General features: G+C 75.3%; 58 protein-coding genes and 1 pseudogene (2 of these 59 cut by a window edge). 31 read left to right on the top strand and 28 right to left on the bottom strand.

The features are described 5' to 3' along the window. From icmF to ASF47_RS07050, 4 genes are all read left to right on the top strand, one after another. Nucleotides 1-2,883, top strand: partial view of a fused isobutyryl-CoA mutase/GTPase IcmF gene (gene icmF / locus ASF47_RS07065; RefSeq protein WP_056863295.1) — the 3' portion only. Its footprint begins 360 nt before the window's first position; only the last 2,883 of its 3,243 coding nucleotides appear in the window; the start codon falls outside the window, past its left edge; its stop codon occupies nt 2,881-2,883. Then, nucleotides 2,880-3,377 carry a thioesterase family protein gene (locus tag ASF47_RS21445; RefSeq protein WP_056863294.1) on the top strand — a complete coding sequence of 166 codons (498 nt, stop codon included), beginning with the start codon at nt 2,880-2,882 and terminating at the stop codon, nt 3,375-3,377. The genes icmF and ASF47_RS21445 overlap by 4 nt, the downstream gene beginning before the upstream one ends. A gap of 60 nt (nt 3,378-3,437) precedes the next feature. After that, on the top strand, nt 3,438-3,668 hold the full coding sequence (locus tag ASF47_RS07055) for a hypothetical protein (RefSeq protein ID WP_056863293.1): 231 nt from the start codon (nt 3,438-3,440) through the stop codon (nt 3,666-3,668). 71 nt (nt 3,669-3,739) lie between these two features. Then, on the top strand, nt 3,740-4,690 hold the full coding sequence (locus tag ASF47_RS07050) for an NAD-dependent epimerase/dehydratase family protein (RefSeq protein WP_056863292.1): 951 nt from the start codon (nt 3,740-3,742) through the stop codon (nt 4,688-4,690). A gap of 45 nt (nt 4,691-4,735) precedes the next feature. Here the strand turns inward: ASF47_RS07050 and ASF47_RS07045 are convergent, their stop codons facing one another. Next, the gene (locus ASF47_RS07045; RefSeq protein WP_056863291.1) at nt 4,736-5,428 is read right to left on the bottom strand and encodes an N-acyl homoserine lactonase family protein; all 693 of its coding nucleotides are present in this window, start codon (nt 5,426-5,428) and stop codon (nt 4,736-4,738) included. 185 nt (nt 5,429-5,613) lie between these two features. Between ASF47_RS07045 and ASF47_RS07040 the strand changes: the two genes are divergently transcribed. The 3 genes from ASF47_RS07040 to ASF47_RS07030 all read left to right on the top strand — a co-directional run bounded on the left by ASF47_RS07040 (nt 5,614) and on the right by ASF47_RS07030 (nt 7,738). After that, a complete protein-coding gene (locus tag ASF47_RS07040; protein WP_200918979.1) occupies nt 5,614-6,084 on the top strand; it encodes a tRNA (cytidine(34)-2'-O)-methyltransferase in 471 nt (156 codons plus the stop codon). A 107-nt stretch (nt 6,085-6,191) separates the two neighbouring features. Further along, nucleotides 6,192-6,797 carry a SigE family RNA polymerase sigma factor gene (locus ASF47_RS07035; protein ID WP_056863290.1) on the top strand — a complete coding sequence of 202 codons (606 nt, stop codon included), beginning with the start codon at nt 6,192-6,194 and terminating at the stop codon, nt 6,795-6,797. Beyond that, a complete protein-coding gene (locus ASF47_RS07030) occupies nt 6,794-7,738 on the top strand; it encodes a hypothetical protein (RefSeq protein WP_056863289.1) in 945 nt (314 codons plus the stop codon). The genes ASF47_RS07035 and ASF47_RS07030 overlap by 4 nt, the downstream gene beginning before the upstream one ends. Here the strand turns inward: ASF47_RS07030 and ASF47_RS07025 are convergent. Further along, entirely contained in the window at nt 7,713-8,882 is a 1,170-nt protein-coding gene (locus ASF47_RS07025) for a fatty acid desaturase family protein (RefSeq protein WP_327138654.1), read from the bottom strand. The genes ASF47_RS07030 and ASF47_RS07025 overlap by 26 nt on opposite strands. A gap of 136 nt (nt 8,883-9,018) precedes the next feature. Here ASF47_RS07025 and ASF47_RS07020 point away from each other — a divergent pair, with 136 nt between their 5' ends. After that, the gene (locus ASF47_RS07020; RefSeq protein ID WP_056863288.1) at nt 9,019-10,833 is read left to right on the top strand and encodes a CapA family protein; all 1,815 of its coding nucleotides are present in this window, start codon (nt 9,019-9,021) and stop codon (nt 10,831-10,833) included. 16 nt (nt 10,834-10,849) lie between these two features. On the opposite strand, the gene ASF47_RS07015 is transcribed toward ASF47_RS07020, so the two are convergent. The 4 genes from ASF47_RS07015 to ASF47_RS22085 form a co-directional block, all read right to left on the bottom strand. Next, nucleotides 10,850-11,059 (bottom strand): helix-turn-helix domain-containing protein, encoded by a 210-nt coding sequence (locus ASF47_RS07015; protein ID WP_056863287.1) that lies wholly within the window; start codon nt 11,057-11,059, stop codon nt 10,850-10,852. A 12-nt stretch (nt 11,060-11,071) separates the two neighbouring features. Next, nucleotides 11,072-11,569 carry a DUF2975 domain-containing protein gene (locus tag ASF47_RS07010; RefSeq protein ID WP_056863286.1) on the bottom strand — a complete coding sequence of 166 codons (498 nt, stop codon included), beginning with the start codon at nt 11,567-11,569 and terminating at the stop codon, nt 11,072-11,074. A 49-nt stretch (nt 11,570-11,618) separates the two neighbouring features. Beyond that, complete coding sequence (locus ASF47_RS07005; RefSeq protein WP_056863285.1) at nt 11,619-12,830, bottom strand: YibE/F family protein; 1,212 nt, start codon at nt 12,828-12,830, stop codon at nt 11,619-11,621. A gap of 191 nt (nt 12,831-13,021) precedes the next feature. Continuing rightward, complete coding sequence (locus tag ASF47_RS22085; protein ID WP_156697783.1) at nt 13,022-14,992, bottom strand: clostripain-related cysteine peptidase; 1,971 nt, start codon at nt 14,990-14,992, stop codon at nt 13,022-13,024. Between the two features lie 94 nt (nt 14,993-15,086). Between ASF47_RS22085 and ASF47_RS06995 the strand changes: the two genes are divergently transcribed. After that, nucleotides 15,087-15,851 (top strand): helical backbone metal receptor, encoded by a 765-nt coding sequence (locus tag ASF47_RS06995; protein ID WP_056863283.1) that lies wholly within the window; start codon nt 15,087-15,089, stop codon nt 15,849-15,851. Here the strand turns inward: ASF47_RS06995 and ASF47_RS06990 are convergent. The 5 genes from ASF47_RS06990 to ASF47_RS06970 form a co-directional block, all read right to left on the bottom strand. Beyond that, entirely contained in the window at nt 15,784-17,004 is a 1,221-nt protein-coding gene (locus ASF47_RS06990; RefSeq protein WP_056863282.1) for an acyltransferase family protein, read from the bottom strand. The two genes, ASF47_RS06995 and ASF47_RS06990, sit on opposite strands and share 68 nt — an antisense overlap. Further along, the gene (locus tag ASF47_RS06985; protein ID WP_056863281.1) at nt 17,001-18,566 is read right to left on the bottom strand and encodes an adenylate/guanylate cyclase domain-containing protein; all 1,566 of its coding nucleotides are present in this window, start codon (nt 18,564-18,566) and stop codon (nt 17,001-17,003) included. The genes ASF47_RS06990 and ASF47_RS06985 overlap by 4 nt, the downstream gene beginning before the upstream one ends. A 101-nt stretch (nt 18,567-18,667) precedes the next feature. After that, a complete protein-coding gene (locus ASF47_RS06980) occupies nt 18,668-19,558 on the bottom strand; it encodes an oxidoreductase (protein ID WP_056863280.1) in 891 nt (296 codons plus the stop codon). A gap of 61 nt (nt 19,559-19,619) precedes the next feature. Then, nucleotides 19,620-20,921: an NAD(P)/FAD-dependent oxidoreductase gene (locus tag ASF47_RS06975; protein ID WP_235558668.1), complete on the bottom strand. Its 1,302-nt coding sequence runs from the start codon at nt 20,919-20,921 to the stop codon at nt 19,620-19,622. After that, complete coding sequence (locus tag ASF47_RS06970) at nt 20,918-21,106, bottom strand: ferredoxin (RefSeq protein WP_056863279.1); 189 nt, start codon at nt 21,104-21,106, stop codon at nt 20,918-20,920. The genes ASF47_RS06975 and ASF47_RS06970 overlap by 4 nt, the downstream gene beginning before the upstream one ends. 222 nt (nt 21,107-21,328) lie before the next feature. On the opposite strand from ASF47_RS06970, the gene ASF47_RS06965 reads away from it, so the two are divergent. From ASF47_RS06965 to ASF47_RS06950, 4 genes are all read left to right on the top strand, one after another. Further along, nucleotides 21,329-21,538, top strand: coding sequence for a hypothetical protein (locus ASF47_RS06965; RefSeq protein ID WP_056863278.1), 210 nt, complete (start codon nt 21,329-21,331; stop codon nt 21,536-21,538). Nucleotides 21,539-21,840: 302 nt separating this feature from the next. Further along, nucleotides 21,841-22,443, top strand: coding sequence for a 2Fe-2S iron-sulfur cluster-binding protein (locus ASF47_RS06960; RefSeq protein WP_056863277.1), 603 nt, complete (start codon nt 21,841-21,843; stop codon nt 22,441-22,443). After that, nucleotides 22,440-23,447: an FAD binding domain-containing protein gene (locus ASF47_RS06955; protein ID WP_056863276.1), complete on the top strand. Its 1,008-nt coding sequence runs from the start codon at nt 22,440-22,442 to the stop codon at nt 23,445-23,447. Before ASF47_RS06960 ends, ASF47_RS06955 begins: the two co-directional genes overlap by 4 nt. Next, nucleotides 23,444-25,546, top strand: coding sequence for a xanthine dehydrogenase family protein molybdopterin-binding subunit (locus ASF47_RS06950; protein WP_056863275.1), 2,103 nt, complete (start codon nt 23,444-23,446; stop codon nt 25,544-25,546). The genes ASF47_RS06955 and ASF47_RS06950 overlap by 4 nt, the downstream gene beginning before the upstream one ends. A 15-nt stretch (nt 25,547-25,561) precedes the next feature. Here the strand turns inward: ASF47_RS06950 and rpsN are convergent, their stop codons facing one another. Genes rpsN through rpmB form a run of 3 tightly spaced genes read right to left on the bottom strand, consistent with a single transcriptional unit; the run spans nt 25,562 to nt 26,272 of the window. Further along, the gene (rpsN, locus tag ASF47_RS06945) at nt 25,562-25,867 is read right to left on the bottom strand and encodes a 30S ribosomal protein S14 (RefSeq protein ID WP_056863274.1); all 306 of its coding nucleotides are present in this window, start codon (nt 25,865-25,867) and stop codon (nt 25,562-25,564) included. A 1-nt stretch (nt 25,868) separates the two neighbouring features. After that, nucleotides 25,869-26,036: a 50S ribosomal protein L33 gene (gene rpmG, locus ASF47_RS06940; protein ID WP_056863273.1), complete on the bottom strand. Its 168-nt coding sequence runs from the start codon at nt 26,034-26,036 to the stop codon at nt 25,869-25,871. Then, nucleotides 26,036-26,272 carry a 50S ribosomal protein L28 gene (gene rpmB, locus ASF47_RS06935; protein WP_056863272.1) on the bottom strand — a complete coding sequence of 79 codons (237 nt, stop codon included), beginning with the start codon at nt 26,270-26,272 and terminating at the stop codon, nt 26,036-26,038. Before rpmB ends, rpmG begins: the two co-directional genes overlap by 1 nt. Before the next feature lie 64 nt (nt 26,273-26,336). Here rpmB and ASF47_RS06930 point away from each other — a divergent pair, with 64 nt between their 5' ends. Genes ASF47_RS06930 through ykgO form a run of 4 tightly spaced genes read left to right on the top strand, consistent with a single transcriptional unit; the run spans nt 26,337 to nt 28,022 of the window. Further along, nucleotides 26,337-26,615, top strand: coding sequence for a type B 50S ribosomal protein L31 (locus tag ASF47_RS06930; protein WP_056863271.1), 279 nt, complete (start codon nt 26,337-26,339; stop codon nt 26,613-26,615). Next, the gene (locus ASF47_RS06925; protein ID WP_056863270.1) at nt 26,612-27,685 is read left to right on the top strand and encodes a CobW family GTP-binding protein; all 1,074 of its coding nucleotides are present in this window, start codon (nt 26,612-26,614) and stop codon (nt 27,683-27,685) included. Before ASF47_RS06930 ends, ASF47_RS06925 begins: the two co-directional genes overlap by 4 nt. Next, entirely contained in the window at nt 27,685-27,903 is a 219-nt protein-coding gene (gene rpmF, locus ASF47_RS06920) for a 50S ribosomal protein L32 (RefSeq protein ID WP_056863269.1), read from the top strand. Before ASF47_RS06925 ends, rpmF begins: the two co-directional genes overlap by 1 nt. After that, entirely contained in the window at nt 27,900-28,022 is a 123-nt protein-coding gene (gene ykgO, locus ASF47_RS06915) for a type B 50S ribosomal protein L36 (protein WP_056863268.1), read from the top strand. The genes rpmF and ykgO overlap by 4 nt, the downstream gene beginning before the upstream one ends. 13 nt (nt 28,023-28,035) lie before the next feature. On the opposite strand, the gene ASF47_RS06910 is transcribed toward ykgO, so the two are convergent. After that, nucleotides 28,036-28,818, bottom strand: coding sequence for an enoyl-CoA hydratase/isomerase family protein (locus ASF47_RS06910; protein ID WP_056863267.1), 783 nt, complete (start codon nt 28,816-28,818; stop codon nt 28,036-28,038). A gap of 226 nt (nt 28,819-29,044) precedes the next feature. Here ASF47_RS06910 and ASF47_RS06905 point away from each other — a divergent pair, with 226 nt between their 5' ends. Next, nucleotides 29,045-30,046: an ATP-binding cassette domain-containing protein gene (locus ASF47_RS06905; protein WP_056863266.1), complete on the top strand. Its 1,002-nt coding sequence runs from the start codon at nt 29,045-29,047 to the stop codon at nt 30,044-30,046. Then, nucleotides 30,043-30,846: an ABC transporter permease gene (locus ASF47_RS06900; RefSeq protein ID WP_056863265.1), complete on the top strand. Its 804-nt coding sequence runs from the start codon at nt 30,043-30,045 to the stop codon at nt 30,844-30,846. The genes ASF47_RS06905 and ASF47_RS06900 overlap by 4 nt, the downstream gene beginning before the upstream one ends. A 166-nt stretch (nt 30,847-31,012) precedes the next feature. Here ASF47_RS06900 and ASF47_RS06895 read toward each other — a convergent pair whose 3' ends face one another. Both ASF47_RS06895 and ASF47_RS06890 read right to left on the bottom strand, forming a co-directional pair. Continuing rightward, a complete protein-coding gene (locus tag ASF47_RS06895; protein ID WP_235558667.1) occupies nt 31,013-31,513 on the bottom strand; it encodes a ribonuclease H family protein in 501 nt (166 codons plus the stop codon). Between the two features lie 303 nt (nt 31,514-31,816). Beyond that, a complete protein-coding gene (locus tag ASF47_RS06890; RefSeq protein ID WP_056863264.1) occupies nt 31,817-32,488 on the bottom strand; it encodes a helix-turn-helix transcriptional regulator in 672 nt (223 codons plus the stop codon). A 174-nt stretch (nt 32,489-32,662) separates the two neighbouring features. Between ASF47_RS06890 and ASF47_RS06880 the strand changes: the two genes are divergently transcribed. Next, the gene (locus tag ASF47_RS06880; protein ID WP_082500091.1) at nt 32,663-33,334 is read left to right on the top strand and encodes a TetR/AcrR family transcriptional regulator; all 672 of its coding nucleotides are present in this window, start codon (nt 32,663-32,665) and stop codon (nt 33,332-33,334) included. Here the strand turns inward: ASF47_RS06880 and ASF47_RS06875 are convergent. Continuing rightward, nucleotides 33,319-34,368, bottom strand: coding sequence for an NAD(P)/FAD-dependent oxidoreductase (locus ASF47_RS06875; protein ID WP_056863261.1), 1,050 nt, complete (start codon nt 34,366-34,368; stop codon nt 33,319-33,321). The two genes, ASF47_RS06880 and ASF47_RS06875, sit on opposite strands and share 16 nt — an antisense overlap. Before the next feature lie 74 nt (nt 34,369-34,442). On the opposite strand from ASF47_RS06875, the gene ASF47_RS22080 reads away from it, so the two are divergent. Both ASF47_RS22080 and ASF47_RS06870 read left to right on the top strand, forming a co-directional pair. Then, nucleotides 34,443-34,571 (top strand): hypothetical protein, encoded by a 129-nt coding sequence (locus tag ASF47_RS22080; RefSeq protein WP_268778309.1) that lies wholly within the window; start codon nt 34,443-34,445, stop codon nt 34,569-34,571. An 85-nt stretch (nt 34,572-34,656) separates the two neighbouring features. Further along, a complete protein-coding gene (locus tag ASF47_RS06870) occupies nt 34,657-36,006 on the top strand; it encodes an FAD/NAD(P)-binding protein (protein ID WP_235558666.1) in 1,350 nt (449 codons plus the stop codon). Between the two features lie 7 nt (nt 36,007-36,013). On the opposite strand, the gene ASF47_RS06865 is transcribed toward ASF47_RS06870, so the two are convergent. After that, nucleotides 36,014-36,301, bottom strand: coding sequence for a DUF1330 domain-containing protein (locus ASF47_RS06865; RefSeq protein ID WP_056863260.1), 288 nt, complete (start codon nt 36,299-36,301; stop codon nt 36,014-36,016). Between the two features lie 58 nt (nt 36,302-36,359). Here ASF47_RS06865 and ASF47_RS06860 point away from each other — a divergent pair, with 58 nt between their 5' ends. After that, a complete protein-coding gene (locus ASF47_RS06860) occupies nt 36,360-36,962 on the top strand; it encodes a flavin reductase family protein (RefSeq protein WP_056863259.1) in 603 nt (200 codons plus the stop codon). 24 nt (nt 36,963-36,986) lie between these two features. Here the strand turns inward: ASF47_RS06860 and ASF47_RS06855 are convergent, their stop codons facing one another. From ASF47_RS06855 to ASF47_RS06845, 3 genes are all read right to left on the bottom strand, one after another. Next, entirely contained in the window at nt 36,987-37,583 is a 597-nt protein-coding gene (locus ASF47_RS06855; RefSeq protein WP_056863258.1) for a helix-turn-helix transcriptional regulator, read from the bottom strand. Between the two features lie 90 nt (nt 37,584-37,673). Next, nucleotides 37,674-38,264, bottom strand: coding sequence for a cysteine hydrolase family protein (locus ASF47_RS06850; RefSeq protein ID WP_056863257.1), 591 nt, complete (start codon nt 38,262-38,264; stop codon nt 37,674-37,676). Further along, nucleotides 38,261-39,454: a cytochrome P450 gene (locus ASF47_RS06845; protein WP_056863256.1), complete on the bottom strand. Its 1,194-nt coding sequence runs from the start codon at nt 39,452-39,454 to the stop codon at nt 38,261-38,263. The genes ASF47_RS06850 and ASF47_RS06845 overlap by 4 nt, the downstream gene beginning before the upstream one ends. Before the next feature lie 140 nt (nt 39,455-39,594). Between ASF47_RS06845 and ASF47_RS22210 the strand changes: the two are divergent. From ASF47_RS22210 to ASF47_RS06830, 4 genes and pseudogenes are all read left to right on the top strand, one after another. Next, a pseudogene (locus ASF47_RS22210) lies at nt 39,595-41,265 on the top strand (catalase); the annotation flags it as partial. 108 nt (nt 41,266-41,373) lie between these two features. Further along, entirely contained in the window at nt 41,374-41,889 is a 516-nt protein-coding gene (locus ASF47_RS22205; protein ID WP_442937560.1) for a hypothetical protein, read from the top strand. 106 nt (nt 41,890-41,995) lie between these two features. Then, nucleotides 41,996-43,513, top strand: coding sequence for an FAD-dependent oxidoreductase (locus ASF47_RS06835; RefSeq protein WP_082500090.1), 1,518 nt, complete (start codon nt 41,996-41,998; stop codon nt 43,511-43,513). Between the two features lie 83 nt (nt 43,514-43,596). Beyond that, nucleotides 43,597-44,304, top strand: coding sequence for a GAF domain-containing protein (locus ASF47_RS06830; RefSeq protein ID WP_156697780.1), 708 nt, complete (start codon nt 43,597-43,599; stop codon nt 44,302-44,304). Here the strand turns inward: ASF47_RS06830 and ASF47_RS06825 are convergent. Further along, nucleotides 44,276-45,298 (bottom strand): alpha/beta hydrolase fold domain-containing protein, encoded by a 1,023-nt coding sequence (locus ASF47_RS06825; RefSeq protein ID WP_056863254.1) that lies wholly within the window; start codon nt 45,296-45,298, stop codon nt 44,276-44,278. The two genes, ASF47_RS06830 and ASF47_RS06825, sit on opposite strands and share 29 nt — an antisense overlap. A gap of 88 nt (nt 45,299-45,386) precedes the next feature. Between ASF47_RS06825 and ASF47_RS06820 the strand changes: the two genes are divergently transcribed. From ASF47_RS06820 to ASF47_RS06810, 3 genes are all read left to right on the top strand, one after another. Continuing rightward, a complete protein-coding gene (locus tag ASF47_RS06820) occupies nt 45,387-45,590 on the top strand; it encodes a hypothetical protein (protein WP_156697779.1) in 204 nt (67 codons plus the stop codon). A gap of 19 nt (nt 45,591-45,609) precedes the next feature. After that, on the top strand, nt 45,610-46,506 hold the full coding sequence (locus ASF47_RS06815; protein ID WP_056863252.1) for an SDR family oxidoreductase: 897 nt from the start codon (nt 45,610-45,612) through the stop codon (nt 46,504-46,506). 79 nt (nt 46,507-46,585) lie between these two features. Further along, a complete protein-coding gene (locus tag ASF47_RS06810; protein ID WP_056863251.1) occupies nt 46,586-47,431 on the top strand; it encodes a Cof-type HAD-IIB family hydrolase in 846 nt (281 codons plus the stop codon). A 27-nt stretch (nt 47,432-47,458) separates the two neighbouring features. Here the strand turns inward: ASF47_RS06810 and ASF47_RS06805 are convergent, their stop codons facing one another. After that, entirely contained in the window at nt 47,459-48,289 is an 831-nt protein-coding gene (locus tag ASF47_RS06805; protein ID WP_056863250.1) for an ABC transporter permease, read from the bottom strand. Beyond that, nucleotides 48,286-51,093, bottom strand: coding sequence for an alpha/beta fold hydrolase (locus ASF47_RS06800; RefSeq protein ID WP_056863249.1), 2,808 nt, complete (start codon nt 51,091-51,093; stop codon nt 48,286-48,288). Before ASF47_RS06800 ends, ASF47_RS06805 begins: the two co-directional genes overlap by 4 nt. 47 nt (nt 51,094-51,140) lie before the next feature. Here ASF47_RS06800 and ASF47_RS06795 point away from each other — a divergent pair, with 47 nt between their 5' ends. After that, entirely contained in the window at nt 51,141-52,340 is a 1,200-nt protein-coding gene (locus tag ASF47_RS06795; protein ID WP_056863248.1) for a zinc-binding dehydrogenase, read from the top strand. Here ASF47_RS06795 and ASF47_RS06790 read toward each other — a convergent pair. The 3 genes from ASF47_RS06790 to ASF47_RS06780 all read right to left on the bottom strand — a co-directional run. Continuing rightward, on the bottom strand, nt 52,337-53,056 hold the full coding sequence (locus ASF47_RS06790) for a GAF and ANTAR domain-containing protein (protein ID WP_162242265.1): 720 nt from the start codon (nt 53,054-53,056) through the stop codon (nt 52,337-52,339). The two genes, ASF47_RS06795 and ASF47_RS06790, sit on opposite strands and share 4 nt — an antisense overlap. A 147-nt stretch (nt 53,057-53,203) precedes the next feature. Continuing rightward, the gene (locus ASF47_RS06785; RefSeq protein ID WP_056863246.1) at nt 53,204-54,382 is read right to left on the bottom strand and encodes an alcohol dehydrogenase catalytic domain-containing protein; all 1,179 of its coding nucleotides are present in this window, start codon (nt 54,380-54,382) and stop codon (nt 53,204-53,206) included. Next, nucleotides 54,379-54,593, bottom strand: partial view of a glycosyltransferase gene (locus tag ASF47_RS06780; protein WP_082500141.1) — the final stretch only. It continues 607 nt past the right edge of the window; 215 of the gene's 822 nt are visible here — the last part of the coding sequence; the start codon falls outside the window, past its right edge; the stop codon is at nt 54,379-54,381. Before ASF47_RS06780 ends, ASF47_RS06785 begins: the two co-directional genes overlap by 4 nt.

Raw genomic sequence — 54,593 nt, 5'->3', positions numbered from 1 at the left:
CCCGAGGACGGCCAGCGCATGGGCCTGGTCGGCATGATCAACTCCGTCGTCGCCGACTGCGACACCGACCTGTGGGCCGCAGGGCAGGTCACCGCCGACCAGGTCGTCGGCGGCGAGCGCGCTGCGATCGCCCGCGCGATCACCGCCGCCGAGAGCGGCCGGCTGCCCGCCGAGACCCTGGCGGCGCTCCAGCAGGCCGCGAGCGCCCACCGCTCCCCCGTGCTCGGCATCACCGGCACCGGCGGCTCGGGCAAGTCCTCGCTCACCGACGAGCTCGTGCGCCGCTTCCGCGTGGACCAGCAGGACAAGCTGCGCGTGGCCGTCATCGCCGTCGACCCGACCCGCCGCAAGGGCGGCGGCGCCCTGCTGGGCGACCGGATCCGGATGAACTCCCTCGACGGTGACCGCGTCTTCTTCCGCTCCGTCGCGACGCGCGGCGCCCACGAGCTGCCCGACCACCTCGGCGACGTCATCGACGTGGTCAAGGCCGCCGGCTTCGACCTGGTGATCGTGGAGACCCCGGGCATCGGCCAGGGCGACGCCGCGATCGTGCCCTTCGTCGACACCTCGCTCTACGTGATGACGCCGGAGTTCGGCGCCGCCTCGCAGCTGGAGAAGATCGACATGCTCGACTTCGCCGACGTGGTGGCGATCAACAAGTTCGAGCGACGCGGCGCCAAGGACGCGCTGCGCGACGTGGGCCGCCAGCTGGTCCGCAACCGCGAGGCCTTCGGCTCCCAGCCCGACGACATGCCGGTCTTCGGCACCTCGGCGGCCACGTTCAACGACGACGGCGTCACCGCGCTCTACCAGCACCTGCGCGACCTGCTCGGCGGGGCGGGGCTCCCGGTCGGCGAGGGCGTGCTGCCCGCCGTCGACGTGCGCCACTCCTCGGGCATCCGCCAGGTCGTGCCCGGCGAGCGGGTCCGCTACCTCGCCGAGATCACCGAGACCGTCCGCGGCTACCACGCCCGCACCGAGGAGCTGGTGGCCGCGGCCCGCCGCGTGCAGCGGCTCGAGGCGGTCTCCGCCGAGCTCGACTCCCTCGACGGTGGCGACCACGGCGACGTGCCCGGGCTGCTCGAGCGCGCCCGCAAGGCGCTGCCGGCCGAGATCGCCGACCAGGTGGAGGCCTGGCCCGGTGTGGTCGCGGCGTACGCCGGCGACGAGCAGGTCACCCGCGTGCGCGACAAGGAGATCACCACCCGGCTCACGCGCGAGTCGCTCAGCGGCACGAAGGTGCGACGGGTGTCGCTGCCGACCTTCGCGGACCACGGCGAGCTGGTCCGCTTCTGGCGCCGCGAGAACCTCCCGGGCCACTTCCCCTTCACCGCGGGCGTCTTCCCCTTCAAGCGCGACGGGGAGGACCCGGCGCGGATGTTCGCCGGCGAGGGCGACCCCGCGCGCACCAACCGCCGCTTCAAGATCCTCTCCGCCGAGGGCGAGGCCAAGCGGCTGTCCACGGCCTTCGACTCCGTCACCCTCTACGGTCGCGACCCCGACGAGCGCCCCGACATCTACGGCAAGGTCGGCACGTCGGGGGTTAGCGTGGCGACGCTGGACGACATGAAGGTGCTCTACGACGGCTTCGACCTGGTCTCGCCCACGACCAGCGTCTCGATGACGATCAACGGCCCCGCGCCCACCGTGCTCGCCTTCTTCCTCAACACCGTCATCGACCAGCAGGTCGACGCCTTCCGCGAGCGCGAGGGTCGCGAGCCCGGCGAGGAGGAGCGCGCGGCCCTCGCCGCCCACGCGGTGGCCAGCGTGCGCGGCACCGTGCAGGCCGACATCCTCAAGGAGGACCAGGGGCAGAACACCTGCCTGTTCTCCACCGAGTTCAGCCTCCGGATGATGGCCGACATCCAGGAGTGGTTCATCGAGCACCAGGTGCGCAACTTCTACTCGGTCTCGATCTCGGGCTACCACATCGCCGAGGCGGGGGCCAACCCCATCAGCCAGCTCGCCTTCACCCTGGCCAACGGCTTCACCTACGTCGAGGCCTACCTAGCGCGCGGCATGGACATCGACGACTTCGCGCCCAACCTGTCGTTCTTCTTCTCCAACGGCATGGACCCCGAGTACACCGTGATCGGCCGCGTCGCGCGCCGGATCTGGGCGGTGGCGATGAAGGAGAGGTACGGCGCCGGCGAGCGCTCGCAGAAGCTGAAGTACCACGTGCAGACCTCGGGTCGCTCCCTGCACGCGCAGGAGATGGACTTCAACGACATCCGCACGACGCTCCAGGCGCTGATCGCCATCTACGACAACGCCAACAGCCTCCACACCAACGCCTACGACGAGGCCGTCACCACCCCGGGTGAGGAGTCGGTGCGGCGGGCGCTGGCGATCCAGATGATCATCAACCGCGAGTGGGGCCTGGCGATGAACGAGAACCCGCTCCAGGGGGCCTTCGTCGTCGACGAGCTGACCGACCTGGTGGAGGCGGCGGTGCTCGAGGAGTTCGACCGGATCAACGAGCGCGGTGGTGTGCTGGGCGCGATGGAGACCGGCTACCAGCGCGGCCGGATCCAGGACGAGTCGATGCTCTACGAGCACCGCAAGCACGACGGCTCGCTGCCGATCATCGGCGTCAACACCTTCCGCAAGCCCGAGCGCGGCGACGGCACCGACGGCACGCCGGTCCACGTGGAGCTCGCCCGCGCCACCGAGGCCGAGAAGGAGTCGCAGCTCAGCGGCGTGCGTCGCTTCTCCCAGGAGCACTCCCAGGAGGCCGCGGAGGCCATCGCGCGCCTCAAGGCGGCGGCCGTCACCGACGACAACGTCTTCGCCGTGCTGATGGACGCCGCGCGGGTCTGCACGCTCGGACAGGTGACGGAGGCCTTCTTCGAGGTCGGCGGGCAGTATCGTCGCAACGTGTGAGCACCTCTCTGCCTACCTACGACCAGCTCGTCGCCCTCCCGGCCTACACCGAGCAGCCCGTGCCGATTGCGTTCGAGGACGTCAACGGACACCTCAACGTGCGGCACTACCTCGGCATCGCCAGCGAGGGGCTCGACGAGTCCCTGGTGAGCCTCGGCATCCCGCAGAACTGGCCGGCCCACGGCCACGCCTGCTTCTCCGCCGAGCACCACCTCACCTACCTCACCGAGCTGCGCACCGGTGACCGGCTCTCCGCGCGGGTCCGGCTGGTCGGTCGCTCCGAGCGCGCCGCCCACGTCGTGGTCTACCTGCTCGACGACACCGAGCAGCGCGTCAGCTACGTGATGGAGGAGATCTTCCTCCACATCGACATGAGCACCCGCAAGACCAGCCCGTGGCCCGAGGACGTCGCCAAGGCGATGGACGAGCGCATCGCCGAGGACCAGGGCCTCGACTTCGAGCCGGGCCTCTCCGGCTCCCTCGCCCTGCGCTGAGCGCATCCCTCCCCGGGCGCCGCGCCGTCGCGGCCGGCGCCCGGGGCTAGGGTCGGTCGCATGCCCTCCGACCGGCCCTCCGACCGGCCCGACGACCGGCCCGACGGGCCGACCCGCCCCGCCCCGGGCGTCCAGGGCTCGCGCACCCTCGGCTACGTCGTGCCCGGCGCGCTCGCCGTGCCGGTGCTGCTCGTGGCGGCCGTGCTCGTGCTGCCACTGCTGGCCGACGTCGGCGCCGTCGGCCTCGTCGTCTGCGTGGCCCTCTCGGCGTTCCTCGCCCGCCGGTCCTGACCCGTCACCTCCGGCCGCCCTCACCCCTCAGCGCCTGGGGCGGGCGGCGGCCGCGTGCCAGGGTGGAGGGCATGACCCCGACCCCTGATGCCCCGCAGTCCTCCGGCTCGACGCAGGCCCCCGACTCCCCCGTGGTCGTCGTGACCGGCGCCAACGGCCTCGTCGGCGCCCGCGTGTGCGAGGCGCTGGTCGAGCGGGGCGCGCAGGTGCGTGCCGTCGTACGCCGCGCGGGCACGGCCCCCGACCTGGCCGGCGTCGAGGAGCGGGTCGGTGACTTCCCCGACCCCGCCTTCGCCGCGTCGGCGGTCGAGGGCGCCTTCGCCGTGGTGACCACCGTGCACCCGATGGGCAGCGACCGCGCGACCCAGCACGAGATCGGCGTGGAGGGCACCCCCGTGGTGGCCCGCGCGGCCGCCTCGGCCGGGGTCGACCGTCTCGTGCACGTCTCGACCGCCGCCGTCTACGACCGCTCGCCGGGCCGCGGAGACGTCGACGAGTCCTCCGAGCTGGTCGACGACGACGCCGGCGACTACCCCGTCACCAAGCGCGACACCGACGCCGCGCTGGCCGCCACCGACGGGCTGACCCGCGTGCTGGTGCGCCCGCCGGCCATCCTCGGCGAGGGCGACTCCTCGGTGTGGAACTCCCTGCGCCCCGCCGCCGTCCGCGACGACGAGCAGGCGCGCCACGCCGTGGCCGACCAGAGCTTCGCGTGGGTGCACGTCGACGACCTCGCCGCGTTCATCGCCGACGTCGCGACCGGCCGGGTCGCTGCCTCCGACGACCCCGCCACCGGCCCGGTGGCCGGTGGCTGCACCCCGGTCAACGTCGCCGCCGGGCCGGCCACGGTGCGTGACTACCACCAGGCCGTCACCGGGGCCCTCGGCGTCGAGCCGGTCTGGGACGACGAGCCCGCCTGGACCGGCCGGATCCTCGCCGACCGCGCCCACGCCTGGGGCTGGACCCCCGAGGTCGACCTCCACGCCGCCCTCGCCGAGATCGAGGTCGGCCTGCGCGGCTGAGGCCGCACGACTGAGGCCGCACGACTGAGGCCGCACGGCCGCGGGTCAGGGCACCCACACCGCCGCGTCATGGGCGAAGACCACCCGTCGGGGGTCGAAGGCGAGCAGCCGAGCCAGCCACGGACTCGCGGCGGGCAGGGGGTCGGTGTGCCCGCGCGACCGGGCCCGCTCGGCGAGCACGTCGGCCGACCAGGCCGACGCGGTGTCGTGGGCCTGCCCGGCGAGCACGACCGAGCCGTCCTCGCACTCCAGCACGACCGACTGGTGGCCGGCGACGTGGCCGGGCGTCGGCACGACGTGCACCCCGGGCGCGATCTCGGCCTCGCCGTCGAGCAGCTCGTAGCGGGCGCCGGCGAAGTCGACCAGGTCGGCCGCGGTGTAGCCGACCGCGCGGGCCGCGTCGAGCTCGACGCGCTGGCAGTGGATCGGGCGGCCGGCGAAGGCCGGGTTGGCGCCGATGTGGTCGAAGTGCAGGTGGCAGTTGACGACCAGGTCGACGTCGCCGACCTCCAGCCCGACGCGGGCCAGCGCGTCCTCGACCGGCACCCGCCGCGGGCGGTACCACCCCTCGGCCTCGGCCCCGGCGTCGCCGATGCCGGTGTCGAGCAGCAGCACGCCGGCGGGGGTCCGCGCGACGTAGCCGAGCACGTGCTCGACGCGAGGGGCGCCCGTGCCGGTCTCCTCGACCGGGCGCACGAAGGTGCCGAGGTCGAGCCGCACCACGTCGTCCACGCGCATCCCGGCTCCTCCGTGCTCCGTCACCGTCCGTGGTGGCCACTGTCGCACGCGACGGTGCGACCTCCCCGTCGGCGCGGTGTCGTCGTGCTCAGGGGAGGGGCACGGTCGTGCCCCTCCCCTGAGCACGCGGGCGCACGCCCCGAGCGTCCGGCCCCTCGGCGGCCGGGCGCGGGATACTGCCGCCCATGTTCCACGTGATGTTCCTCGAGCCCCGGATCCCGCCCAACACGGGAAACGCGATCCGGATGGTCGCCGGCACGGGGGCGACGCTGCACCTGGTGGAGCCGCTGGGCTTCGAGCTCGACGAGCCGAGGCTCAAGCGGGCCGGTCTCGACTACCACGACCTGGCCTCCGTGGTGGTCCACCCCGACCTCGACACCGCTCTCGGCACCGAGGCCCTGGCCTCCTCGCGGGTCTTCGCCCTCACCGCCCACGCGACCCGCTGGCACACCGACGTCGCCTACCAGCCCGGCGACGTGCTGCTCTTCGGCCCCGAGCCGACCGGGCTGCCCGACGAGGTGCTGGCGCACCCCCGCACGACCGACCGGCTGCGGATCCCGATGGTGCCCGGCCGCCGCTCGCTCAACCTGTCCAACTCCGCCGCCGTGGTCGCCTACGAGGCGTGGCGCCAGCACGGCTTCCCGGGCGCCTCCTGAGCGCGGCGCGGTCGTCGTGGGATCGGCCGACGGTGTCGTGAGACCGGGTGGGGGTGCCGAGGCGTCTCCTCTCACGTAGGCCGATCCACCACCCGAGAGGAGGCACCGTGCGCGGTGCGCGACGAGACGACGCGGCGTTCACGGAGTTCGTGACGCTGCACTCCGACCGGCTCTACCGCTCCGCCTACCTGCTCACCGCCTCCCCGCACGCCGCCGAGGACCTGCTGCAGACCACCCTGGCCAAGGCCTTCGCCGGCTGGCGCCGCCTGCGCACGACCGACGACCCGGTGGCCTACACCCACCGCATCCTGCTCAACGCGTTCCTCTCCGAGCGGCGGCTGCGCCGCAGCGGCGAGCTCCCGGTGGAGGACGTGGCCGGCCGGGCCGCTGACACCGGCACCGCCGCCGCGCTGGCGTCGCCTGACCCCTCCGGCCCGGCCGGTGTCGCCGACCGGGTCACCCTGACCGCGGCCCTGGCCCGGCTGCCCGCCCTCGACCGCGCGGTCGTGGTGCTGCGCTTCTGGCTCGACCTCAGCGTCGCCACCACCGCGGCCGATCTCGACCTCACCGAGTCGGCGGTCAAGAACCGCACCGCACGCGCGCTGCGCGCCCTGCGCGAGCTGCTCGCCGACGACCCCGCCGACCCCTCCGCGGCACCGCCCGCGGCCCAGCCCGCCGGCCTCACCCACGACCTCCCCAGGAGCACCCCGTGACCGACCCCAGCCACCAGACCCCGCACCAGCCCGACCACGACGCCCGCCTGCGCGAGCGCCTGGCCCACGCCGTCGACGGGCTGCGCGCCCCCGACGTCCTGCCCGCAGCCCTGGCCCGCGGCCGGCGCCAGCGCACCCGCCGTCGTCTCGTCCAGGGCACCGGCGGCCTCGCCGTCGCCGCCGCCCTCGCGCTCGCCGCCCCGGCCCTCGCCGACGGCTGGCCGGGAGGGCCCGACCCGTCCGGTCCCCCGGTGGCCGTCGACCCCGCCAGCGGCCCGGGCGCCGGCGCGGGCGAGGGCCGTGGTTCCGACCCCCGGACCCGGCTCGACGAGGCGGGTCCCGCCGCGTGCGACCCCGACGCAGCGGCCACCGGCTGGTGGAGCAGGCCCTCGGAGGAGGTCCGCGACGACCTGGCGGCCCTCCTGCCGCCGGGCACCCGGATCGGCGGCACCGACGACGCCTCGCCCGGGGCCTGGGGCGGTGACCTGGTCACGGGCGAGGGGTCGGGCGAGGACGCCGACTTCGCCAGCGTGACCCTGCTGCCGCCGCCGGGGGTGCCGGGCGGACGCACGAGCCTGGCCGAGCTGAGTGCCGGCGGTCCGTGCTCGGGGGGCGACAACGCGCCGCTGCAGGCCGTGGTGCCGTGCGCGGAGCTCACCGGCCACGAGACCTGCGAGGAGATCCGCACCGACGACGACGCCCTCGTCGGCGTGGTCACCGAGAAGGTCGAGCGGACCGTCGTCGACGGCCGCGAGCAGCCCACCAACCGCTCCTACGTCCTGGCCACCCTCGCCGACCCCTCCGGCGGCCACGTCGAGCTCTACGTCGCCGAGGGCACCCGCACCGACCGCCCCGACACCGTGCACGACCCCGCCGACGTGCCCGCGCTCAGCGTCGAGCAGGCCCGCGAGATCCTCACCGACCCCGTCTGGACCCGCTGACCCTCGGCGGCACCGAGAGCCGCACCACCTTGTGCCAGGCGCTGGCGACCTGACGGTGCAGCGGCGCCGCGTGGTAGGTCAGGCCGTGGCGCTCCATGACCTCCCGCAGCCGGGGCGCGATCTCGGCGTAGCGGTTGCTGGGCAGGTCGGGGAAGACGTGGTGCTCGATCTGGTGCGACAGGTTGCCCGCGAGCACGTGCAGCAGCGGCGGGCCGGTGATGTCGGCGGAGCCGAGCATCTGGCGCAGGTACCACTCCCCCCGCGTCTCGCGCGTCGGCGTCTCGTCGAGCTCGAAGGTCTCCACGCCCTCGGGGAAGTGGCCGCACATGATCACCGAGTGGCTCCACAGGTTGCGGACCAGGTTGGCGGCGAGGTTGGCGCTCAGCGTCGAGCGCCACCCCGGGCCCGAGAGCGCCGGGTGGATGACGAGGTCCTTGAGCAGCTGGCGGCGCGCGCGGCGCAGCACGTCGCCGATGCGCCCCCGCATCTCGGCGTCGGGGCGCCGCCCGGCGCGCAGCGTCTCCCCGACCTCGAGGTCGTAGAGCGCGATGCCGTACTCGAAGAAGACTGCGTTGACGAGGTTCCACAGCGGCTGCACCGCGTGGCGGGGACGCCACGGCTGGGCCTCGTCGACGCGCAGGATGCCGTAGCCGAGGTCGTTGTCGCGGCCGAGCACGTTGGTGTGCACGTGGTGCAGCTCGTTGTGCGAGCGCTTCCACTGCTCCGGCGGGGTGACATGGTCCCAGTCCCAGGTCGCGGAGTGGATCTTCGGGTCGCGCATCCAGTCCCACTGGCCGTGGAGCACGTTGTGGCCGATCTCCATGTTGTCGAGCACCTTGGCGGTGGCCAGGCAGGCCGCGCCCAGCACCCACACCGGCCGACGGCGCGAGCCCACGACGAGCAGCGCGCGACCGCCGAGCTCGAGGCCACGCTGCACCGCGATCACCCGACGGATGTACGCCGCGTCGCGCGCCCCGCGCCCGGCCAGCACCTCGTCGCGCAGGGCGTCGAGCTCGGCCGCGAGCGCCGCGACGTCGTCGGCGCCCAGGTGCGCCGTCACCGGGGAGACGGGCCGCTCGGCCGGGTCTGCCGCGGCCGTGGGGGCGCCGGTCGCAGGAGGGCTGGTCACGGTGGAGGTGGTCACCCTTACTGGTACCCCATCGAGGGGTGCGCAGACACCACCGGGGGCCCGTGAGCCGTCGCGGGACGACCTTTGCTTGGCGCCGCCCGTCACAGTGGAGGCACTCGCACACGGGCGGGGCCGGGCGGACGGGGACCAGATGCGACACCACGGGCGGCGTGGCGAGCGGTGCGGGCGCCGACGCGGCGCGGGTGCGCTCGCCGGTGCCCTGGTCGGCTCGCTCGTGCTCGGGGGGTGCAGCCCCGGCTCCGAGGCGGAGTCCGCGCGCACGTCCGAGGCCCCCGCCTCCGAGGCCGGTCGCGCGGCGTCCGCCGCCCCCGCCGGCCCGACCGCCACCCTCGCCTTCGCCGGCGACGTCCACCTCGAGGGCGCCCTGCGCGGGCTCTCGCAGCGCCCCCGCTCCACCCTCGGGCCGATGTCGCGGGTGCTGCGCGACGCCGACCTCGCGATGGTCAACCTCGAGAGCGCGCTGACCCGCCCCGGCACCGGCGCCCCGGCCGCCAAGGAGCTGGAGGACCCGTCACTGCGCTACTGGTTCCGCAGCCCGCCCTCCGCCCTCGACCTGCTCGACCGCTCCGGCGTCGACGTCGTCTCGGTCGCCAACAACCACGGCGCCGACTACGGCGCGGCCGGCCTCCGCGACACCCTGGCGATCGCCGCCGACAGCCCCGTGGGCGTGGTCGGCGTCGGCGCCGACCCCACCGCGGCCTTCACCCCCCACCGCGTCGAGGTCGAGGGGCTCAGCGTGGGCGTGCTGGCCGCGGACTCCTCCCCCCTCGAGAGCGCCGACCCGACCTGGAGCGTGCGGCAGGGCGCCGGGCCGGGCCTCGCCGCCGCCCGCACCCCCGACGCCCCCCGGCTGGTCGCGGCCGTGCGCGACTCCGCGGCGACCGACGACGTCACGGTCGTCTACCTGCACTGGGGCGAGGAGGGCGCCGCCTGCCCCACCCCGCTCCAGCAGGACCTCGCCGCCTCGCTCGCCGAGGCCGGCGCCGACGTCGTCGTCGGCTCCCACTCCCACCAGCTCCAGGGCGGGGGGCTGCTCGACGACGCCTACGTGGGCTACGGCCTGGGCAACTTCCTCTGGTACCACGGCCGGCAGGCCGAGACCGGCGTGCTCGAGGTCGAGGTCTCCGCCGACGCCGTCGAGGGCGTCGCCTGGCGGCCGGCGCTCATCCCCGAGCTCGGCGGCCAGCCCCAGCCGGTCACCGGCGGGGCCCGTGGCGAGGCCGTCGCCGACTGGCGCCGCCTGCGCGGCTGCACCGGCCTCGAGCCCGGCCCCGGCGCCGCCGCCGAGCCCGGCGGGCAGCCCGACCCGACCCAGCAGCCCGACCCGACCCAGCAGCCCGACCCTCCGGCGACCGAGGCGCTGCCGGCGTACCGCTCCGAGGTGCGCCGGATCGGGCCGGCCGTGCGCCGCAGCATGCTCGGCTCCAGCCACCGCCCCACCTGTCCGGTGCCGCTGACCGACCTGCGCCAGCTGCGGATGTCCTACGTCGGCTTCGACGGAGCGGCCCGCACCGGGGCGATGGTCGTGCACGAGGACGTCGCCGAGGAGGTCACGCAGATCTTCCGCACCCTCTACCGCGAGCGCTTCCCGATCCGCCGGATGCGGCTCGTCGACGCCTACGGCGGCGACGACGACCGCTCGATGGCGGCCAACAACACCTCGGGCTACAACTGCCGCACCGTGGCCGGCACCGACCGCTTCTCCGACCACGCCTTCGGCCGCGCCCTCGACGTCAACCCGGTGCAGAACCCCTACGTCCTGGGGGGCGAGGTGCTGCCGCCGGCCGGTCGCGCGTTCGCCGACGTCGACCGCTCCCCCGGCGCCCGCGCCGTGCCGGGCGTCATCGCTCGCGGCGACGTCGTCTTCCGCGCCTTCGCCTCCCGCGGCTGGGAGTGGGGCGGCGACTACTCCGAGCCCGACTGGCAGCACTGGAGCGCCCCCTGACCCGGCGCGGGCCTGCTCACTCGTCGGGCACCCACCGCAGCAGGTCCCCCGGCTGACAGTCCAGCGCCTCGCAGAGGGCCTCCAGCGTCGCGAAACGCACCGCCTTGGCGCGGCCGTTCTTGAGCACCGCCAGGTTGGCGGGGGTGATGCCGACCCGCTCGGCCAGCACGCCCACCGCCATCTTGCGCCGCGCCAGCATGACGTCGACGTCCACGACGATGGCCACCTCAGAGCACCATCAGATGACCGCGTCGAGCTCGGTCTGCAGGGCCGTCGCCTCCGCGTCGCGGTCGACCGCCCGGACCAGCAGCGCGCGCATCACGAGCACGACGAGCGCCACCCCCGCCGCGAGGACCCCGAGGCCGCCCACGAGCAGCACCACCCCGGGAGCTACCGCCTCCCCCGGGGCGAGCAGCGCCCCGAGCACGAAGCAGAGCAGCGAGGCCGTGGCGATCGCGCCCACGACGACGTCGATCCAGCGGAAGGCCGCCCGGGAGAAGACCGTGCCCCGGCGGGCCATCGTCGCCAGGCGCCAGGTGCAGACCATCGTGACCTGCACGGTCAGCACGCCCAGCACGGCGAGCACGAGCAGCGCCGGGCGCAGCCGCAGCACCTCCGCGCCGGCCCCCGACAGGTCGCGCGCCGCCAGCGGCACCAGCACGACCTGGACGACGAGCGACCCGGCGATCCCCACGGCCAGCACCACCCGCAGCGCGAGCGTCACCACACGACCCATCTCATCGCTCCTCTCGACCAACGATCACAATCTATCGCGATTCGATAGGTCACGCCAGGCGGCCACTGCCCGACCGGGCCTCGCGCACCGCGAGGGCGGCCAGCGCGGTCGTGATCGGCACCGCGGCCATCAGCCCGAAGGTCGCCACGACGCTGCGCACGACCTCCTGGGCGATCACCTGGTCGGTGACGACGTCGCCCAGCGGGTCGTCGGTGGCCACGACGAGGATGAGCAGCGGCAGCGCGGAGCCGGCGTAGGCCAGCACGATGGTGTTGATGACCGAGGCGATGTGGGAGCGCCCGACGCGGGTGGCCGCGCGGTAGAGCTCGCGCGCGCCGTAGCCCGGGTTGGCCCGCGCGATCTCCTCCACCGTCGCGGCCTGGGTGACGGTGACGTCGTCGAGCACGCCGAGCGAGCCGATGACGATGCCCGCGAGCAGCACGCCCTGCACGTTGACGCCGTAGGTCGTGCCGAGCGAGGACGACAGGTCGTCGGAGACCCCGGTCAGCCCCAGCACCGCCACCGAGAGCGCGGAGAGCAGCCCGGTGAGGGTCAGGGCCGCGATCGTGCCGACCACCGCCACGGTGGTCGACAGGCTCGGCCCGTGGGTCAGGTAGAGCACCGTCAGCACGATCGCCGCCGACCCCACGACGGCCACGAGCAGCGGCGACTCCCCCGCCAGGATCGCCGGCACCACGAACCACACCAGCAGCCCGAAGGTCACCCCGAGCCCCAGCAGCGCCGTCAGCCCGCGCAGCCGCCCGAAGGCCACGACCGCCAGCGCGAAGGCCCCCACCAGCACCGCCAGCCCCGTGCCGCGCTGCCGGTCCACGATCGAGTACGACGGGGGCGCCGACTCGTCGACGGAGCCGTCGGGGTCGCGCGCGGCCCCGAGCTCGACCAGCAGCACGTCGTCGCCCTCCCCGACTTCGACGGCGCCCGCGCCGGTCGGCAGCGGCGTCTCCACCTCGAGCCCGTCGTCGGCGCCGCTGGTCAGCCGCACCGTCGCGGTGCCGCAGGTGCTCGCCGCCGTGGCACCGCCGGCGCCGGCAGCCGGGTCGGCGGCGGGGTCGGGCGTGGTGCCGCCCGTGGCCGCGCTCTCGGGACACTGCTCCACGCTGACCGCGGTGACGACACCCTCGACCTGCTCCAGCGAGCCGGGGGTATCGGGCCCGGGCAGCGAGCCCGGCCACAGCCAGACCAGGCAGCCCAGCGTCACGAGCGCCAGCGGCACGACCACCGCGAGGGCCAGTCGTCGCACGCGGGGCGAGGAGGCCTCAGCCGTCCCCGGTGCTGCGTGTCGCGGGTGGTGCGCACCCATCGCGGGGGCCCCCTCTTACTGATCGTTGGACCCACTACCTGACCGTCACAACGGTGTGGAGGTGGTACCAACGGTCAGTAAGTGGCGCCGGCGCCCGGCCCGCCCGAGCCTAGCGGCGGGCCGGCGTCGCCTCAGGGCACCTGGGTGAAGCCGCTGATCGTGCTGGCGTTGTCGCCGTAGTCGAGGACGGTGAGGTCGAGCTGCAGGCGGGTGCCCGACTCCAGGGGCACGAGGTCGTAGGTGAGGGCCTCGAGGTCGGCGTAGAGGCCGACGTCGGAGGTGGGGGTCCAGCGCTCCGAGCCGTCGTTGAGCAGGGTGTAGACCTCCGGCACGATGAGACCGTCGGGCTCGGCGTTGAGCTCGCCGTAGCCCTCGGTCGCGGGGTCGTAGGCGTAGTAGGTCTCGGCCACGATGTCGCCGGAGTCGACGTCGATCTCGATCGAGAGCAGCACGTCCTGGTAGGTCTCGCCGTCGACGTCGCCGGGGGCGTAGTAGGCCATCGGCACGTCGAGGGAGACCACGTCGGCGTCCTCCTCCACCAGCAGCGAGACGTAGGCCCGGGCGGTGTCGATGCCGTCGCTGATCTCCAGCGCCGTGAGGTCGTAGAAGCCGCTGGCCACCGGCGCCCCGTCGGGGTCGATGGCCGCGCTCTCCTCGCCGAGGTAGGTCAGCGAGCCGTCGGGCTCGACGACGGCGTAGGAGATGGTGGCGTCGGTGAGGTTGGCCTGGCCCAGCTCGTCGTACTCCGCGGTGACGTAGACGCCGCCGTCCTCCAGCTCCACCAGCGGGCCGTCGGCCAGGTCGGTGAACTGGGCGGTCTCCTCGGCGGGGATCTGTGCGCCGGCGTCGTAGTAGGCGGTGAGGAAGTCGGCCCAGGGCTCGGCGGAGGCGACGTCGAGATAGGCCCCGTCGGCCAGCTCGGCGGTGGGGGGGAAGTAGATCGACAGGCCGGTGGCGCCCCGGGTGGCGGCCCCGTCGACCTCGGAGACGACGGCGTCGCCGATCGCGCGCACCAGGGCGTCGGCCTCGTCGGAGACGTCGAGGGCCTCGACGCCGATGGTCGTGGCGAGCAGCCCGAGGTCCTTCATGTGGCTGTCCTCGGCCTCGTCGGGGCTGCGGGCGAAGCCCAGCGTCTCCGCCCCCGCGCGGCCCACGACGGGTGCCACCGCGACCGCCCGCTCCGCGAGCGCACCGCTGAAGGCGGCCATCGCGGCGTCGACCTCGTCCATGCGCGTCAGGTCGACCAGCCCGAGGGTGATGCCGTCGGCGGTGCCCTCGGCCTCGGCCTGCGCGACGAAGCCGTCGAGCAGCGCCGCGCCGAGCTGGTCGGCGGTGGCGTCGGGGTCCTCGGCGAGCAGCCGGAGCGCGCCGTAGTCCCAGCCGTGGCCGGGCTCGAGCTCCTGGGAGGCGACCAGCCGGTCGGCCAGCGGAGCGACCGCGCTGGCCACCTCGTAGCTGGCCATCAGGCAGGCGTCGAAGCCGAGCAGGTCGAGCTTGTCGACGCCCGCGCGCTCCAGCCCCTCAGAGATGCCGCGCGTCAGGTCGGCCAGGTCGAGCACCTCGCCGGTGCCGTCGTCGGGCCCGACGCCGGGCCACGAGGCGCCGTGGTCGGAGATGATCAGCGCGTAGTGACCGGCCCGGTGGGCCTCGATGCCCTCGGCCACGAAGTCGGCGAGGGTCGCGGGGTCGGCGGAGTCGACGTCGCCGAGGTCCTCCACCAGCTCGCTCGTGCCCGCGGGGCCCAGGTCGAGCACGCGCGCACCGACCCAGTCGCCCTGGTCGAGCGCCGGGTCGGCGCCGTAGTCGGGCGAGCGGTCCATCAGCTCGCGCACCTGGAGGTTGTCGTTGGAGCCGACCGCGCCGAGCTCGTTGAGGTCGCCGACCATGAAGGGCTCGAGGTCGGTGTCGGCCATCGAGTAGTGCAGCACCGTCCAGCCGTCGCCCTCGCGCCCGGTGTGGGCGGTCGGCACCGGCTCCCCCGCGTCCGCCTCCCCCGGCGACGGCGCGCCCCCGCAGCCGGCGGCGAGCACCAGCAGCGCTGCGGCCACGACGGCTCGGACCGGTCGGCGGTGGGCGGCTCGGGGGCGGCTCGGCGTGCGCACCGCCCGACGCTAGGACGCGGCGGCCCGCGCCGAGGCCCGAACGACCCCGGGCTTTGCCCGGTGGCTAGACCAGCGGGCGGGTAGCGTCGGGCGGGTGGACGACCTCGGCACGGCGTACGACGGACCGCGCCCGGCGCGCCGGGTGGTCTCGCTGGTCCCGTCGCTGACCGAGGCGCTGGCCTCGGTCGACCGCGACGCCGTGGTCGGTGCGACCGACTGGTGCACCCACCCCGCCGACCTCGGCGCCGCCCGGGTGCGCGGCACCAAGAACCCCGACCTCGCCGCGGTGCGCGCGCTGGAGCCCGACGTGGTCGTGGCCAACCAGGAGGAGAACCGCGAGCTCGACGTGAGGCGGCTGCGCGAGAGCGGCGTGCGGGTCTGGGTGACCCGCATCGAGACCGTGCCGGAGGCGGTCGGCTCGATGGAGCGGCTGCTCGACGGTCTCGGGTGGCAGCGCCCGACCTGGCTGGGCGAGGCCCGCAGACTGTGGTGCGGCCCGGTGCCACCGGTGTCGCGACGGGTGGCCATCCCGGTGTGGCGCGACCCGTGGATGGTCGTCGGCGCGCGCACCTTCACCGGCGACCTGGCCCGTCGCCTCGGTCTCGACAACGTCTTCGCCGACCACCCCGACCGCTATCCGGCCGCCTCCCCGGAGCAGGTCGTCGCGGCCGCCCCCGACGTGGTGCTGCTGCCCGACGAGCCCTACCTCTTCACCGCCGACGACGGCCCGGAGGTGTTCGCGGGCGGCCCGGACGGCGCGGGCGGCGCGGGCGGCGTGGCGACCGAGCTGGTCAGCGGTCGGCTGCTGACCTGGTACGGGCCCTCGCTCCTCGAGGCCCACCGCTCCCTGGCCCGCTGAGCCCCGCCGGGGCGCGCGCGGCCACTCGGCGCGGCAGCGCGAAGAGCCAGTCGAGGCCGACCGCGAGCAGCAGCCGGTGCAGGGCCAGGCACACCGCCACGGCGGCGGCGGCCACCACCACCGGCCACGCCAGCGCGAGCAGCGGGCTCCCGGGCGGGGGCAGCAGCGCCGGCGCGTGGGCGAGCAGCGCGAGCAGCGGCGAGTGCAGGACGTAGACCGGCAGCGTCAGCGCCCCGAGGCGCGCCAGCGCGGTCCCGACCCGCGGCCGCTCGGCCAGCGCGACCGCGACGGCCAGCCCGAGCGGCACCCCGACGACGGCGAGCACCAGCAGGTCGGCGCTGCCCGGCAGACCGGCGGCCCGCTGCGCCGCGAGCAGCGCCACGAAGCCGGCCACGAGCAGCAGCACGCGCCCCGGCCGGCCGGCGGCGGGACCGGCGAGCCGGCGTACGTCCTGGGGCCGGTAGGCGGCCCAGGCGAAGAACACGAAGTGGGTCAGCACCGCGGCGCGGTTGAGGTCGTCGACCGGCAGCCACGAGGTCGCCGCGGTGAGCAGGGCCGCGCCCGCGAGGGTCGCCCGCGGCCAGCGCACCAGCAGCCGCGCCAGCACGACGTAGACCACCAGCGCGTAGAGGAACCACAGCCCCGTCGAGGCCCAGACCAGGTCGGCCAGCAGCTCCGCGCCGTCCTGGGTGCGGTTGAGCGGCATCGCCCGCTCCACCGAGAAGTACGCCGCCAGCAGCAGCAGCCACACCGCGTAGACCCACGCGGTCGTGCCCACCCGTCGGCGCAGTGCGGGCCACGGCCGGCGCACGACGCCGGCGGCGAAGAAGCCGCTCACGACGAAGAACAGCGGCATCCGCACCGGCTTGAGGGCCGCCGACAGCTCGTACCAGACCAGCGCCAGGCCGGAGGGGTCGAGCCAGCCGTCGCCGGCGGCGCGGTCGGTGCCCGGCAGCGGCGGCGGGCCGGGCTCGCCCATGAGCGCCGGCACGTAGAGCTTGCCGACGGCGTGGTGGAGCACGACCAGCAGGATGCACGCGCCCTTGGCGACGTCGGCCCAGACCTGACGGTCGGGCTGACGGTCGGGCTGACGGTCGGGCTGACGGTCGGGCTGCCGGTCGGGCTGCCGGGGGGCCGCGGACGCCGCGGTCACGCGAGGTCGGCCGGCACGGCCAGCGTGGTCTCGACGGTCCGGCCCCGCAGGACGGCCCGGCCGTGGCGCCGCCACCGCGCGCCCTCGTCGCCGCCCGCGGCCTCGACGGTCTCCCACGAGGTCAGCAGCCCGCCGTCGACCTCCTTGGCCAGCTCGGTGAGGCGGGCGGCGGCGTTGACCGCGTCACCGATCACCGTGTACTCCAGCCGGTCGGTCGTGCCGACGTTGCCGGCCACCGTCTCGCCGGTGTAGACGCCGATGCCGGCCGCGACGTCGGTCTGCTCCTCGGCCAGCCGCTGCGCCATCGCGCGCCCGGCCGCCAGGGCGCGCGCGGCGTGGTCGGGCAGCTCGACCGGGGCGCCGAAGACGGCCAGCACCGCGTCGCCCATGAACTTGTTGACGAAGCCGCCGTGGGCGCCGACCTCGTCGACGACCACGGAGAAGAAGCGGTTGAGCACGTCGACCACCTCGGCCGGCTCGCGGTCGGCGGCCATGGAGGTCGAGCCGACGAGGTCGACGAAGAGCACGGTGACCACGCGCGAGGCCCCGCCCAGCTCGAGGTCGCCCGCCGCCGCGGCCTCGGCGACGTCGCGCCCGACGTGGCGGCCGAAGACGTCGCGCAGGTGCTCGCGCTCGCGCAGCCCGTCGGCCATCTCGTTGAAGCCGGCCTGGAGCAGGCCCAGCTCGCTGCCGTCGTAGACCGGCACCCGCTGCGACAGGTCGCCGGTGCGGACCTGGGCGATGGCGCGGCGCACCGACTCGATGGGGGCCACCACCGAGCGGGCGTTGAGCACGGTGACCAGCAGGCCGAAGACGAGGACCACCCCGCCCAGCACCAGCACCTCGACGGCCAGCCGGGTGGTGGAGACCCCGTCGGTGAGGGCCAGCACGGCCGCGACCATCAGGCCGACGACCGGGGCGCCGGTGCCGAGCAGCCAGAAGGTGAGCAGCCGGCCGCCGACCCCCAGGCCGCGCGGGCGCCGCGCGGAGGTGTCGCCGGTGAGGGCGCGCGCCGCGATCGGGCGCAGCGTGAACTCGGTGAGCAGGTAGGCCACCGCGCACACCACCAGCCCGGCGATGGCCACGGTCAGGCCCGTGCTCACCGCCCGCGAGGGCTGCAGCAGCGCCGACAGGAGGGTGAAGAGCGCCGCCGCGGCCAGCCAGAGCCCCGCCTGGAGCAGGGTCAGGCGCAGCGGCACCCGCAGCGTGCGGAGCCGGTCGCGCGGGGTGGGCTCCTCGCCGCGGGTGGCCCAGCGCAGGGCCTTGAGGGTGCCGCGGGTGCCCCGGACCGCCCCGAGCACGAGCGCGAGGCCGACGTAGACCGGGATGGCGATGAAGAGCGCCAAGGCCATGTCGGCCTCCGGCGTCTCCTGGGCGAAGACGAAGGTCGACAGGACGACAACCACGCCCGCGCCGATGCTGTGGGTGGTGAGCAGGATGACGGTGAGCAGCAGCTGCATCCGCACCCGCAGCGCCCGCAGGCTCTGGTCGGCCGGGCCCAGCAGCCACGACCCGAACGGGTTGCGGGCGGCCTGGACGGTGCCGGCGGTCCCAGGGCTCACTCCAGCCACCTCCGTCCGGCCTCCGTGGGGGCCGTCGTCGACGGCCGTGCTCGGGCCCAGTGTGCCGCACCCGCGGGGCGCGGCTCAGCCGAACCCGCAGGTCACAGCACCCAGCCCACGCCCGTCAGCTCCTCGGAGACGTCCCACAGCCGTCGGGCCGCGCCGTCGTCGGCCGCCTCCAGCGAGCGCGAGGCCGGTGCGGGGGCGCCGCGGAGCCCGCCGAGCCGCGACGGACCGACGTAGGTGCCGCCGACGAGGTCGTAGGTCGCCGCCATCACCGAGGGGCGGGCCCCCTCCTCGGCACTGGTCGCGACGACGCGGTTGCCCACCGCCATCAGGGTGTTCATCAGCGGCACGGCGTGGTGCGACTGGAGGTTGGTCGCGGCGTAGCCCGGGTGCGCGGCGGTCGCGCGCACCGCGGAGCCGGACGCACCGAGGCGCCGCTGGAGCTCGGCGGTGAAGAGGAGGTTGGCCAGCTTGCTCTGCTGGTAGGCCCGCCCCGGCGAGTAGGAGCGCTCCAGGAAGAGGTCGTCGAAGTCCAGCGGCGGGCCCTTGTGCAGCGCCGAGGACACCGACACCACCCGGTCGGCCACGTGGGGCAGCAGCAGGTTGACCAGCGCGAAGTGGCCCAGGTGGTTGGTGCCGAGCTGGAGCTCGAAGCCGTCGACCGTGCGGCCCTGCGGCACCATCATGATCCCGGCGTTGGCGACCACGCCGTGCAGCGGACGCTCCCAGCCCTCGGCCAGGGCCCGCACCGAGGCCAGGTCGGCCAGGTCGAGCGCGGCGACCTCCACCGACCCCCGGTCGGCCCCGCCGAGGCCGCCGCGGACCTCCTCGGCCGCGGCCCGCCCCTTGGCGGCGTCGCGTGCGGTCATGACCACGTGGGCGCCGGCGGTCGCCAGCATCCGGGAGGTCTCCAGGCCGAGCCCGGAGTTGGCGCCGGTCACCAGCCAGGTGCGGTCGGTCTGATCGGGCACGGGGAAGTCGCTCATGGGTCCCAGCCTAGGAAGCGGGCCCAGGAAGCAGGCCCAGGAAGCAGGCCCAGGAAGCGGCCTACGAAGCGGGCCCGGCGGCGCGCCCGGCGGCCCGCTCGCGCCGCGCCGCGGCGTGGGCCAGCGCGTCGTCCCACGAGCCGCCCCGCATCACCTGGCCGCGGTACTTCATGATCTCCGCCGGCGCGTCGACCGCCAGCGCGCCGATCAGCCGGTCGCCGCGGCGGTAGAGCGCCACCCAGCGTCCGGCCGCGGTCGGGTCGCCGTCGACGACGAGCACCTCGTCGGCCACCGGCGAGCCGATCATCTGGATCCGCACGTCGTACCAGTCGGACCAGAAGAAGGGCACCGTCGCGTACGCCGCCGCGGCGGCCGGGTCGAGCGCGTTGCGCGCGGCCGCGGCCCCCTGGTCGGCGGCCCCGGTCCAGTTCTCCAGCCGCTGGGTCTCCCCCATCGTGGCGTTGGGCCAGCGCACGACGTCGCCCGCGGCCCAGACCCCGGGGGCGCCGGCCCACAGCGTCTCGTCGCAGACGACGCCGTCGTCGAGGCGCAGCCCGGAGCCCTCCAGCCAGCCGGTGGCGGGCACGACACCGATGCCGACGACCACCAGGTCGGCCGGCAGCACCGTGCCGTCGTCGAGCACGACCCGCTCCACCCGGCCCGAGCCGTCGCCCTCGACCGAGGCGACGCCGACGCCGGTGAGCAGGCGGGTGCCGTGGCGCTCGTGGATGGCGGCGACGTGGGCGCCCAGGTCCGCGCCCACGGCCCGCACCAGCGGCGTGGGCCGGGCCTCCACCACGGTGACGTCGAGGCCCCGCCCCCGGGCCGCGGAGGCGACCTCGGAGCCGATGAACCCCGCGCCCACCACGACCGTGCGTGCCCGCGCCTCGAGGGCGCGCCGCACCACGCGCGCGTCGTCGAGGGTGCGCAGCGGGTGCACGCCGTCGAGGTGGTCGGTGCCGGGCAGGCGCCGCGCCGTCGACCCGGTGGCGAGCACGACGGCGTCGTAGGCCACCTCGCGCCCGCCGACGTGGACGACGCGCGCGGCGGTGTCGAGCGCGGTGGCCGGCCGGCCGAGCAGCAGCTCGACCCCGAGCTCCTCGCGCAGGTGGGCCTCCTCGCGCAGGAAGGGTGCTGCGGGCTCCGCCCCGGGGCCGGCCCCGAGGTGCGCCTTGGACAGCGGCGGGCGGTCGTAGGGCAGGTGCTCCTCGGCGCCGACCAGCGTGATCGACCCGGCGAACCCCGCCTTGCGGGCCGCCTCGACCGCGCGCAGCCCGGCGAGCGAGGCGCCGACCACGACCAGTCGGCCGGTGGCGGGGTCCGGCGGCGCGCCGCGGTCGGGCGTCGGCCCCGGAGCGGTCACTGGAGTCGCAGCGCCCCGGTGGGGCAGCTGGCCACGGCCTCCTCGACGTCGGAGACGTCCTCGGGAGCGACCTCGGCCTGGAGCACGGTGAGGTCGCCGTTGTCCTCGAGCTGGAAGTGGTGGGGGGCCAGCGACTCGCACATGCCGATGCCCTCGCAACGGTCGTAGTCGACGGTGATCTTCATGGGCGCACCTCGGGGCTCGGGGTCGTGGGGGGACGGCCGGTCGGGGCGACCGGCCCGCTCGCACGATGGCAGACCGCGCCCGGCCACCGCGGCACCTGTGGCGAAGGTCACGGCACGTGTCGCGGGCGACGTCGGAGTCACCCTTCTGTGGGAGATACCGGCCCGCGCCCCGTGGCACGGTGGAGGAGAGGCCGGACCTTCCGCCTCGCGATCGGAGGACCGATGACCGACCAGGCCAAGACCCCCGCAGGCAACCGGGCACGGTGGCTGGTGCCCGCCGCCGTGCTCGTGCTGCTCGTGGTCGTGGGCGGCGTCATCCTGCTCATCGGGCTGCTGCAGGGCGACGACACCGACCTCGACCCGCCCACGCCCGTCGAGGAGCAGAGCAGCTCGGCGCTCGCCGTCCCGGTGGGCCCCGTCATGGTCGGCTGAGGCCCCGCGGCACGGTCAGCGGTCGCCGCGGGCCAGCCTGGTCGGGAGTTCGGCGCCCCCCGGCGGGCTGCGTGAGCCCCGCCTGACCGACTCGGCCGCCGCGGCGACCGCTGCTCCGAGCATCCCTCGCGCCGCACCCGCACCGTCCCACCCGCGCGGGTGGGAGCGGACCGCGCCGCTGCACGTCGAGCAGCCTCGCGGACCGGTGTCCGCGGGCCCGTTCACCCCCGCGGGTGGACGCTGCGGCGCGCCCGGGAGGGAGAGTCGAGGAGGCCACCCTGGCATCCCACGGAAGGCGGCCCATGGACACCTCCATCACGCTCACCGTCGACGGCAGCGAGCACACGCTCGACGTCGACACCCGCACGACGCTGCTCGACGCCCTGCGCGAGCGGGTCGGCGCGACCGCCCCCAAGAAGGGGTGCGACCACGGCCAGTGCGGCTCGTGCACCGTGCTCCTCGAGGGGCGTCGCCACCTCACCTGCCTGGCCCTCGCGGTGGCCCACGACGGCGACGAGATCGTCACCGCCGCCGGGCTCACCGGCTCCGCGGCCGATCCGGGCTCCCGCGGGGAGGGCGCGCTGCACCCCGTGCAGCAGGCCTTCCTCGACCACGACGGCTACCAGTGCGGCTACTGCACCCCCGGCCAGATCTGCTCCGCCGTCGGCGTGCTCGACGAGGCCGAGCAGGGCCACCCCAGCCACGTGACCGACGACCTCGAGGTCGGCGGCGACGTCGAGCTGACCGACGAGGAGATCCGCGAGCGCATGAGCGGCAACCTGTGCCGCTGCGGCGCCTACGTCGGCATCCTCGACGCCGTGCGCCAGGCCGCGGGCCGGACCGCCGGCCAGGGCGTCGACCCCGCCCGCCACACCCACGACCACGAGACGGAGGGCGTCCGGTGAAGGAGCTCACCTACGTCCGCGCCGACGACGCCGCCTCCGCGGTCGCCACCGTCAGCGCCGACCCCCACGCCCGCTTCCTCGGCGGCGGCACCAACCTGGTCGACCACCTCAAGCTGGGGGTGGCGACCCCCTCGACCCTGGTCGACGTCAGCCGGCTGCCCCTCGACACCGTCGAGGTCCTCGAGGGCGACCGCGGCGGGCTGCGCATCGGCGCCAACGTGCGCAACAGCGACCTCGCCGCCCACCCGGTGGTCCGCAGCACCTTCCCGGCGCTCTCGCGCTCGCTGCTCGCGGGCGCCTCGGGCCAGATCCGCAACCAGGCCACCACGGGCGGCAACCTGCTGCAGCGCACCCGCTGCGTCTACTTCCAGGACGTCACCACGCCGTGCAACAAGCGCGAGCCCGGCTCGGGCTGCTCGGCGCTGGAGGGCTACGGGCGCTACAACGCCATCCTCGGCACGAGCGCCGACTGCGTCGCCACCCACCCCTCCGACATGGCCGTGGGCCTGGCCGCCCTCGACGCCGACGTCGTCGTGCTCGGCCCCGACGGGGAGCGGCGCGTGCCGCTCGCCGACCTGCACCGACTGCCCGGTCACCACCCCGAGGACGACACCACCCTGGCCCACGGGGAGCTGGTCACGGCCGTCGAGCTGCGCGGCAGCGAGCTGACGCGGCACTCGACGTACTACAAGGCGCGCGACCGCGCGTCCTACGCCTTCGCCCTGGTCTCGGTGGCCGGCGCGCTGGAGCTCGACGGCGACGTCGTGCGCGACGTGCGCATCGCCTGGGGCGGCGTGGCCCACAAGCCGTGGCGCGCCACGGTGGCAGAGCAGGCCCTGCGCGGCGAGGTCTACAGCGAGGACGCCGTGCGCGCCGCCGCGGCCGAGGAGCTGCGCGCGGCCGAGACCGGCGACGACAACGCTTTCAAGGTCGCCATGGTCCGCAACGCCACCGCGCTGGTGATGCACCAGCTCGCGTCGAAGCAGCAGGGAGGCACCCGATGACCCAGCAGGCCACCCCCATCGAGGCACGCTCGATGGGCACCCACCTCGACCGCGCCGACGGCCGGGAGAAGGTCACCGGCCACGCCCGCTACGCGATGGAGCACGGCGCCGACGACGGCGTCGAGGCCCCGCTCACCGCCTGGCTCGTGCAGTCGACGATCGCGCGCGGCCGCGTCGTGCGCGTCGACCCCGCCGCCGCGCTCGCCCACCCCGGCGTCGTGAGCGTGCTCGACCACGAGTCGGCGCCGCGCCTGGCCGACACCGAGGACCGTGAGCTGGCGGTCCTCCAGGACGACCGGGTCGGGCTGCGCGGCCAGATCGTCGCGGTCGTGCTCGCCGAGACCCCCGAGGCCGCCCGCGAGGGTGCCCGCCTGGTGCACGTCGCCTACGACGAGGAGCCCCACCGGGCCTCCCTCGAGGGCGCCGAGACCTACGCCCCGGAGTCGGTCAACGCCGGCCACGAGACCGACTGGGCCGACGGCGACGTCGCGGCCGCCTTCGCCGGGGCCGCGGTGGTCGTCGACCAGCGCTACTCCACCCCCCACGAGCACAACAGCCCGATGGAGCCCCACGCCGCCACGGCGCTGTGGGACGGCGAGCGGCTGACGCTGTGGGACTCCACCCAGGCCGTCCACGCGGTCGCCACGACCTTCGCGCCGATGCTCGGCCTCGAGGCCTCGCAGATCACCGTGCGGGCGCCCTACGTCGGCGGCGGCTTCGGGAGCAAGGGCCTGCCCCACGCCCCCGAGATGGCGGCCGTCCTGGCCGCGCTGTCGGTGCCGGGCCGGCCGGTCAAGCTGGCGGTGACCCGCCAGCAGATGTTCGCGCTCACCGGCTACCGCACCGAGACGGTCTCCCACGTGCGCCTGGCCGCCGAGCCCGACGGGCGGCTGCTGGGCATCGAGCAGCACGCGGTGAGCCAGACCTCGGCGATCAAGGAGTTCACCGAGCAGACCGCCACCGCGGCCCGCATGATGTACGCCGCGCCCGCGCGCGCGACGACCCACCGCGTCGCCGCGCTGGACGTGGCGGTGCCGTCCTGGATGCGCGCGCCCGGCGAGATGCCCGGCATGTTCGCCCAGGAGGTCGCCATGGACGAGCTGGCCTTCGCCTGCGAGGTCGACCCGATCGAGCTGCGCGTGCGCAACGAGCCCGACGTCGACCCCGAGACGGGCAACCCGTGGAACAACCGCCGCCTGGTGGAGTGCCTCGAGCGCGGCGCCGAGCGCTTCGGCTGGGCCGGTCGCCCGTCGGCCCCCGGCACCGTGCAGGACGGCGACTGGTGGGTCGGCACCGGCGTGGCCGCGGCGACGTACCCCACGCTGTGGATGCCGGGCAACACCGCCCGCGTGGAGTCGCTCGAGGGGGGCCGCTACGCCGTGTCGATCGGCGCCGTCGACATCGGCACCGGCGCCCGCACGGTGCTGGTGCAGATCGCCGCCGACGCCCTGGGCGTCGACCCCGCCGCGGTCGACCTCCACATCGGTGACACCGACCAGCCCGCGGCCACGGTGGCCGGCGGGTCGGCCGGCACCGGCTCGTGGGGCACCGCGATCGTGCAGACCGTGCAGCAGCTGCGCGCCGACCACGGCGAGCACCCCGACCCCGGGGTGGCCTCCACCGCGACGGCCGAGGCCTACCCCGACATGGACCACTACGCGCTGCACTCCTTCGGCGCGGTCTTCGCCGAGGTGCGCGTCCACCGCTGGACCGGCGAGCTGCGCGCGCCCCGGCTGCTCGGGGTCTACTCCTCGGGCCGGGTGGTCAACCCGATGACCGCCCGCTCGCAGTTCTACGGCGGCCTGGTCATGGGCCTCTCGGGCGCGCTCTTCGAGGAGTCGGTGCGCGACCCGCGCTTCGGCCACGTCGTCACCCAGGACCTCGCGACCTACCACGTGGCCTCGCACGCCGACGTGCACGGCATCGAGGTCGAGTGGCTCGCCGACGACACCGACAACCTCGCCACCCCCTTCGGCGGGCGCGGCATCGGCGAGATCGGCATCGTCGGCACCGCGGCGGCCGTCGCCAACGCCGCCTGGCACGCCACCGGCATCCGCGTGCGCGACCTGCCGGTCACCGCCGACCGCTTCGTGCGCTGAGACGGGCGCCGGGGGTCACCAGCTGGACGTGGTGATCCCCGGCAGCTCGCCGCGGAGGGCCAGCGCCCGGAAGGTGATCCGCGAGACCCCCGCCTTGCGCAGGTAGCCGCGCGGGCGGCCGTCGACCTGGTCGCGGTTGCGCACGCGCACCGGGCTGGAGTCGCGCGGCAGGCGCGAGAGCGCACGCACGGCGTCGGCCAGCTCCGCGGAGCCCGGCTCGGCCCGGCGCACCCGCTCCTTGAGGGCGGCGCGCCTCCCGGCGTACCGCTCGACGGTGCGCCGGCGGCGGGCGTCGGCGGCGATCTTCGCGGTCGTGGCCACCTCAGCGCTCCTCGCGGAAGGCCACGTGGCGGCGCACGCGGGGGTCGTACTTGCTCAGCTCGAGCCGGTCGGGGTCGTTGCGGCGGTTCTTCCGGGTGACGTAGGTGTAGCCGGTGCCGGCGGTGGAGCGGAGCTTCACGACGGGCCGGATGTCGCTGCCGCGCGCCATCAGAGCCTCCCTCCGCGGCGCTGGATGTCGGCGACGACCGACTCGATGCCGCGGACGTCGACGACCTTGATGCCGCGCGCGCTGAGCCGCAGCGTGACGGTGCGCCCCAGGCTCGGCACCCGGTAGCGCTTCTTCTGGACGTTGACGTCGAAGCGCCGGTTGGTGCGCCGGTGCGAGTGCGAGACGTGGTGGCCGAAGCCGGGCTGCCGCCCGGTGACCTGGCAGGTGCGGGACACGGGTCCTCCTCGTGATGGGTTAGAGTGATAACGATTCTCATTCTAAGCACTCCAGGAGGACCCGTTGAGACCCGGCATCCACCCGACCTACGACCTGGTCGCCTTCCGTGACCGCTCCACCGGCGACGTCGTGCTGACGCGCTCGACGCTGGCCGAGCGCGCGGCCGGCGAGGGCGGCACCGTCGAGGTCGACGGCGCGACCTACCCCGTGGTCGACGTCGACGTCAGCAGCGCCAGCCACCCCTTCTGGACCGGCAAGGGGCGCGTGCTCGACAGCGAGGGCCGTGTCGAGGCCTTCCAGCGCCGCTACGGCGCTCGCGCCGGAGGGGGGCGGTCGTCGTGAGGACACCCGTCGTCCTGGTCACGGGCGTCTCCCCCGACGCGATGGACGCGACCCTGGTGAGCCTGCAGTGGGACCTGCCGCAGGCCGTCGCCGTGCGCCACCACATCGACGTCGAGCGGCAGCTGCTGACCCGGGTGGTCAGCGACGTCACCGGCGTGCTCGACCGCGCCGAGGTCGACCTCGAGCACGCCTGCGTGAGCTGCGCGCTGCGCGAGGACGTCGTGCCGACCATCGAGCGGCTGGCCCGCGACGGGCGCTGGGGCACCGTCGTCGCGCACCTGCCGGTCGGTGCCGACGCCGCGCAGGTGTGCCACGTGCTGACCTGGGACGCCCGCCTGGCCCGCCACCTGCGCGTCGCCGGGGTCGTGACCGCCGTCGCCGGCCCCACCGTGGTCGACGACCTGCTCGGCGACGCACTGATGGCCGAGCGCGGCGTCGCGACGTCCCACGAGGACGAGCGCGGCGTCGGCGAGGTCGCCTCGGGCATGGTCGAGCACGCCGACGTCGTCGTGGTCACCGGCGAGCGCGAGCCCGCGGGCCTGGCCCTGCTGCGCACCCTGGCGCGGCCGGGCGCCCGCGTCGTCGCAGGCCCCGAGCTGCTCGACGGCGCGCTGGTCGCCGACGGGCTGCACGACCACGCCGCGACCACCGCCTGGGCCTCGCCCTACCGCACCCAGGACGTGCCCTCCCCCGACGTTCCCGACGTGTGGCAGGTCGACCTGCGCTCCGACCGTGCCTTCCACCCCGACCGACTGCTGGAGGGCCTCGAGGACCTCGGCAGCGGACGCCACCGCTCGCGCGGCTGCTTCTGGCTGCCCACCCGCCCCGGGCGAGCGCTGGAGTGGGACGGCGCCGGCGGCCAGCTCAGCATCGGCGCCGGCGAGTCGTGGGGCCGTCGCCCCGCGCAGACCCGCCTGGTGCTCACCGGCGTCGGCGCGCGGCCCGACCACCTCGAGGAGGCCTTCGAGGCCCTGCTGATGACCACCGCCGAGGAGGCCTCCGGGCAGTCGTGGCAGCGCCCGGTCGACGGCTTCGAGCCGTGGCTGGGCCCCGTGAGGGAGATCGCCTGATGGCCGTGCCGAAGCGCCGCACCTCGCGCAGCAACACCCGTCACCGCCGCTCGCAGTGGAAGGCGACCCCTCCCGCCCTCGTGCCGGTGACGGTCGCCGGCGAGGAGCACCTCGTGCCCCGGCGCCTGCTCCGCGCGGTCGAGCGCGGCCTGGTCGATCCCGCCACCGGCGCCCCCACCCGCGCCCGCGCCCGCACCCCGGGAGGAGGTGACCGATGAAGGTCCGCAACTCGCTGCGCTCGCTGAAGCAGCAGCCCGGGTCGCAGGTCGTCCGCCGCCGCGGCCGCACCTACGTGATCAACAAGCAGAACCCCCGCCTCAAGGCGCGCCAGGGCTGAGCCGCTCCGGCGCCTAGCGACCCTCGAAGGTCGGGCGCTGCTTGGCCAGGAACGACGCCACCGCACCGGCGTGGTCGGCCGTGGCGCCGAGGCGCACCTGCGCGGCCGCCTCGGCCGCGAGGGTCTCGGCCAGCGGTCGGCCCGCGGCGGCGTCGGCGAGCAGCCGCTTGGACTCGGCGTACGCCGCCGTGGGCCCGGCCGCCAGCCGCCGCGCCAGGGCGGTCGCCTCCTCGAGCAGCGCGTCGGGCTCGACGACGCGGCCGCCCAGGCCCCAGGCCACGGCCTCGTCGGGCCCGAAGGGCTGGGCCAGCAGCACGAGCTCGCGGGCGCGCTGCTCGCCGACCGCGCGCACGAGCGTGGTCGACAGGCCCGAGTCGCAGGTCAGGCCGATCCCGGAGAAGGCCGTGCCGAGGCGGGCCGTGGTGCTCCACAGCCGCAGGTCGCAGGCCAGGGCCAGCCCCAGGCCCGCCCCGACGCAGGGGCCGGCCACGGCCGCCACGACCGGCTTGGGCATGGTGGCCAGCGCGGTCACGACCGGGTTGTAGTGCTCGGTGACGGTGTCGAAGGCCGGACCCTCGGCCAGCGCGGCGGCGTGCTCGGCGAGGTCCTGGCCGACGCAGAAGGCCTCCGGGCCACCGGTGAGCACCACGGCCCTGACCCCCTCGTCGGCGGCGACCTCGCCCAGCGCCTCGCGCAGCGCGACCTTGAGCGCGAGGTCGAGGGCGTTGCGCTGGGCGGGCCGGTCGAGCACGACGGTCGCGACGGCGCCGTCGCGCTCCAGGCGCAGGGGGTGCATGGCGGGCTCCTCGGTGGTGGGTCCACGACCGTCCGGTCGGTGGCCGGCGGCCGGCCGACGACGCTGCCACGCCGTACGGCTCGGCGCAACGCGGACCGGCCGCCGACCGGTCGCCGGCCGGTCGCCGGCCGGGCCGTCAATCCGCTGGCGACTGTCGGTGCCGCGCGCGATGATTCTCGGCGTCGACCCGGGTCCACCTCGCGTCGGCACCCGAGGAGAGGACCCCATGGACGAGATGATCCGCGCCACCGGCCTGGTGAAGCGCTACAAGGAGGTCGAGGCCCTGCGCGGGCTCGACCTCTCCGTGCCGGAGGGCACCGTGCTGGCGCTGCTCGGGCCCAACGGCGCCGGCAAGACCACCGCGGTGCGCGTCCTGGCCACGCTGCTCAAGCCCGACGGCGGCAGCGCCCAGATCGCGGGCGTCGACGTGCTCGCAGACCCCGAGGGCGTGCGCTCGCGCATCGGCCTGTCGGGTCAGTACGCCGCGGTCGACGAGCACCTCACGGGCTACGAGAACCTCGAGATGGTCGGCCGGCTCTACGGCCTGGGTCGCGCCCGCGCCCGCACCCGTGCGCGCGAGCTGCTCGAGCGCTTCGACCTCGCCGACGCCGGCGACCGGCCCTCGAAGACCTACTCCGGCGGCATGCGCCGCCGCCTCGACCTGGCCGGCGCCCTCGTGGCCGAGCCGCCCGTGCTGATCCTCGACGAGCCGACCACCGGGCTCGACCCGCGCAGCCGGCAGCAGATGTGGGACGTCATCCGCGAGCTGGTCGCCTCCGGCGCCACCCTGCTGCTGACGACGCAGTACCTCGAGGAGGCCGACCGCCTCGCCGACGACATCGTCGTCATCGACCACGGCAACGCCATCGCCCGCGGCACGGCCGACGAGCTCAAGTCCCAGACCGGCGGGGAGCGGATTGAGATCGTCCTGCGCGACGCCGCCGACCGCGCGACGGCCCAGCGGGTGCTCGAGCGGGTCGCCGTCGGCGGCGTCTCGGTCGGCGACAACGGTCGGGCCCTCACCGCGGCCGTCGACCGCGGCGCGTCCGCGCTGCTGGAGGTGCTGCGCGACTTCGAGGAGCACCGCGTGGAGGTGCTCGACGTCGGGCTGCGCCGGCCCACCCTCGACGACGTCTTCCTGACCCTCACCGGTCACGCCACCTCGGCCACGCCCGGCTCGCCGGCCGCGGCCGACGACTCCCCGACCCACACGGAGGCCCTCCGATGAGCACCATGACCCGCGCCGCCACCGACGGCTGGGTGGTCGCCAAGCGCAACCTGATCAAGATCAAGCGGGTGCCCGAGGTGCTCGTCTTCGTGCTGATCTCGCCGATCATGTTCGTGCTGCTCTTCGCCTACGTCTTCGGCGGCGCCATCTCCCCCGAGGGCGTGGACTACAAGGAGTTCCTGGTGCCGGGCATCTTCGCCCAGACCGTGGTCTTCGGCGCCACGTTCACCGGCGCCGGCCTGGCCGAGGACATGCAGAAGGGCATCATCGACCGCTTCCGCTCGCTGCCGATGTCGTCGTCGGCGGTGCTCGTGGGCCGCACGACCTCCGACGTGGTCTACAACGTGCTGTCGGTGGTCATCATGTCGCTGACCGGCCTGCTCGTCGGCTGGCGGATCCGCGACGGGGTCGTCGACGCGCTGCTCGCCTTCGGCCTGCTGCTGCTCTTCGCCTACGCGATCAGCTGGGTGATGGCCTGGGTCGGCCTGCTCGTGCCGAGCGTCGAGGTCATCAACAACGCCTCGTTCATCGTCATCATGCCGCTGACCTTCGTCTCCAACGCCTTCGTGCCCACCGAGAGCTTCGGCTCGGTGCTGCGCACGGTGGTCGAGTGGAACCCTGTGTCGACCCTGACCCAGGCCGTGCGCGAGCTCTTCGGCAACGTGCCGGCCACCGCCCCGCCCCAGGAGGCCTGGTCGATGCAGCACCCGGCGCTCTACACGCTGCTGTGGGTCCTGCTGATCCTGGTCGTCTTCGTGCCGCTCTCGGTGCGGCAGTACCGCCTCTCGACCAGCAAGTAGCCCCGTCGGGCCGGCCCTCGCGCGCCAGCGTCGCCGTACGATCCGCCGGCCCCAGCCCCACCGGCACCACCCGTCGCACCTGTCGGCCCGGACCCGCACCTGTCGGCCGACGCGCGGGCCGACAGGTGCGGGTTTCGCCAGCCGGCCGGTGAAACCCGCACCGCGGTCAGCCCTTGCTGGCCGCCACCGCGAGCCGGTCGACGAAGTCGTTCATCGGGTGGCCCGAGTGGCCCTTGACCCAGTGGAAGACGACGTCGCCGCGGGCCTCCACCGCGTCGACCAGCGGCTCCCACAGGTCGCGGTTGGCGACGGGCTTGCGGGCGGTGTTGGTCCAGCCGCGCTGGCGCCACCCCTTCCACCAGGCGTCGCGGAAGCAGTGGACGACGTAGGTCGAGTCGCTGACCACGACCAGCGGGCCCTCCAGGGCCAGCACGGCCTCGAGGGCGGCGCGGATCTCCATGCGCTGGTTGGTGCTGGGCCGTTCGGCGCCCGAGGCGTGCACCGCGGTGTCGAGGGCCCAGGCCCACCCGCCGGGTCCGGGGTTGCCCGAGCAGGCCCCGTCGGTGAACACCTGGCGGGCGCCGGGCGGCGCGACCATCGCGGGCTTGGCGGGACGCCGGGCGCGGGCGGAGGACGGGCGGGAGGACGAGCGGGAGGTGGTCGGCACGCCCGACACCCTGACACACCCCCCGGAAATGGTTTCGGGCGGCGGATCCGATGGATCCGCCGCCCGAAGCGCGTCTGTGGGTAGGCACCCCCTGAGCGCTACTCGTCTTGCGTGTCACCCGGTGCTGGTGAGAAGTCACCCGCGGTGGTGAAGATGAAGACAAGAGAAATATAACCCGACATCGGCCTCCGCACGAGCCCTCCCGGCACTTTCACCCCTGGGGGTGAGAGTAAAGGCGCGTGGCCCCTGGGGGCGCGGGCCGCGAGGGGCCCGCGGTGGTCTGGTCCGCCCCGCGGAGGCCGGTCAGGCCACGTGGTCGGGTGAGGTCGAGACCCCGCCCAGACCGTTCTGCATGCCCCAGGCCACCGCCTGGGGCCGCCGGGTGACGTCGATCTTGCGGTAGGCGCCGCGCACGTAGGTCTTCACCGAGTTGATCGAGAGGTAGAGCTTCTTGCCGATCTCGACGTTGGTGTAGCCCTGCACGATCAGGGCGAGGATCTCGGCCTCCCGCGGGGTCAGCGAGAGCGCGGCGGTGGCGCTGTTGCCGCTGAGCGCGCCGTGGGGGGTGCGGTCGACCGGCCGGTGCTGGCCGGCGGCGCCGGGCTGGCCGGGGCGCCCGGGCTGCTGGCGGTGGATGCGCTCGAGACCCGTGACCAGGTCGGCCGCGGGGAGGGCCTTGGAGAGCCGGCCGGGCGAGGCGGCGCCGGCGAGGTGCTGGGCCTGGTCGCGCCAGGTGAAGACCACGGCGCGGGCGCCGCCGACGTGCACGAGGCGCTGCAGGCTCTCGTGGTCGCTCTCGCGCAGGCCGACGGGCTCGTAGAGCACGACGTCGACCGAGCGCGGGTCGGCGAGGGCGTCGGCGAGGTCGACCAGCACGATGCGGTCGGAGTAGGGCTGGAGCAGGTGACGGACGCCCGGGGCGACGACGGCGTAGTCGTCGACGAGGGTGGCGCGGATGGGCGTGGAGACGATCACGGGCTCGAACCTACTGCCTGGAGTTTGCGCAGGTCAGCACCGCCCACGCGGTCCTCACCCATCTGAATGAGGTCCACGATGACACATGGATGACACATCACGCACATCGTGCGTACGCCGTAAGCCTGCGCGACCTCTCCGAACGGACGGGCCCGCCGGTCCATACTGGGCCCGATGAGCGCGGCGGAGCACGAGCAGGCGGTGGCGCGCCGACGGGCGCGCACCCGGGGCCAGCTCGTCACGGCCGGGCGCTCGCTGGTGGCCGAGCGAGGAGTCTCCGGGCTGCGCGTGCAGGAGATCACCGAGCGCGCCGGCGTGGCCCTGGGGTCCTTCTACAACCACTTCGGCTCCAAGGACGACCTCGTCGCCACCATCGCCGCCGAGACGATGGCCGAGCTGGTGGCCTCCGCCGTGCACGGGCCCGACGACCCCGACACCGCCGATCCCGGCACCGCGCGCGAGGACCCTGCGGTCACCGCCGCGCGGGTCGTGCGCCGGGTGGTGCGGCTGCCCCTGGTCGACCCGGGGTTCGCGCGCCTGCTGGTCCACCTCAACCACGCCGACACCCCCGTCAACGGCTCGATGGCGCCCTACGCCCGTCGGCTGCTCGTCCACGGCATCGCGGCCGGCCGCTTCCGCTCACCCGACCCCGAGTCGACCGTCACCCACGTCGTGGGGGGTGCGGTCGCGATGATGCGACGCACCCTGGCCGGCGAGCGCGGCGAGGACGACGCCGTGACCGGGCTCGACCCGGAGGCGCTGCACGTGGCCGTGATGCTCCAGACGCTCGGCCTCGACCTCGACGACGCCCTCGGCGTCGCCGCCGGGGCTCAGCGCGAGGACTGACCCGTGGGGCGCAGCAACGCCTCGGCCAGGGCGGTGCCGGAGAGCCACGCGCCCTCCACCTTCGACTGCGGCCCCCACCCGTCGCCGCAGACGCCGAGCAGACCGCCCGGCACCTCCGCGAGCAGGCACGGCTCGGCCCGCTCCCCGGTCGGCTTGGCCAGAGACCAGCGGTGCACCAGCATCGAGGCCGGCTCCGGGAGGTCGAGCAGTCGGCGCAGCGCAGCGACCAGCACCGGCCCGGCCGCAGCCGGGTCGTCGAGGTGCCGGGCGGCGAGCGCGGGCGTCGAGTGGGCGACCAGCACCGGGGCGTCGTCGCCGCGCCGGCGCCCGTCGTCGGCGATCCAGGCCACGTCGTCGTCGCCGTTGACGAAGGCGCCGTGGAAGGCGCCGCCCGGGGCCGCGGAGTCCCAGGCGCGCTCGGGCCAACGGGCCACCAGCGCGATCACCGGCTCGGAGGGCCGGGTCAGCCGCACTGCCACCGCGCCGTGGTCGCCCCCGAGCAGACGAGCCGCCTGCTCGTCGGGCATGGCCAGCACGACCGCGCCGGCCGGCGCGAGGTCGACCCCGTCGGCCACCACCCGCAGACCGTCGTCGCCCGACTCCACGCGCTCCACGGCGCCGCGGCGTACGTCGAGACCCTCGGCCAGCGCCTCGACCAGGCTGCGCATGCCGCCGGGGGTGCCCCACCGCACCGGCCCCTCCTTGGCGCTCGGGTCGGCGCCGGGCTCGAGCACCGAGAAGGTGTCGGTCCAGCGGTGGGCGAGACCCGCCACGCGCCAGGCCTCCACCACCTCGGCGAAGCGGCGGTCGGAGACGGTGAGGTAGGACGCCCCGGTGTCGACCGGCCGACCCTCCAGGCGTTTGCTCGCCATGCGACCGCCGATGCGGTGACCGCGGTCGACGACCACGACCTCGCGCCCGGCGTCGTGCAGGGCGCGGGCGCAGGCCACACCGGACAGACCGCCCCCCACCACGACGACGGGGCCCGCGACCGGGGTCGGCGGGTCGGTCGGGTGCGTCGCAGCGGTGCTCATCACCCCACCCTGCTCCCCGCCGGCGGCGCGCCCCTCACCCGCGAGGACCCGATCGGGAGGGCGGTCGTGCCAGGGTGGGTCCGTCGCGCACCGCCGCGCGGCACCCGAGCCCAGGAGCCCTCGTGAAGATCCTCGTCGTCCTCGTCGTCATCGCCGCTATCGCGTTCGCCGTGCTGTACCTGCTGCCCCGCATGCGCCGCTGACCCGTCGGGGCCCCTCGCGCCGAAACCCTCGTAAGTCGAGTAATCGAGTAGGGTTGAGGGTGAACGACCTACGAGGAGGCCCCCCATGCCCACCACGATCTCCGTCGTCGGCGGCGGCGCGAGCGGCGCCCTGACCGCCGCCCACCTGCTGCGCCGCGCCACCGACCCCGGCCTGCGGGTCGTGCTCCACGAGCCCGCGCCCGTGCCGGCGCGTGGCGTGGCCTACCGCACCACCGACCGGCGCCACCTCCTCAACGTGCGCAGCCGCGACATGAGCGCGCTGCCCGACGAGCCGGGCCACCTCGTGGCCTGGGCCGAGCGCACCGGCCGGCCGAGCGACCCCGTGGGCTTCCTGCCGCGCGCGACCTGGGCCCACTACCTCACCGACGTGCTCGAGGAGAGCCGCCGCTCCTCGGTGGCCACCCTCGAGGTGCGCCGCGAGAGCGTCGTCGACGTCGCCCCCGCCAGCGGCGGGCGCTTCCTCGTGCGTGGCCGCGACGCCACCACCGAGGCCGACCGGGCGGTGCTGGCCTACGGCAACCTCGAGCCGCGCCCGCTGCGCACCGAGCAGGGCGCGGTGCCCGACGCGCCCTGGCACGTCGGGTCGGCGTGGGACGCCGCCGCCCTCGCCGCGCTGCCCCGGGACGCCACCGTCGTGCTGGTGGGCAGCGGGCTCACCGCGGTCGACGCCGCCCTGAGCCTGCTCGGCGACCACCCGGCGCGCCGGGTGGTGATGCTGAGCCGCACGGGCCTGCTGCCCCACTCCCACCTGCCGTCGCCGTGCTCGACGAGCTGGGCCACCCCGATGCCGAGCGGCCCGCTCACCGCCGACGGCCTGGCCGCCCACGTGGTCGGCCAGATCGCGCGCGCCCGCCACCACGGCGTCTGCTGGCGCTCGGTCGTCGACGGCCTGCGCGGGGCGACCCAGCGCACCTGGACCCGCCTCGAGGGCTCCGAGCGGCGCTGCTTCCTCAGCCGCCACGCCCGGCACTGGGAGGTGCTGCGCCACCGCATGGCGCCCGGTGTGGCCGCGCGCATCAGGGGCTACGTCGACGCCGGGCGGCTGCAGGTCGTCGGCGGCGGGCTGGCCGGTGTCGAGGACCTCGGCACGCGGTGCCGGGTCACGCCCGGGGGTGGCGGCGAGTCCGTGGTCGCCGACGCGGTCGTCAACTGCACCGGCCCCACCACCGACCTCGACGCCACCACCTCGCCTCTGCTGGCGTCGCTGCGGCGGCGAGGTCTGGTCGTGGGCGACCCGCTCGGCCTCGGCGTGCGCTGCACGCCCGAGGGCGCCGTGCTGCGCGCCGACGGCGACCTGGTGCCGGGGCTCCACGTCGTCGGCCCGCCCCGCAAGGGTGCGCTGTGGGAGACCACCGCGGTGCCCGAGATCCGCTCGCAGGCGGCAGAGCTGTCCGACCTGCTCCTGGCCGGCTGAGCGGGGGTCAGGCCCCGGGCACGATCCGCAGGTCGCGCACGGCGCCGTCGCCGAGCGCGGCGAGGGCCTCCTGGTAGGCCGGGGTGTCGTGGGCGGCGACGGCCGCCTCCACCGACTCGAACTCCACGAGCACCGAGCGCTGCTCGCGCCCGGCCTCGTAGACCTTCGCGGGCAGGCCGCGTGCCAGGAAGCGGCCGCCGGCGCCGACGATGGCGGGGCCGGCGAGCTCGGCGTAGGCCGCGAGCTTCTCGGGGTCGGTGATCTCGAGGTAGGTGCTGATCCAGTAGGCAGGCATGACCCCATGGTGGCGCACCGCCCCCGGCGGGCGTGGCCGCCCCTGGCAGGCTGGACGCGTGCGCACCGACTTCGACCCCCGCAGCGACGACACCAACACCTACGCCCTGCTGTCGTCCCTGGTCGTGCCCCGGCCCATCGCCTGGGTCGCCTCCCGCTCCGCCGACGGCGTCGGCAACCTGGCGCCCCACTCCTTCTTCACCGTCGTCTGCGCCGACCCGCCGGTCGTGGCCTTCGCCTCGATCGGCGACAAGGACACCCTGCGCAACGTCGTGGCGACCGGCGAGTTCACCGTCAGCGTGGCCACGCTGCCGCTGATGGACCAGGTCAACGACAGCAGCGCCCGCTTCGCCCCCGACCAGGACGAGGCCGCCGAGCTCGGCGTTGAGATGCGCCCGAGCACCGTCGTCGGCCCGCCCGCCGTCGCGGCCTCGCCCGCGGCGATCGAGTGTCGCCTGCACTCCACCGTCGACCTCGGGTCCTCGACCCTCGTGCTGGGCGAGGTCGTGTGGATCAGCGTCGAGGACGACGTCGTGGTCGACGGCCTGCCGTCCTACGACCGGATGCAGCCGGTCTCGCGCCTCGGCGGCCCCGACTGGGGCCTGCCCGGTCCCACGCGCGCCGTACGCCGCCCGGGCGACCCCTCCGAGATCGCCCGCTGACCCCCGGCCGCTTCCTGCGCCGGCTCAGTCCGAGAGCCGGGAGCAGCCGTGCTCCACGCCCCACAGCACGGCCTGCGACCGGCTGGTCACGCCCATCTTCAGGTAGGCCGACCGGATGTAGGTCTTCACCGAGTTGATGCTGAGGTAGAGCCGCTGACTGATCTCGGAGTTGGACAGACCGTCGCAGATCAGGCAGACGATCTCGTGCTCGCGCCCCGACAGGGCGCCGGGGAGAGGCGCCGGGTCGGCGCCGCCTGACGCCGGCTCCTCGCGGCGCCGCGCCAGCCGCTCGACGGCGGCCACCAGCTCGGCCGGGTCGACCGAGATGGGCAGCACCTCGTCGGCCCCGAGCGAGCGCGCCCGTCGCAGGCCCCAGGGACTGGTGTCGAAGCTCAGCGCGATCGAGGGACAGCTCAGGACCGCATCGGCCGCGCGGTCGTCCAGCGAGGTCGGCTCGAAGATGGCCACGTCGGGTGGGCGGGGCGAGACCACGGCGGTCAGCGCCACCCGGCAGGCGTGGCGGCGCACCACGCTGTCGAGGCCGATCCGCAGCAGTGGGGGCAGCGCGACAGGCGCGAGGAGGACGGGCTTGACCTGCGTTTCGGGGGCCAGGGAAGCCATGGGGGAACTCCGAGAGGGCGGGAGCGGCCGTAGGGGTCGTGGTTGGGCCCCGACCGTCCGCGGCCCACGATAGACCCAGACCGGCCGGAGTCACATCCCCGAACTCGGCGACGCACCACAGCCGTCACCGTCACCCCAGGAGCGCACGACCCGGCCGATGTCGCGGCGTCGCTGCCGGTACTGCGCGACCAGCTCCGCGAGGGCCCACTCGCGGCGCTCGCGACCGACCGAGGCCATCGCGTCCTCCACCAGGACGACCCGCAGGTCGTGGGCGTAGGCGTCGAAAGCCGTGGCCGACAGGCAGGCCTCGGTGCTGACGCCGACCAGCACCACGGTGTCGACCCCGAGCCCGGTGAGGAGCTCGGCGAGGTCGGTGCGGTGGAAGGCGCTGTCACGGATCTTGACCACCCGGTCGGCGCCGGCGACGTCCAGCTCGGGGAGCCGACGGGCGCCCTCGGTGCCCTCGAGCGTCATCCCGCAGCCGTCCTCGAGCATGTTGAGCGCCCAGGTCGACCGGTCGTGGCGGTGCTCGGTGACGACCTCGACCACCGGCACGCCGTGCGTGCGCGCCGCGACGACGAGACGGTTGCACGCCGCGACCACACGGTCCTGGTGCCGGGCCAGCCCGTCATCGCTGAAGTAGTCGACCTGGAGGTCGACGACGAGGACGGCCGGGGTCATCGCTGCCGGGCCAGGACGAGGCCGCCGGCCGGGAGGGTCGGCACACGCGACGCGGCAACCGCGCGACTCGAGACGACCTCGAGGGGGCGCTGCGACGCCGCTCGGAGGGTCGAGGACATCAGGCGGAGAGCGACGTCCTCGCCCGGGCACCGGTGCCCGCGCAGCGGTCCTCCGCCCTGCGGCACCAGGTCGTAGGCGGAGGGTGTGCGCCCCAGGAATCGGGCCGGCCGGAAGAGGTGCGGGTGGGGGTACACCATCGGGTCGCGGTCGATGCCCAACACGTCGAGTACCACCCGGTCCCCCGGCTCGACGGGTACGCCGTCGTGGGAGGCCGCGCGCCGGGCACGGCCTGCCAACAACGGCACGAAGGGGGTGGTGCGGCGCACCTCTTGGGCGAAGGCCAGGCGCTCCTCCTCGCCGGCCGGGTCCGCGAGGCGCTCGCGCCACTCGGGTGCGGCGTCGAGGGCGAGCAGCGCGAAGGCGCCGAGCCAGGCGACTGCCACGGTGGGTCGCAGCACGTTGAGCAGCTCAATCCCGGCGGTGCGGTGGTCGAGGTCGGACCCGGCGAGGACGTCGAGGACACCCCCGCGCGGCGTTCGCGTCCTGCCCGCGCGGGCGTCGCAGACCAGGGCGGCCGCCCACCGGTCGAGCCGCGCCCGCTCCCGGCAGCCCCGGGCGTAGGCGGCCGGTGAGAACCCGAAACCGTCGACCACGGCCGCCATCCGTCGGCTCCAGCGACGCGACTCGTCGGCCGGCAGGTCGATGCCCGCGCTGTGCAGCACAGCTGCGCCGTACGCGGTGGCCAGGGTGTCGAAGACCTCGATCCTCCCCCCGGGCAGCCCGCTGAGACGGGCGGTCACCCGCAGCCGCACGTCCTCGGCCAGCTCGTCGAGGTCGAGCGAGCGCACCGCCGCGACGAGGAGCTCCTTGCGACGAGCGTGGTCCTCGTCGTCGAGCCCGTGCACGGCTCCGCGCCCGAAGAGCAGCCAGGCGAGCGGGGGCGGCACGACCCCCGCTCGCTCGACCGCGCCCTCGTCGTAGAACAGACAGGCCCCCGCGGCGTCCCCGAGCACCACCGCGCGTCGCCCGAGCAGCCTGGACTCGTAGGTGGTGCCACCGCCCCTGCTCGACCGGTCGCGGTCGACCGCGTCGTAGCCGTGACGAAGCAGCTGCAGCGTGAGGTCGCTCATGACCTGCCGGTTCCCCGTCGCCGCCGGCCCATGCCACCGGGATCCTCCCCGTGGCCCACGTCCCCGTCGATTGAGTCGGCGGCCGGTGGGGAACCGGGCCCGGTCACCGCCCCCTACCCCGACCCCAGGACGGAACGACCATGGACCCCAAGGAAGCAGTCAAGAAGGCCGCCGACGCGGTCAAGGACAAGGCGGCCGAGCTCCTCGAGCCTCCGCTGCCCGGCGCGCCCGGCAGCGAGCCCCCCTCGCTCGAGGAGCCGACCGAGCCCCGGGGGCCGTTGCCGCCCAAGGCCGACCAGGCCGCCCCGGCGACGCGCAGCGCCACGGGTCGCGAGACCGGTGCCGCCCCGGACGCGCGGTCCCAGGCCGGGGCCTTCCTCACCACCGCGACCGGCGTGCCGCTGCGCGACACCGACCACTCCCTCAAGGCAGGGCCACGGGGGCCGACGCTGCTCCAGGACCACCACCTGCGCGAGAAGATCATGCACTTCGACCACGAGCGCATCCCCGAGCGCGTGGTCCACGCCCGGGGCGCGGCGGCGCACGGCACCTTCACCGCCTACGGCACGGCGTCGGCGGTCACCCACGCGGCCTTCCTGGCCGAGGGCGTCGCGACGCCGGTCTTCGTGCGGTTCTCCACGGTCCTCGGCTCCCGTGGCTCCGCCGACACCGTGCGCGACACCCGGGGGTTCGCCACGAAGTTCTACACCGAGCAGGGCACCTTCGACCTGGTCGGCAACAACATCCCAGTGTTCTTCATCCAGGACGGCATCAAGTTCCCCGACGTGGTGCACGCCGCCAAGCCGCACCCCGACCGGGAGATCCCGCAGGCCCAGAGCGCCCACGACACGTTCTAGGACTTCGTCTCCCTGCACACCGAGGCGCAGCACCACACCCTGTGGAACATGTCGGACCGGGGCATCCCCCGCTCCTACCGCACCATGGAGGGCTTCGGCGTCCACACGTTCCGCTGCGTCGACGCCGACGGCGTCACCTCGCTGGTGAAGTTCCACTGGAAGCCGCGCCTGGGCGTCCACTCCCTGGTGTGGGAGGAGGCCCAGCTGCTGGCCGGCGTCGATCCCGACTTCCACCGCCGCGACCTGGCCGACGCCATCGAGGCCGGCGCCCACCCCTCCTGGGAGCTCGGTCTCCAGGTGTTCCCCGACACCCCCGAGCAGACGTTCTCGGGGATCGACCTGCTCGACCCCACCAAGCTGGTGCCCGAGGAGCTCGCCCCGGTGCAGCCGGTCGGGCTGCTCACCCTCGACCGCAACCCGACCAACTACTTCGCCGAGACCGAGCAGGTGGCCTTCCACACCGGTCACCTCGTGCCCGGCATCGACGGGACCGACGACCCGCTCCTCCAGGCACGGAACTTCTCCTACCTCGACACCCAGCTCAGCCGTCTCGGCGGCCCCAACTTCGACCAGATCCCGATCAACCGACCCCACGCCCCCGTCAACGACATGCTGCGCGACGGTCTCCACCAGCACGGCGTGCACCAGGGGGTCGCGCCCTACCGGCCGCAGTCACTCGACGGCGGGTGCCCCTTCCACGCCGGCGGCGGCACCGAGTCCTTCGCCGACCTGGCCGTCAGCCTCCCCGCCAGCACCAAGGTGCGGGAAAGCCCGGCGTCCTACGACGACCACTTCAGCCAGGCCCGGTCGTTCTGGGCCAGCATGACGCCGGTGGAGCAGGAGCACATCGTGGCCGCCTACACCTTCGAGCTCGGCAAGGTCTACGAGCAGGCGGTCAAGGAGCGGCAGCTGCGGGCGCTGGCCCGGATCGACCCGGTGCTGTGCCAGGAGGTGGCCACGGGGCTGGGCCTGCCCGCCCCCGAGCCCGAGGCCCCGCTCGCCACGCCCACCCCCAGCCCGGCCTTGTCCCAGCTGGGCGGCACCTGGCCCGTCGACGGGCGCATGGTCGGGATCGTGGTGGACGCCGGGGACGGCCCGGCCGACCAGGCCGTGCTCGACGGGCTCACCGCGGCCCGCCGGGCGGTCCTCGCGGCCGACATGGTGCCGCTGGTCGTCGCCGCCCGCGGCGGCACGCTGCCCGACGGCACCCCGGTGCAGCGCACCTTCGCCACGGTGCGCTCGGTCGAGCTCGACGCCGTGCTGCTGGCCGGCGGCGGCGCCCCGGGCACCGACGCGCTCCCGGCGCGCGACGCGAAGGCCGGGGCCGACTCGGTGGCCGCCGTGGACCCGCGGGTCGCGATGCTGGTGCAGGAGGCCTTCCGGCACGGCAAGGCGATCGGAGGGTGGGGGCGGGGCACGCAGACCCTCGCCGCGCTCGGCCTGGTCGGCGTGTCCGGCGTCGTCACCGGCGACGAGGGGGGCGGGGACGACGAGGCCGCCTCGGCGGTCGACGCCGTCGTGGAGCTGCTCGCCTCCCACCGGGTCTGGGACCGCTTCCCCGCCCGCCTCGGCGGGTGACGTGCGGCCGGCGGCGCTGCACCCCGCGGGGTGCGGTGCCGCCGGCCAGCCCGTCCTTAGCGTGGGCCCGGACCCGCGACCATCCGACCGCGCGACGGAGGACCCCATGACGCTCGTCTCCCCCTGGCAGGACCGCCACCCCCGTCCGGGACCGGACCTGCCCGTCGTACCGCCCGCCGAGACCGACGTCGTCGTCGTGGGTGCGGGCCTCGCCGGCCTGACCACCGCGCTGCTGCTCGGACGCGCCGGGCTCGGCGTCGTGGTCCTCGAGGCCACCCACGTGGGGGCCGGCACGACCGGACGCAGCACCGCCAAGGTCAGCCTGCTCCAGGGCACGCAGCTGTCCCGGGTCTTCCAGCGCCAGGGACCGCGCGCCGTGGACCAGTACGTCACCGCCAACCGGGAGGCCCAGGCCTGGGTCCACCGCTTCTGCGCCGACCACGACCTCGAGGTGCAGGTGCGCGACGCCGTCACCTACGCCCACGGCGAGGCCGGGCGCGCAGCCGTCGAGCAGGAGCTGGCGGTCGCCCGCCGTGCTGGTCTCGAGGTGGTGCTCGACGAGGAGCTGCCGCTGCCCTACGCCACCTCGGGCGGTGTGCGTCTGCCCGACCAGCTCCAGCTCGACCCGATGGCGCTGCTGCTCGCGCTGCGTCGACAGGCCGAGGCGCACGGCGTGGTCGTCCTGGAGGGCACGCGCGTGCGCGGGGTGTCCGGGCGGGCCCCGCTGCGGGTCGCGACCGAGGGCGGCGAGGTCACCGGGACCCACGTCGTGGTCGCCACCGGCATGCCGATCCTCGACCGCGGCGCCTTCTTCGCCCGGGCGACCGCAGCACGCTCCTACGGCCTGGCGTACGCCACGCCGCGCCCGGTGGTCGACGCGATGTACTTGTCGGCCGACCAGCCCTCGCGTTCACTGCGCGACGCCCTCGCTGCCACCGGCCCCGGCGGCTCGCCGGGCTCCGGCGCTGTCCTGCTGGTCGGCGGCGAGGGTCACCCGACCGGACGGGACCGGTCCCCGCGGGCCCGGCTCGACCGGCTGCGGGCCTGGACCGCCGAGCACTTCCCCGAGGCCGAGGAGACCCACGCCTGGTCAGCCCAGGACTACGTCACGACGAGGGGCCTGCCGTACGCCGGTCCCGTGCTGCCCGGCACCGACCACCTCCTGGTCGCGGGCGGGTTCTCCAAGTGGGGCATGACCAACGCGGTGGCAGCGGCGCTGGCCCTCGCCAAGGGGGTGCTGGGCGAGCGACCGGCGTGGGCCGCGGCCTTCGACACCTGGGACCGCCGCGAGCTGGGCGGGCTGCCCGGTGCTGCGCTGGCCAACGCCGAGGTGGGCCTCGAGCTCACCCGGGGCTGGCTGCGCCCCCTGCGCCACCCCGGCCCGGGGGTGGCTCCCGGCGACGACGGCGGCCAGGTGCGCCTCGACCGCGTCGGCCCGCCGACGGCCACCTCCCTCGTCGGCGGCGTGCCACGACGGGTCTCGGCCGTGTGCACCCACCTCGGCGGGGTGGTGGGCTGGAACGACGCGGAGCGCAGCTGGGACTGCCCGCTGCACGGCTCGCGCTTCGACGCGGACGGCTCGGTGCTCGAGGGGCCCGCCACCTGCGGCCTCACCCCGCGCTGACCGAGGACCGCCCGCACACGACCATCGACCGACTCGGCACCGGGTCCCAGGGAGACCCGGGAGGATGCGAAGGAGCACGACACGTGGAACCGTTGGCTGAGACCGCGCAGGCCATCGAGGAGTACGGGCCGTTCCTGCAGGACGGTGACCTGCTGGAGGTCCTCCAGGACCTGGCCGACCAGGTGGTGGCGCTGGTGCCCGACTGCGTCGGGCTGAGCCTGGCCTCCTACGCCGAGGGCGTCACCTTCACCATGGTCGCCACCACAGCCGAGATCGCCGCCCTCGACGCCGTGCAGTACCTCGACACCGGTCCCTGCGTCACGTCGGCCGAGGAGGGTCGGGTCGTCGAGTCGCGCGCCGGCGACCCGCTCGATGAGGAGCGCTGGGGCTCCTTCGTGCGGGCCTCGGCGGTGCTCGGCATCGGGAGCACCCTCACGCTGCCCGTCAGCGTGGCAGACCGCCTCACGGGGACCGTCAACCTCTACGCCCGCTCGGCGCGCGCCTTCGACGGACGCCACGAGCAGATCGCACGGGTCTTCTCCGCGTGGGCGCCGGGCGCGACCACCAACGCTGACCTCGCCTTCACCACCCGCGAAGCGGCCCAGCGCGCCCCGGCCGAGCTGAAGGACTCGCTCCAGGTGCAGATCGCCGCCGGTCTGCTCGCCGCCGAGGGCCACGTCACGCCGGAGCAGGCACGCGAGCGGATCCGTGACGCCGCCCTGCGCAGCGGGCTCACCGAGGGCCAGCTCGCGGCCGCCCTGGTCAAGCTGTTCTCCGCCGACGCCGGCTGAGCACCCCCGGCACGGGGCGCCCCGTGTCCGCGGCCACGCGACGCAGCAGCGCGACCAGGTCGCGGCGGGTCCGTCGTCCCTCCGGCACCGCACGGGTCATCCACACGTGGAACATGGCGCTGACCTCGCGCACGTGCAGCGCCGCGCCCTCGACGCGGGCGCGGCGGGCCAGCTCGTCGACGGCGGGTCGCAGCAGGTCGCGGTCGCCGATCCAGAGGTGCACCGGGGGCAGGTCGGTCAGGCCGCCGCGCAGCGGGTCGACCCGGGGGTCCTCGACGGCGCGGGGCCCGGCCCACCACCGCGCGGCTGCGCGCAGTCCCGACTCCTCCAGCACCGGATCGGAGGGGTCGAGGGCGTCGACCTCGGGGTCGGCGAGCCGGGGGTCGAGCCACGGGCTCAGGGCCACGACGCAGGCCGGTCGCCGGTCGGCGAGCTCGCGGGCCACGACCAGCGCGAGGGCGCCACCCGCCGAGTCACCCGACAGCACCAGCGGCAGAGCGCCCACGGAGGTCCGGGCGGGGGCGTCGGCGGCGAGGCCCGCCAGCCACGGCACGACCTCGTCGGCGTGGTGGTCGGGGGCCAGGGGGTAGGCCGGCACCACCACCTCCGCGGGCACCGAGGCCAGGGCACGCACCAGCCGCCAGTAGTCCACCGTGAGCGGGTGGACGTAGCCGCCGCCGTGCAGGTGCACCACCCGCACGACGGGGCGCCGCCACCGGGGCCTGACCGTCCACACCACGGGGCCCGGCGCCCCGCCGTCACCGAGCGGGAGCCGGCTGGCCGTCACGTCGCGCACCAGGCGGGTCCACCGCGTCGGGGGGTGGTCGCCCGTGCGCTGGCGACGCCGGGCGGCGCGCAGGGTGCGACCCGCCCCGGAGAAGGCGCGGTCGTCGCGACGCCACCACATCGCTCGCACGTAGCCGCGGGTCCACCACGTGGGCGGGCGGTCGTCGACCTCCCACCGCACCGTGTCGATCGGCTGCTGTCGGGCCACGCCGGGCAGCCTCGCACGAGCCGCGGCCGTCGCGGCAGGACCCCTGCGGGTGTGGTCGGCCACCGAGGGCCGGGCGCAGGCTCGGTGGATGAGCACCTCCACCCCCGGGCCCGGACCCGAGCCGGTCGGCTCGCGTCCGAGCCCCCAGCGACCCACCGCCCCCGGGCTCCCCGCCGAGGAGGGCGTCGACCTCGTCGACGCCGAGCGCCGACTCGACGAGGAGCCCGGTGACGCCGTCAACCGCACCGACCGCGACGAGGCCCGTGACGAGGGCTCCGCGTCGCCGTCCTGACCGCCCCGCGAGGAGCCCGATGAGCGACCAGTACACCTTCGACGACCCCCGCACCCGCCACCCGCGCATCTCCCCTCCGGTCCAGCAGCAGGAGGAGCCCGGGTCGCAGCGCGCCATGGAGCCGGTGCCCGACATCGGCGAGTCCTCCTACCGCGGCACCGGCCGTCTGGCCGGACGCCGGGCGCTGGTGACCGGGGCCGACTCCGGCATCGGCGCCGCGGTGGCCGTGGCCTTCGCCCGCGAGGGCGCCGACGTCACCATGGCCTACCTGCCCTCCGAGGAGGAGGACGCCGACCACGTCGCGGCGCTCGTCGAGGCGGCCGGACGCACGGTCACCCGGGTGCCCGGCGACCTGCGCGACGCGGCGTACTGCCGTGACCTGGTGGCGCGGGCGGTGGAGGCCATGGGTGGTCTCGACGCGGTCGTCAACGTCGCGGGCAAGCAGGTCTGGCACGAGCGGGTCGAGGACATCGACGACGAGGAGTTCGAGGAGACCTTCGCGGTCAACGTCACCGCGGCCTTCCGCATCGTCAAGGCCGCACTGCCCCACCTGCCGCCGGGCTCCACCATCGTCAACACCGCCTCGGCGGAGGCCTTCCAGCCCGCCCCCGACCGGCTGCACTACGCCAGCACCAAGGCAGCGGTGGAGAACCTCTCGAAGGGACTGGCCCAGCAGCTGGTCGAGCGCGGCATCCGGGTCAACGTCGTGGCGCCCGGCCCGACGTGGACCGCGCTCCAGGTGACCGGCGGCGTCGACCCGGAGACGCTGCCGGACTTCGGGGCCGCCGAGGCGCCCCTCGGGCGCGCCGGTCAGCCGGTCGAGCAGGCGCCGGCCTACGTGTTCCTGACCTCCGCGGAGTCGAGCTTCGTCGTCGGCGCCACGCTGCACGTCAACGGCGGGATGCCCAGCCCGTGACCGGCCCGTGACCGGCCCCTGACCGGGCCCTGACCGGCCCACCGCGGCGGCCGGAGGACCCGACTGGGACCCTGGTGGGGTGAGCACCGCTGTCGCCGACCCGACCTCCCCGCTGCCCGAGGGCGCCGACGTGCGCCTCGTCGTCGTCGACATGGACGGCACCCTGCTCGACGGCGAGGGCCGGATCCCCGAGGACCTCTGGCCGCTGCTGGACTCGATGCGCGAGCGCGGTGTCGTCTTCTCCCCCGCGAGCGGACGGCAGTACGCCACGCTGGCGCGCCAGTTCGACCGGGCGCGCGAGGGCATGGTCTTCATCGCCGAGAACGGCAGCTACGTCGTGCGCGACGAGGCCGAGATCAGCTCCACCACCCTGGCGCCCGACGTCGTCGCGCGTCTCGTGCGCCGGGGGCGCGACCTCACCGCGCAGGGCCACGACCTGGGCATGGTGGTCTGCGGCAAGCGCGCGGCCTACGTCGAGCGCACCGACCGCGCCTTCCTCGACCACGTCGACCCCTACTACGCCTCCCTCGTCGAGCTCGACGACCTCGACGCCGTCGACGACGACGTGGTGAAGGTGGCCGTCTTCAGCTTCGCCGACCCCCAGGAGGGCACCGCGCCCGCCCTGGCCGACTTCCGCGAGACCCACCAGGTCGTCGTCTCCGGCGCCCACTGGGTCGACGTGATGCACCCCCGGGTCGACAAGGGCGTGGCCGTGCGCCGGCTCCAGGAGGAGCTCGGGGTCTCCGCCGAGCAGACGGTCGCCTTCGGCGACTACCTCAACGACCTGGAGATGCTCGACGCCGCGGGCCTGTCCTTCGCCATGGACAACGCCCACCCCGAGGTGCTGGCCCGGGCGCGCTACCGCGCCCCCTCCCACCTCGACCACGGCGTGATCACCACGCTGCGCCGCCTGCTCGGGCTCTGAGCCGGCGCTGCCGCCGGGCGGGGGCGCCTAGCTGAGCACGTCCTTGCGCTGGAAGAGCACGAAGGCCGCGGTGAGCAGCACCACCGAGTAGCCGATCGACCACAGCGCGCCGCTGGCCATGCCCGACCACTCCACGTCGCGCTGCAGGGCCTCGGCCCAGGCGAACTGCTCGTGGGTCGGCAGCGCCTCGCGCAGCCGCCCGAGCGGGCTGATGGTGTCGAGGATGTTGGAGACGATGGTGATCAGCACGGCACCGCCCACGGCCCCGAGCGGGGCGTCGGTGAGCACCCCGATGAGGACGGCCAGCGAGGAGACGAAGAGCAGGCTGACGAAGAGGTAGCCCACCGCGACCGCCAGGCGCAGCCCCGTCTCGGCCCAGGTCAGCTGCTCACCGGTGGGGCCCTGGTAGGCCTCGGTGCCGTAGGCGACCAGCCCCACCAGCATCGACCAGGCCGGCAGCAGCACGAGCGCGACCAGCGTGGTGGCCAGCGCGACGGTGAGCTTGACCCGCAGCAGCCGCCCCCGCGGCACCGGCGCGGCCAGCAGGTAGCGCAGCGTCGACCAGCTCGCCTCCGACGGCACGGCATCGCCGGCGAAGAGCGCCACCAGCACGACGAGCAGGAAGCCGGCCGAGGCGAACATCGCGAAGACCGCCAGGTTGGCCGGCCCCACCTGGGCCAGGTCGACGAACGACGTGCCGCCCTCGCTGTCGTCGGAGCCCAGCGCGAAGGCGCCCACCAGCAGCAGCGGCAGGACGACCAGGAACCCGAACGACAGCCGCGTACGCCGCCGCCGCAGCTGGCGCCGGACCTCCGCGCGCAGCGGCAGCGGACGGCGCGGGGTGGTCTGGTGGCTCATCGGCGTGCCTCCCCGGCGTCGGCGACCTGGGCGGGCTGGCCCTCGCCGACCAGGCTCATGAAGACCTCCTCGAGGTGGCGGCGCCCGTCGACGGCGGCGACGGGCACCCCGGCCTCCACCAGCCGCGCGACGAGCGCGGGGCGCGGGGCGGTGCCGACGACGCGCACGCGTCCGTCGGGCTCGACGGCGGCCTGCTCGACGCCGCCGGGGCCACCGGGACCCGTGAGCGCCTCGACGGCGCGGGCCGGGTCGCCCTCGACGGTGACGAGGGTGGAGCCCGAGCGGTCGACGAGGTCGGCGACGGCACCCTCGAGCACCACCCGGCCTCGGTGCATGACCACGACGTGGCTGCAGGTCTGCTCGACCTCGGAGAGCAGGTGGCTGGAGACCACGACGGTGCGGCCCCCGGTGGCGTAGCGGGCCAGCACACCGCGCAGGTTGCGGATCTGCGGCGGGTCGAGGCCGTTGGTGGGCTCGTCGAGCAGCAGCAGCTCGGGCAGGCCGAGCATGGCCTGGGCGATGCCCAGGCGCTGGCGCATGCCCTGGCTGTAGGAGCGCACGGGCCGCTCGGCGGCGACCCCGAGGTCGGCGATGGCCAGCGTCTCCTCGAGGTGCGCGGCGGCGGGGTCGTTGCCGGTGGCGGCCCAGTAGGCCAGCAGGTTGTCGCGACCCGAGAGGTGCGGCAGGAAGCCGGGGCCCTCGATGAGGGCGCCGACCCGCGCCAGCACCGGGGCGCCCGCGGTGACGCGGTGGCCGAGCACGTGCACGCTGCCGCCGTCGGCGCGGATCAGGCCGACGAGCATGCGCATGGTGGTGGTCTTGCCGGCGCCGTTGGGCCCCAGCAGGCCGACGACCTGGCCGCGCTCGGCGCGCCAGGAGGTGCCGTCGACGGCACGGAAGCCGTTGCTGTACTGCTTCACCAGCCCGTCGACGGCCAGCGGCACGTCGGCCAGCTCCGCGACCACGGGCGCCTCGCGGCGCCGCCGGCCGGCCAGCAGCGCCAGCGCGGCCGCCCCGAGCAGCAGCAGGCCCACCGCCACCACCAGCGGCGTGGGCGCCAGCCCGCCGGTGCCGGCCGTGCGCTCCGCGTCGACGCTCGGCACGACGACGCCGTCGCCGGCCAGCGACACGACGTAGGTGCGGCGGTCCTGGGGCACGGCGTAGGCCGCGTCGGTGCTGGAGACCACCACGCGCAGCGACTGCCCGGCCTCGACGCGGTAGGCCGACGTCGGCAGGGCCACCTCGACCTCGCGCGGGCGCCCCGGCGTGAGGCCCTCGAGGCGCACGGGCGAGACCAGCTGGCGCGGCAGGGTCGCGGCGCCGTCGGCCGAGACCACCCAGGCCGAGGCGAAGAGGGTGGCGTCGGTGGTCGAGGAGACCACCGAGAGCCGCACCCGCGGGCTGCCCACGACGGTGAGCGGCTCGTCGAGGGCGGGGGTGTCGAAGACCGCCGACTCCCCCGGCAGGGCCCCGAGCGCGTAGCCGGCGCCGGTCGACCCGGCGGCGCCCAGCAGCGGGCCGGTGCCGGGCAGCGAGGTCAGCGCCGCGGGCTCCCCGCCGGGCGGCGACAGCAGCGGCTGCGGGCCGTCGCCACGAGCGCCTGCCAGCGGGAGGGTGGTCGTGGTCTCCTCGCCGTACGCCGGGGCCGTGAGCTGCTCGGCCTCCTCCTCGCCGAAGGGCGAGGCCGGCAGCGAGAGGTCGAAGGCCTCGCCGGGGTCGGGCCCGCCGCGCAGGTGGTGGTCGAACCACGCCAGCGCCGGGTCGACCAGGTCGTCGGCCGACAGCGCCGTGCCGGAGGCGTCGTGGCCGCCGTCGATCCAGCGCACCGCGACCGGCGTGCCCCCGGCGGCGAGGCCGCGGGCGGTGGCGTCGGCCTGGTCGAGGCCGAAGAGGGAGTCCTGGAGGCCCTGCACGAGCAGCGTCGGCGCGCCGATCCGGTCGAGCACCGGCGCCGGGGAGGAGCGGCGCAGCAGCCGCAGGACCGCCTCGTCGGGTCGGCCCGTGGTGGCGGCCTCGTCGTAGAGCCGGCAGACCCGGGGGGCGAAGCGCCCGCACTGCGGGTCGACGCCCGGGGCCGCGGAGGCGGCCGAGGGGTCGAGGCCCGCGGCCAGCCCGGAGGCGAAGAAGAGCGAGGCCCAGCGCTGCTTGAGCACGCCGGGCGCGGGCGCCTCGCCCGCGGCGCTGCCGGAGAGCGCGCGCTGCGGGAAGAGCCCCTGCGAGAGGTCGTGCCAGGTGATCGCGGGCACGATCGCGTCGACGCGGCCGTCGTAGGCCGCGGCCATCAGCGCCAGCGCCCCGCCGTAGGAGCCGCCGGCGATGCCGGCGCGGGCGTCGCCGGCAGCGTCGAGCAGCACGTCGTCGCGCTCGGCGAGCAGGTCGAGCAGCCGCGAGGCGTCGGCGACCTCGTAGTCCGGGGAGTCGAGGTGGATCAGGCCGCCGGAGTCGCCGAAGCCGCGCGCGGTCCAGGTCAGCACGACGTACCCCTCGGCGGCCACGGAGCGGGCCTGGGCGGCCAGGTCGTCCTTGCTCCCGCCGAAGCCGTGGGCCAGCAGCACCGCGGCGCGGCGGCCCTCGTCGTCGGCGCCCGGGGCGCCCTCCTCGGGCGCGAAGACCGACACGTCGAGGGAGACCCGCTCCCCCGAGGGCTCCGGCCCCACCGGCACCTCGAGCTCCTGCTCGTCGACCGCCACGGCGTCCTCGCCGCCCAGCCCGGTCACCGCGGCCGTGCCCGCGCCGGCCACGACGAGCGCGGCAGCGAGGGCCGCGGCGAGGACGGCCCGGCGGGGTCGAGCGGGCCGACGCATGCTGCATTCTTACCGCCACCGGCAAGGCGCGCCGCTAGTCTCCCCGGATGCGCGCCGTGACCTGCACCGACGGCGAGCTCGCCGTCGTCGACCTGCCCGACCCCGAGCCCGGCCCCGGCCAGCTGCTCCTCGACGTGCGGCGCTGCGGCATCTGCGGCTCCGACCTGCACGCGCGCCACCACGGCGACGACCTCGCCGAGGTGCTCGACCTCGTCGGCTACCCCCGCTTCATGCGCTCGGGCCAGGCCGGTGTCTTCGGCCACGAGCTGCTCGGCGAGGTCGCCGACCACGGCTCGCGCACCCGCGGACGGCTGCGGCCCGGCACGCCCGTGGTCGCCGTGCCGCTGCTGCGGCGCGGCCGCGAGGTCGACGGGATCGGCCTGTCGCTCGCCGCCCCGGGCGCCTACGCCGAGCAGGTGGTGGTGCAGGAGTCGCTGGCGCTGCCGGTGCCCAACGGGCTCGACACCGACGTCGCGGCGCTGACCGAGCCGATGGCCGTCGCCTGGCACGCCGTGGCCCGCGGGCAGGTGCGCCGGCGCGACACCGCCGTCGTGCTGGGCTGCGGCCCGGTCGGTCTGGCGGTCGTCACCGTGCTCAAGGCCCGCGGCGTGCGCCACGTGGTGGCCAGCGACCCCTCCCCCGGGCGGCGTGCCCTCGCCACCGCGTGCGGTGCCGACGTCGTGGTCGACCCGGCCGTGGCGTCGCCGTACGACCCGGCGGTGCAGCGCGGCGCCTTCGCGACCCTGCCGGCCGCCTACAACGCAGCGATCGACGCCGTGGAGGGCCTGAGCCGGCTGCCGGTCGGCTGGTGGCACGGCTGGCGCGCGGCCGAGCGGGTCGGCGCCGCTACGCCGAAGGCGCCGGTGGTCTTCGAGTGCGTGGGCGTGCCCGGCATGCTCGACGGCGTGCTCGCCGGGGCGCCGCTCTTCTCCCGGGTGGTCGTGGTCGGGGTCTGCATGGGGCCCGACACCCTGCGCCCCTCGCTGGCGGTCAACAAGGAGCTCGACCTGCGCTTCGTCGTCGGCTACACGCCGCTGGAGTTCCGCGACACCCTGCACGCGCTGGGCGAGGGCGACCTCGACCCCTCGCCCATGCTCACCGGCCGGGTCGGCCTCGACGGCGTCGCCGGGGCCTTCGAGGCGCTGGGCGACCCCGAGCGCCACGCCAAGGTCCTCATCGACCCGTCCCTGGCCGGCACGCAGGTGCACGAGGTGGCCGGGGCGGGCGGCGCGGGCACGGGAGCCTAGGCGCCCGCGGGCTCCGGCTCCCCGGCCTCGGTCGCGCCGCGGCCGAAGCGCGCCTCGTGGTCGGCCACGACCGAGGCGGCGACGTCGCGCAGCTTGGTCTCGGTGCTGGCCGACATGCGGGTCAGGTAGGCGAACGCCGTCGGCTCGTCGATCTCGAGGCGGTGCATGAGCAGTCCCAGCGCGATCCCGATGACCTTCCGGCTGGTCAGGGCGGCGCTGAGGTTGCCGATCCGCTCGGCGTGACCCATCGCCAGCGCCGCGTGGGAGGCGAAGAGCTCGCTCATCTGCACGGTCTCGTCGGAGAGGGTGTCGGAGGAGAAGGAGTAGAGGTTGAGCGCGCCGAAGGTGCGGGCGTCGGAGTTGAGCCGCACCCCGAGCTGCGAGCGCAGCCCGAGCCGCACGGCGCCGGGGATGAAGGCCGGCCAGCGCTGCTCGTGACGGGCGTGCTCGACGCGCACGACGCCGTCGGACTCCAGGGCCTGCAGGCAGGGGCCCTGACCGGTGTCGTACTGGAGCTGGTCGAGCTCCACGACGACCTGGTCGGTCCACGCGCGGGTCTCGATGCGCCCACCACGGTGCGCGACGCTGATGCCCACGTGGTCGATGCCCGGCGTGGACTCGCAGGCCACCTCCGCGATCGTCGCGAGGGCGGCGTCGAGGTCCTGGGGCTGCTTGAGATCGGCGGAGGCCTGGGCGAGGGCTGCGGCGATGTCCATGTGGGCCAGCATGCGGTTCCGTCCGGGCGTGCGCCACCCCGGACGTCGAGATCCGCGTGGGGGCGCAGGGGACGGGGTCGCTGTTGGGCCCCGATCGAGCGAGCCGAATGCTAGCAACCCACCTCGACCGGGGCCCACCGGGTCGCCCTAGGGGTGGAACACCACCTTGACCATGCCGTCGGCCTTATCGCGGAACGAGCGGTACGCCGCCGGCGCCTCCTCCAGCGGCAGGTGGTGCGTGGCGAAGGTGTCCACGCCCAGCGGGTCGTCGTCGACGAGCAGCGGCAGCAGGTCGTCGGTCCAGCGCCTGACGTTGGCCTGGCCCATGCGCAGCTGGATCTGCTTGTCGAAGAGCGTCAGCAGCGGCATCGGGCTGGCGGCCCCGCCGTAGACGCCCGAGATCGAGACGGTGCCACCGCGGCGCACCGCGTCGATGGCGCTGGTGAGCGCGTCGAGCCGGTCGATGCCGACCCGCTTCATCAGCGGCCTGGCGAGCGCGTCGGGGAGCAGCCCCACGCCCTTGATGACCTTCTCGGCCACGGGGTTGCCGTGGGCCTCCATGCCGACCGCGTCGATGACCGCGTCGGCACCACGGCCCGCGGTGCGGTCGCGCACCTCGGTGGCCAGGTCGTCGACCCTGTCGATGTCGATGGTCTCCGCGCCCCGGCCGTGCACGCGCGCCAGCCGCTCGGGCACCCGGTCGGCGACGATCACGCGGTGGCCCTCGTGCAGGGCGATCCGCGCGGCCATGTCGCCGATGGGGCCGGCGCCGACCACGAGCAGCACCCCGTCGGGGGCGAGGTCGGCGTACCGCACGGCCTGGTAGGCGGTGGGCAGCACGTCGGAGAGGAAGAGGAACCGGTCGTCGGCGGGGCCCTGGGGCACCGTGACGGGCAGGAAGTCGGCGAACTGCACGCGCAGGTACTCCGCCTGTCCGCCCGGCACCTGCCCGTAGAGCTTGCTGTAGCCCAGGAAGCTCGCGCCGGTGCCCTGGTCGCGGTTCTGGGTGGTCTCGCACTGGCTGTGCAGGCCCTGGGTGCACATCCAGCAGGTGCCGCAGCAGATGTTGAAGGGCACGACGACACGGTCGCCGACCTTCAGGTCGCGGACCTCGGGGCCGACCTCCTCCACGACGCCCATCGGCTCGTGGCCCACGACGTCGCCGGGGGTCATGAAGGGGGCGAGCGGCTCGTAGAGGTGCAGGTCGGAGCCGCACAGCCCGGTGCTCGTCACCCGGATGACCGCGTCGGTGGGGTCGACGATGGTCGGGTCGGGCACGTCCTCGACGCGCATGTCGCGCACGCCCTGCCAGGTCACGGCCCTCATCGCACGCCTCCCTCGGTGCGGGCGGGTGCGGGGGTGCGGGGGACGGGACTCGTCATGGTGCCTCCTGGGTCGTCCGGTGGAGCGGTCACGACCCGGTTCCCCGTCGCGCCGGACGCATGCGGGGCCGGCCCGTGCAGCCGCGACTCGAGGTCGCGCAGGAAGCCCGCGAAGCCGCCCGGCGTGCGACCCCGGCGCCGCCCCGACGTCGTCA

The organism is Nocardioides sp. Leaf285, assembly GCF_001422955.1.
In the GTDB taxonomy this organism is placed as follows: Bacteria; Actinomycetota; Actinomycetes; order Propionibacteriales; family Nocardioidaceae; genus Nocardioides; species Nocardioides kribbensis.
This window is presented reverse-complemented; position numbering and strand designations above follow the sequence as displayed.

What these genes read in the sequence shown, in the direction of transcription:
- ASF47_RS06790 (WP_162242265.1), bottom strand. Translation starts at nt 53,056, where the DNA reads ATGGACATCGCCGCAGCCCTCGCCCAGGCCTCCGCCGATCTCAAGCAG.
- ASF47_RS06865 (WP_056863260.1), bottom strand. Translation starts at nt 36,301, where the DNA reads ATGCCTGCCTACTGGATCAGCACCTACCTCGAGATCACCGACCCCGAG.
- ASF47_RS06815 (WP_056863252.1), top strand. Translation starts at nt 45,610, where the DNA reads ATGAGCGACCAGTACACCTTCGACGACCCCCGCACCCGCCACCCGCGC.
- ASF47_RS06795 (WP_056863248.1), top strand. Translation starts at nt 51,141, where the DNA reads ATGCGCGCCGTGACCTGCACCGACGGCGAGCTCGCCGTCGTCGACCTG.
- ASF47_RS07040 (WP_200918979.1), top strand. Translation starts at nt 5,614, where the DNA reads ATGTTCCACGTGATGTTCCTCGAGCCCCGGATCCCGCCCAACACGGGA.
- ASF47_RS06845 (WP_056863256.1), bottom strand. Translation starts at nt 39,454, where the DNA reads ATGAGCGACCTCACGCTGCAGCTGCTTCGTCACGGCTACGACGCGGTC.
- ASF47_RS07045 (WP_056863291.1), bottom strand. Translation starts at nt 5,428, where the DNA reads ATGCGCGTGGACGACGTGGTGCGGCTCGACCTCGGCACCTTCGTGCGC.
- ASF47_RS06880 (WP_082500091.1), top strand. Translation starts at nt 32,663, where the DNA reads ATGAGCGCGGCGGAGCACGAGCAGGCGGTGGCGCGCCGACGGGCGCGC.
- ASF47_RS06875 (WP_056863261.1), bottom strand. Translation starts at nt 34,368, where the DNA reads ATGAGCACCGCTGCGACGCACCCGACCGACCCGCCGACCCCGGTCGCG.
- rpmG (WP_056863273.1), bottom strand. Translation starts at nt 26,036, where the DNA reads ATGGCGCGCGGCAGCGACATCCGGCCCGTCGTGAAGCTCCGCTCCACC.
- ASF47_RS07050 (WP_056863292.1), top strand. Translation starts at nt 3,740, where the DNA reads ATGACCCCGACCCCTGATGCCCCGCAGTCCTCCGGCTCGACGCAGGCC.
- ASF47_RS22205 (WP_442937560.1), top strand. Translation starts at nt 41,374, where the DNA reads ATGGTCGGGATCGTGGTGGACGCCGGGGACGGCCCGGCCGACCAGGCC.
- ASF47_RS07055 (WP_056863293.1), top strand. Translation starts at nt 3,438, where the DNA reads ATGCCCTCCGACCGGCCCTCCGACCGGCCCGACGACCGGCCCGACGGG.
- ASF47_RS07010 (WP_056863286.1), bottom strand. Translation starts at nt 11,569, where the DNA reads ATGGGTCGTGTGGTGACGCTCGCGCTGCGGGTGGTGCTGGCCGTGGGG.
- ASF47_RS06910 (WP_056863267.1), bottom strand. Translation starts at nt 28,818, where the DNA reads ATGCACCCCCTGCGCCTGGAGCGCGACGGCGCCGTCGCGACCGTCGTG.
- ASF47_RS06805 (WP_056863250.1), bottom strand. Translation starts at nt 48,289, where the DNA reads ATGAGCCACCAGACCACCCCGCGCCGTCCGCTGCCGCTGCGCGCGGAG.
- ASF47_RS06905 (WP_056863266.1), top strand. Translation starts at nt 29,045, where the DNA reads ATGGACGAGATGATCCGCGCCACCGGCCTGGTGAAGCGCTACAAGGAG.
- ASF47_RS06900 (WP_056863265.1), top strand. Translation starts at nt 30,043, where the DNA reads ATGAGCACCATGACCCGCGCCGCCACCGACGGCTGGGTGGTCGCCAAG.
- rpmF (WP_056863269.1), top strand. Translation starts at nt 27,685, where the DNA reads ATGGCCGTGCCGAAGCGCCGCACCTCGCGCAGCAACACCCGTCACCGC.
- ASF47_RS06980 (WP_056863280.1), bottom strand. Translation starts at nt 19,558, where the DNA reads ATGAGCGACTTCCCCGTGCCCGATCAGACCGACCGCACCTGGCTGGTG.
- ASF47_RS07020 (WP_056863288.1), top strand. Translation starts at nt 9,019, where the DNA reads ATGCGACACCACGGGCGGCGTGGCGAGCGGTGCGGGCGCCGACGCGGC.
- ASF47_RS06960 (WP_056863277.1), top strand. Translation starts at nt 21,841, where the DNA reads ATGGACACCTCCATCACGCTCACCGTCGACGGCAGCGAGCACACGCTC.
- ASF47_RS06870 (WP_235558666.1), top strand. Translation starts at nt 34,657, where the DNA reads ATGCCCACCACGATCTCCGTCGTCGGCGGCGGCGCGAGCGGCGCCCTG.
- ASF47_RS06820 (WP_156697779.1), top strand. Translation starts at nt 45,387, where the DNA reads ATGAGCACCTCCACCCCCGGGCCCGGACCCGAGCCGGTCGGCTCGCGT.
- ASF47_RS06800 (WP_056863249.1), bottom strand. Translation starts at nt 51,093, where the DNA reads ATGCGTCGGCCCGCTCGACCCCGCCGGGCCGTCCTCGCCGCGGCCCTC.
- ASF47_RS06855 (WP_056863258.1), bottom strand. Translation starts at nt 37,583, where the DNA reads ATGGCTTCCCTGGCCCCCGAAACGCAGGTCAAGCCCGTCCTCCTCGCG.
- ASF47_RS06850 (WP_056863257.1), bottom strand. Translation starts at nt 38,264, where the DNA reads ATGACCCCGGCCGTCCTCGTCGTCGACCTCCAGGTCGACTACTTCAGC.
- ASF47_RS06835 (WP_082500090.1), top strand. Translation starts at nt 41,996, where the DNA reads ATGACGCTCGTCTCCCCCTGGCAGGACCGCCACCCCCGTCCGGGACCG.
- ASF47_RS06965 (WP_056863278.1), top strand. Translation starts at nt 21,329, where the DNA reads ATGACCGACCAGGCCAAGACCCCCGCAGGCAACCGGGCACGGTGGCTG.
- ASF47_RS06950 (WP_056863275.1), top strand. Translation starts at nt 23,444, where the DNA reads ATGACCCAGCAGGCCACCCCCATCGAGGCACGCTCGATGGGCACCCAC.
- ykgO (WP_056863268.1), top strand. Translation starts at nt 27,900, where the DNA reads ATGAAGGTCCGCAACTCGCTGCGCTCGCTGAAGCAGCAGCCCGGGTCG.
- ASF47_RS06785 (WP_056863246.1), bottom strand. Translation starts at nt 54,382, where the DNA reads ATGAGGGCCGTGACCTGGCAGGGCGTGCGCGACATGCGCGTCGAGGAC.
- ASF47_RS06970 (WP_056863279.1), bottom strand. Translation starts at nt 21,106, where the DNA reads ATGAAGATCACCGTCGACTACGACCGTTGCGAGGGCATCGGCATGTGC.